This is a genomic window from Pseudomonas sp. P8_229 (genome assembly GCF_034008635.1).
Taxonomy (GTDB): Bacteria; Pseudomonadota; Gammaproteobacteria; order Pseudomonadales; family Pseudomonadaceae; genus Aquipseudomonas.
In genome coordinates this window covers 3,730,391-3,777,500 of record NZ_CP125378.1, presented here as the reverse complement: position 1 = coordinate 3,777,500, position 47,110 = coordinate 3,730,391, and the positions used below count along the sequence as shown (strand labels likewise).

41 protein-coding genes and 1 pseudogene (2 of these 42 cut by a window edge) are annotated in these 47,110 nt (G+C 61.5%); 22 read left to right on the top strand and 20 right to left on the bottom strand.

The features are described from left to right. Positions 1-350, bottom strand: the beginning of a protein-coding gene (locus QMK55_RS17020; RefSeq protein ID WP_102357029.1) for a CoA-acylating methylmalonate-semialdehyde dehydrogenase. 1,144 nt of this gene lie to the left of the window's left edge; only the first 350 of its 1,494 coding nucleotides appear in the window; its start codon is at positions 348-350; the stop codon falls past the left edge of the window. Positions 351-493: 143 nt separating this feature from the next. Further along, complete coding sequence (locus QMK55_RS17015) at positions 494-1,843, bottom strand: aspartate aminotransferase family protein (RefSeq protein ID WP_102357030.1); 1,350 nt, start codon at positions 1,841-1,843, stop codon at positions 494-496. Positions 1,844-1,981: 138 nt separating this feature from the next. On the opposite strand from QMK55_RS17015, the gene QMK55_RS17010 reads away from it, so the two are divergent. The 7 genes from QMK55_RS17010 (at position 1,982) to QMK55_RS16980 (ending at position 9,883) form a co-directional block, all read left to right on the top strand. Continuing rightward, complete coding sequence (locus QMK55_RS17010; protein WP_007968115.1) at positions 1,982-2,902, top strand: LysR family transcriptional regulator; 921 nt, start codon at positions 1,982-1,984, stop codon at positions 2,900-2,902. Positions 2,903-3,022: 120 nt separating this feature from the next. After that, on the top strand, positions 3,023-4,411 hold the full coding sequence (locus QMK55_RS17005) for a nucleobase:cation symporter-2 family protein (protein ID WP_320329616.1): 1,389 nt from the start codon (positions 3,023-3,025) through the stop codon (positions 4,409-4,411). Between the two features lie 87 nt (positions 4,412-4,498). Further along, a complete protein-coding gene (locus QMK55_RS17000; RefSeq protein ID WP_102357034.1) occupies positions 4,499-5,149 on the top strand; it encodes a TetR/AcrR family transcriptional regulator in 651 nt (216 codons plus the stop codon). 8 nt (positions 5,150-5,157) lie between these two features. Further along, positions 5,158-5,739: a YigZ family protein gene (locus QMK55_RS16995; protein WP_320329615.1), complete on the top strand. Its 582-nt coding sequence runs from the start codon at positions 5,158-5,160 to the stop codon at positions 5,737-5,739. A gap of 537 nt (positions 5,740-6,276) precedes the next feature. Next, positions 6,277-7,836 (top strand): ABC transporter ATP-binding protein, encoded by a 1,560-nt coding sequence (locus QMK55_RS16990; protein WP_102357037.1) that lies wholly within the window; start codon positions 6,277-6,279, stop codon positions 7,834-7,836. A gap of 14 nt (positions 7,837-7,850) precedes the next feature. Next, on the top strand, positions 7,851-8,957 hold the full coding sequence (locus tag QMK55_RS16985; protein ID WP_102357038.1) for an ABC transporter permease: 1,107 nt from the start codon (positions 7,851-7,853) through the stop codon (positions 8,955-8,957). Further along, complete coding sequence (locus tag QMK55_RS16980) at positions 8,957-9,883, top strand: ABC transporter permease (protein WP_102357040.1); 927 nt, start codon at positions 8,957-8,959, stop codon at positions 9,881-9,883. The genes QMK55_RS16985 and QMK55_RS16980 overlap by 1 nt, the downstream gene beginning before the upstream one ends. Here the strand turns inward: QMK55_RS16980 and QMK55_RS16975 are convergent. Further along, a pseudogene (locus QMK55_RS16975) lies at positions 9,872-10,309 on the bottom strand (hypothetical protein). The gene QMK55_RS16980 and the pseudogene QMK55_RS16975 overlap by 12 nt on opposite strands. 223 nt (positions 10,310-10,532) lie before the next feature. Between QMK55_RS16975 and QMK55_RS16970 the strand changes: the two are divergent. Beyond that, on the top strand, positions 10,533-11,219 hold the full coding sequence (locus QMK55_RS16970) for an SDR family oxidoreductase (protein WP_320329614.1): 687 nt from the start codon (positions 10,533-10,535) through the stop codon (positions 11,217-11,219). A gap of 258 nt (positions 11,220-11,477) precedes the next feature. Continuing rightward, entirely contained in the window at positions 11,478-12,836 is a 1,359-nt protein-coding gene (locus tag QMK55_RS16965; protein ID WP_320329613.1) for an 8-oxoguanine deaminase, read from the top strand. Between the two features lie 126 nt (positions 12,837-12,962). Here QMK55_RS16965 and QMK55_RS16960 read toward each other — a convergent pair whose 3' ends face one another. Further along, on the bottom strand, positions 12,963-14,054 hold the full coding sequence (locus tag QMK55_RS16960) for a calcium:proton antiporter (protein ID WP_102357044.1): 1,092 nt from the start codon (positions 14,052-14,054) through the stop codon (positions 12,963-12,965). Positions 14,055-14,342: 288 nt separating this feature from the next. On the opposite strand from QMK55_RS16960, the gene QMK55_RS16955 reads away from it, so the two are divergent. The 3 genes from QMK55_RS16955 (at position 14,343) to QMK55_RS16945 (ending at position 17,559) form a co-directional block, all read left to right on the top strand. Further along, positions 14,343-15,416: a BMP family ABC transporter substrate-binding protein gene (locus QMK55_RS16955; protein WP_320329612.1), complete on the top strand. Its 1,074-nt coding sequence runs from the start codon at positions 14,343-14,345 to the stop codon at positions 15,414-15,416. Positions 15,417-15,559: 143 nt separating this feature from the next. Next, positions 15,560-16,525, top strand: a complete 966-nt coding sequence (locus tag QMK55_RS16950; RefSeq protein WP_320329611.1) for a 2-oxoglutarate and iron-dependent oxygenase domain-containing protein — start codon at positions 15,560-15,562, stop codon at positions 16,523-16,525. An 80-nt stretch (positions 16,526-16,605) separates the two neighbouring features. Beyond that, positions 16,606-17,559 carry an adenosine deaminase gene (locus tag QMK55_RS16945; RefSeq protein ID WP_095188152.1) on the top strand — a complete coding sequence of 318 codons (954 nt, stop codon included), beginning with the start codon at positions 16,606-16,608 and terminating at the stop codon, positions 17,557-17,559. Between the two features lie 118 nt (positions 17,560-17,677). On the opposite strand, the gene QMK55_RS16940 is transcribed toward QMK55_RS16945, so the two are convergent. From QMK55_RS16940 to QMK55_RS16930, 3 genes are all read right to left on the bottom strand, one after another. After that, positions 17,678-19,060 (bottom strand): MFS transporter, encoded by a 1,383-nt coding sequence (locus QMK55_RS16940; RefSeq protein WP_320329610.1) that lies wholly within the window; start codon positions 19,058-19,060, stop codon positions 17,678-17,680. Between the two features lie 130 nt (positions 19,061-19,190). Continuing rightward, the gene (locus tag QMK55_RS16935) at positions 19,191-19,922 is read right to left on the bottom strand and encodes an ArsR/SmtB family transcription factor (protein WP_102357050.1); all 732 of its coding nucleotides are present in this window, start codon (positions 19,920-19,922) and stop codon (positions 19,191-19,193) included. A gap of 315 nt (positions 19,923-20,237) precedes the next feature. Further along, a complete protein-coding gene (locus QMK55_RS16930; RefSeq protein WP_320329609.1) occupies positions 20,238-21,167 on the bottom strand; it encodes a LysR family transcriptional regulator in 930 nt (309 codons plus the stop codon). Between the two features lie 120 nt (positions 21,168-21,287). On the opposite strand from QMK55_RS16930, the gene QMK55_RS16925 reads away from it, so the two are divergent. The 3 genes from QMK55_RS16925 (at position 21,288) to QMK55_RS16915 (ending at position 22,954) form a co-directional block, all read left to right on the top strand. Beyond that, positions 21,288-21,581 (top strand): putative quinol monooxygenase, encoded by a 294-nt coding sequence (locus QMK55_RS16925; RefSeq protein WP_102357053.1) that lies wholly within the window; start codon positions 21,288-21,290, stop codon positions 21,579-21,581. Between the two features lie 32 nt (positions 21,582-21,613). Then, positions 21,614-22,627: a zinc-binding alcohol dehydrogenase family protein gene (locus tag QMK55_RS16920; protein WP_102357055.1), complete on the top strand. Its 1,014-nt coding sequence runs from the start codon at positions 21,614-21,616 to the stop codon at positions 22,625-22,627. Positions 22,628-22,780: 153 nt separating this feature from the next. Beyond that, on the top strand, positions 22,781-22,954 hold the full coding sequence (locus QMK55_RS16915) for a hypothetical protein (RefSeq protein ID WP_007914687.1): 174 nt from the start codon (positions 22,781-22,783) through the stop codon (positions 22,952-22,954). 5 nt (positions 22,955-22,959) lie between these two features. On the opposite strand, the gene QMK55_RS16910 is transcribed toward QMK55_RS16915, so the two are convergent. Further along, complete coding sequence (locus QMK55_RS16910; protein WP_102357056.1) at positions 22,960-24,162, bottom strand: multidrug effflux MFS transporter; 1,203 nt, start codon at positions 24,160-24,162, stop codon at positions 22,960-22,962. Between the two features lie 90 nt (positions 24,163-24,252). After that, positions 24,253-24,450 (bottom strand): cation transporter, encoded by a 198-nt coding sequence (locus QMK55_RS16905; protein WP_102357058.1) that lies wholly within the window; start codon positions 24,448-24,450, stop codon positions 24,253-24,255. A 148-nt stretch (positions 24,451-24,598) separates the two neighbouring features. Between QMK55_RS16905 and QMK55_RS16900 the strand changes: the two genes are divergently transcribed. From QMK55_RS16900 to cueR, 3 genes are all read left to right on the top strand, one after another. After that, the gene (locus tag QMK55_RS16900) at positions 24,599-24,982 is read left to right on the top strand and encodes a hypothetical protein (RefSeq protein ID WP_025111720.1); all 384 of its coding nucleotides are present in this window, start codon (positions 24,599-24,601) and stop codon (positions 24,980-24,982) included. Positions 24,983-25,177: 195 nt separating this feature from the next. Beyond that, positions 25,178-27,571, top strand: coding sequence for a heavy metal translocating P-type ATPase (locus tag QMK55_RS16895; RefSeq protein WP_320329608.1), 2,394 nt, complete (start codon positions 25,178-25,180; stop codon positions 27,569-27,571). After that, entirely contained in the window at positions 27,568-27,981 is a 414-nt protein-coding gene (gene cueR / locus QMK55_RS16890) for a Cu(I)-responsive transcriptional regulator (protein WP_102357061.1), read from the top strand. Before QMK55_RS16895 ends, cueR begins: the two co-directional genes overlap by 4 nt. On the opposite strand, the gene QMK55_RS16885 is transcribed toward cueR, so the two are convergent. From QMK55_RS16885 to QMK55_RS16875, 3 genes are all read right to left on the bottom strand, one after another. Further along, positions 27,935-29,137, bottom strand: coding sequence for an MFS transporter (locus tag QMK55_RS16885; protein WP_320329607.1), 1,203 nt, complete (start codon positions 29,135-29,137; stop codon positions 27,935-27,937). The genes cueR and QMK55_RS16885 overlap by 47 nt on opposite strands. A gap of 267 nt (positions 29,138-29,404) precedes the next feature. Beyond that, positions 29,405-30,301: a PA4780 family RIO1-like protein kinase gene (locus QMK55_RS16880; protein ID WP_102357064.1), complete on the bottom strand. Its 897-nt coding sequence runs from the start codon at positions 30,299-30,301 to the stop codon at positions 29,405-29,407. Between the two features lie 318 nt (positions 30,302-30,619). Further along, positions 30,620-31,897, bottom strand: coding sequence for an acetyl-CoA C-acetyltransferase (locus QMK55_RS16875; RefSeq protein WP_320329606.1), 1,278 nt, complete (start codon positions 31,895-31,897; stop codon positions 30,620-30,622). Between the two features lie 349 nt (positions 31,898-32,246). On the opposite strand from QMK55_RS16875, the gene QMK55_RS16870 reads away from it, so the two are divergent. The 4 genes from QMK55_RS16870 to QMK55_RS16855 all read left to right on the top strand — a co-directional run bounded on the left by QMK55_RS16870 (position 32,247) and on the right by QMK55_RS16855 (position 38,162). Further along, positions 32,247-33,599 (top strand): 3-oxoacyl-ACP reductase, encoded by a 1,353-nt coding sequence (locus tag QMK55_RS16870; RefSeq protein WP_320329605.1) that lies wholly within the window; start codon positions 32,247-32,249, stop codon positions 33,597-33,599. A 2-nt stretch (positions 33,600-33,601) separates the two neighbouring features. Continuing rightward, the gene (locus tag QMK55_RS16865; protein ID WP_320329604.1) at positions 33,602-34,456 is read left to right on the top strand and encodes a MaoC family dehydratase; all 855 of its coding nucleotides are present in this window, start codon (positions 33,602-33,604) and stop codon (positions 34,454-34,456) included. Positions 34,457-34,782: 326 nt separating this feature from the next. After that, positions 34,783-36,357, top strand: a complete 1,575-nt coding sequence (locus QMK55_RS16860; RefSeq protein WP_102357070.1) for a collagen-like triple helix repeat-containing protein — start codon at positions 34,783-34,785, stop codon at positions 36,355-36,357. 134 nt (positions 36,358-36,491) lie between these two features. Further along, positions 36,492-38,162, top strand: a complete 1,671-nt coding sequence (locus tag QMK55_RS16855) for a ShlB/FhaC/HecB family hemolysin secretion/activation protein (RefSeq protein WP_320329603.1) — start codon at positions 36,492-36,494, stop codon at positions 38,160-38,162. Between the two features lie 146 nt (positions 38,163-38,308). On the opposite strand, the gene QMK55_RS16850 is transcribed toward QMK55_RS16855, so the two are convergent. The 8 genes from QMK55_RS16850 to QMK55_RS16815 all read right to left on the bottom strand — a co-directional run. Continuing rightward, the gene (locus tag QMK55_RS16850) at positions 38,309-40,708 is read right to left on the bottom strand and encodes an autotransporter outer membrane beta-barrel domain-containing protein (RefSeq protein ID WP_320329602.1); all 2,400 of its coding nucleotides are present in this window, start codon (positions 40,706-40,708) and stop codon (positions 38,309-38,311) included. Positions 40,709-40,927: 219 nt separating this feature from the next. Next, positions 40,928-41,200: a DUF3613 domain-containing protein gene (locus QMK55_RS16845; protein WP_320329601.1), complete on the bottom strand. Its 273-nt coding sequence runs from the start codon at positions 41,198-41,200 to the stop codon at positions 40,928-40,930. A 17-nt stretch (positions 41,201-41,217) separates the two neighbouring features. Next, positions 41,218-41,940: a tetratricopeptide repeat protein gene (locus tag QMK55_RS16840; RefSeq protein WP_102357076.1), complete on the bottom strand. Its 723-nt coding sequence runs from the start codon at positions 41,938-41,940 to the stop codon at positions 41,218-41,220. Positions 41,941-41,963: 23 nt separating this feature from the next. Then, positions 41,964-42,848 (bottom strand): type II secretion system F family protein, encoded by an 885-nt coding sequence (locus QMK55_RS16835; RefSeq protein ID WP_102357077.1) that lies wholly within the window; start codon positions 42,846-42,848, stop codon positions 41,964-41,966. Between the two features lies 1 nt (position 42,849). Then, a complete protein-coding gene (locus QMK55_RS16830; RefSeq protein ID WP_102357079.1) occupies positions 42,850-43,734 on the bottom strand; it encodes a type II secretion system F family protein in 885 nt (294 codons plus the stop codon). 18 nt (positions 43,735-43,752) lie between these two features. Next, positions 43,753-45,021, bottom strand: coding sequence for a CpaF family protein (locus QMK55_RS16825; RefSeq protein ID WP_025111734.1), 1,269 nt, complete (start codon positions 45,019-45,021; stop codon positions 43,753-43,755). Beyond that, on the bottom strand, positions 45,018-46,211 hold the full coding sequence (locus QMK55_RS16820) for an AAA family ATPase (RefSeq protein WP_102357080.1): 1,194 nt from the start codon (positions 46,209-46,211) through the stop codon (positions 45,018-45,020). Before QMK55_RS16820 ends, QMK55_RS16825 begins: the two co-directional genes overlap by 4 nt. After that, positions 46,208-47,110 carry the 3' portion of a type II and III secretion system protein family protein gene (locus QMK55_RS16815; protein ID WP_320329600.1) on the bottom strand. The gene runs 321 nt beyond the window's last position, so the window shows 903 of its 1,224 coding nt (coding positions 322-1,224); its start codon lies off the right edge, out of view; the stop codon is at positions 46,208-46,210. Before QMK55_RS16815 ends, QMK55_RS16820 begins: the two co-directional genes overlap by 4 nt.

Genomic DNA, 47,110 nt, shown 5'->3' with positions numbered 1-47,110 from the left:
ATTTCCGGAGCTGCGCAGGCAAACTCGACGTTCTCGATACCGCGCTTCAGTTCACCGGCGGCGTCTTCCAGCGTCTTGCCGTGTTCTTCGCTGATCAATTGCGAGATACGCGCTTCGTTCTGCTCCAGCAATTGCTTGAAGCGGAACATCACCTGGGCACGTTTGGCCGGTGGCGTGTTGCGCCAGGCCGGGAATGCGGCCTTGGCGGCATCGATCGCGTGTTGAATGGTTTCGCGGGTGGCCAGCGGCAGCTTGTGAATCGCTTGACCGGTGGACGGGTTGAACACATCAACCGCGCGACCGTTCTCGGTTACCAGTTCGCCATTGATCAAATGCGGGATAACGCTCATCGAAAGCTCCTGAATTCTTGTCCACAGACGCCCGTTTAAGAGCGCCTTCTATATATAGGTAGTTTTGATCAGGAGCCGGATGTCACTGGCGCGATTTAGTACGCCTTCGCGAGCAAGCTCGGCTCCCACAGGTTCTACATCAATCAGTCGAGCTTGTTCAGCACTTCGCCAACCGCGTCGAACAGACGATCAAGGTCTTGCGGCTTGCTGTTGAAGGTTGGGCCGAACTGCAGGGTGTCGCCGCCGAAGCGCACGTAGAACCCGGCTTTCCACAAGGCCATGCCGGCTTCGAATGGACGCACGATGGCATCGCCGTCACGGGCCGCAATCTGGATCGCACCGGCCAGGCCGTAGTTACGGATGTCGATGACGTTCTTCGAACCTTTCAGACCGTGCAGGGCATTTTCGAAATGCGGTGCAACCTCGGCGACGCTCTGCACCAGGTTTTCCTTTTGCAGCAGGTCGAGTGCCGCAAGACCTGCGGCGCAAGCCACCGGGTGCGCCGAGTAGGTGTAGCCGTGCGGGAATTCCACGGCGTATTCCGGAGTAGGCTGATTCATGAAGGTCTGGTAGATCTCGGAGCTGGCAATCACCGCGCCCATCGGGATCGCGCCGTTGGTGACTTGTTTGGCGATGCACATCAGGTCCGGGGTCACGCCGAAGGTGGTGGCGCCGAACATGGTGCCGGTACGGCCGAAACCGGTGATCACTTCGTCGAAGACCAGCAGAATGTTGTGCTGATCGCAGATCTCGCGCAGACGTTTCAGATAACCCTGTGGCGGAACCAGTACGCCAGCGGAGCCGGCCAGAGGCTCAACGAATACCGCCGCGATGTTCGACGCGTCGTGCAGTTCGATCAGCTTGAGCAGCTCATCGGCCAGGGCGATACCGCCCTGCTCCGGCATGCCACGGGAGAATGCGTTGCTGGCCAGCAGCGTGTGCGGCAGGTGATCGACGTCCATCATCGACTGACCGAACAGCTTGCGGTTGCCGTTGACGCCGCCGAGGCTGGTGCCGGCGATGTTCACGCCGTGGTAACCACGGGCACGGCCGATCATTTTGGTCTTGGTCGACTGGCCTTTCAGGCGCCAGTAGGCACGGACCATTTTCACCGCGGTGTCGGCGCACTCGGAGCCGGAGTCGGTGAAGAACACGTGGTTCAGGTTGCCCGGGGTCAGATCAGTAATCTTTTCCGCCAGTTGGAACGACAGTGGGTGGCCGTACTGGAAGCCTGGCGAGTAATCGAGGGTGCCCAGTTGCTTGGCGACCGCTTCCTGGATTTCCTTGCGGGTGTGCCCGGCGCCGCAAGTCCACAGACCGGACAGCGAGTCGTAGATCTTGCGACCTTTGTCATCGAACAGCCAGCTGCCTTCGGCACCGACGATCAGACGCGGATCGCGCTGGAAGTTACGGTTGGCGGTGTACGGCATCCAGTGCGCGTCCAGCTTCAATTGGCTGGCCAGTGGCGATGGAGCGTTTTCAGGCAAGTTCATCGGGCAAAACCTCGCAGGGCATAAGCATCAGGGAGATAGAAAGCGTTGTTGCAGCTAAATTGCCACGCGGATAAAGTCGGTGAAATCCAACTTTTCTAACCTTCAGTTAGATCACTGCTAAACAATGAGAACAACAACATGAGCAGCCGCCGTCCCGATCCGCTGGCCCAGGTCAGTGACTTTGATATTCGCCTGCTGCGGATTTTTCGTAGCGTAGTGGAATGCGGCGGCTTCTCGGCGGCGGAAACCGTGCTCGGTATCGGCCGTTCGGCGATCAGCCAGCAGATGAGCGATCTGGAACAGCGCCTCGGCCTGCGTTTGTGCCAACGCGGTCGCGCCGGGTTCTCGCTGACTGAAGAGGGTCGCGAGGTTTATCAGTCGGCGCTGCAACTGTTGAGTGCGCTGGAAAGTTTTCGCACTGAGGTCAACGGCCTGCATCAACACCTGCGGGGCGAGTTGATCATCGGTCTGACCGACAACCTCGTTACCCTGCCGCACATGCGCATCACCCATGCCCTCGCCCAGTTGAAGGAACGCGGGCCGGACGTGCAGATCCAGATTCGCATGATCGCCCCCAACGAAGTCGAACAAGGCGTACTCGATGGCCGCCTGCATGTCGGCGTGGTACCGCAGGCCAGTGCGCTGTCGGGGCTGGAGTATCAGCCGTTGTACAGCGAACGCTCGCTGCTTTACTGCGCGGTGGGTCATCCGCTGTTTTATGTCGATGACAAGCAACTGGATGATGAGCGCCTTAATAGTCAGGACGCGATTGCCCCGACCTTCCGTTTGCCGGCGGAGATTCAGGCGCATTATCAGGCGCTCAATTGCACCGCCAGTGCGTCTGACCGTGAGGGCATGGCGTTTCTGATTCTCACCGGGCGCTACATCGGTTATCTGCCGGACCACTACGCCAGTCTGTGGGTGCAACAAGGACGCTTGCGTGCGCTGAAATCAACAACACGGTTCTACGACCTGAGCCTTGCATCGGTCACGCGCAAGGGCCGGCGCCCCCATTTGGTGCTGGAAAGCTTTCTCGAAAGCCTGGCAGCAACGCGCTGAAACCCAGAAGAGGCCCGGCCACGCTAGGCCGGAGTAAGTAAACCAAACAATAACCTGAGCAAGTGGACAGCTTTTTGCAATGCAGGATCAACCCGATCCTTCAACAAGAAGCCCACGCCCATGCAGCCAGATTCCGCACCGTCCAGCGACCTGATCTACGGCCTCGACGACCGCCCCAAACCGCCGGCCGCAATCCTCGCCGCCCTACAACACGTGCTCGCCAGTTTCGTCGGCATCATCACCCCGCCGCTGGTGATCGGCTCGGCCCTCGGGCTGACCGCGCACTTGCCGTACCTGATCAGCATGGCGCTGATGGTCTCCGGGGTCGGCACCTTTATTCAGGCGCGCCGTCCGTTCGGTATCGGCGCCGGGATGATCTGTTTGCAGGGCACCAGTTTTGCCTTTCTCGGGGCCGTGCTGTCCGCCGGTTTTCTGGTCAAGCAACGTGGCGGCAGCCCGGAAGACATTCTCGCAATGATCTTCGGCGTGTGCTTTTTCGGCGCGATCGTGCAGATCGTCCTCAGCCGTTTCATCGGCCAGTTGCGCAGAGTCGTTACACCGCTGGTGACCGGGATCGTGATTACTCTGATCGGTATCAGCCTGATAAAGGTCGGCATCACTGACCTGGGCGGCGGCTTCAATGCGCCGGACTTCGGCGCGCCGGGCAATCTGGCACTGGGTGTGTTCGTGTTGCTGACGATCATCCTGCTCAATCGCTCGAACACGCCGTGGGTGCGGCTGTCGGCAATCATTATCGGACTGCTGCTTGGCAGCCTGGCCGCATGGTTCAGCGGCAAACTGGTTCCGCTGGCATTGTCTGACCTGCCGCTGGTCAGTCTTCCTGCGCCATTCAAATTCGGTTTCAGCTTCGACTGGACGGCTTTCCTGCCCGTCGCGCTGATTTATCTGATCAGCACCATCGAAACCGTCGGTGACCTCACGGCCAATTGCATGCTCGCCCGCCAGCCCATCAGCGGCCCTTCTTATATAAGCCGTTTGCGCGGCGGCGTACTGGGTGACGGCGTGAGCTGCATGATCGCTGCCACCTTCAGCGCCTTCCCCAACACCACATTCGCGCAGAACAACGGCGTGATCCAGTTGACTGGCGTTGCCAGCCGCTATGTTGGCTTGTACATCGGCGCGATCCTGTTTTGTCTCGGCCTGTTTCCGATGATCGGCGCGGTGTTGCAGCAGATTCCGAAACCGGTACTCGGCGGCGCCACGCTGGTGATGTTCGGCAGCGTCGCAGCGGCTGGGGTGCGGATTCTTGCGCAGTCACCGCTGGACCGACGCAGCATGCTGATCATCGCCACCTCGCTCGGCGTCGGCCTGGGCATCGCCGCGCAACCGAACCTGTTGCACCTGCTGCCGCAACTGGTGCAGAACCTGTTCGATTCGGCGATCACCAGCGGCGGGCTGACCGCGATCATCCTCTGCCTGTTGCTGCCGGAGGCGAAAACCATAACCGTCGAATCCGCCGCACCGTTGAACAAGATCGAACAGGCGTAACGGTTTTATTGCATCAGGACTTGTCGGATGCCTGTGGGTGAGTTATCAACGCAACTGGTTGCACCCACAGACAAACCGGAAGTGCCTATGACCTTTGAAGTCCCAGCCCACGGCGGCAAGCCCGCCAGCCGCATTCGTCAGAAGAACGAAGAGACCATCCTCAAAGCCGCCGAAGACGAGTTCGCCCGTCACGGTTACAAAGGCACCAGCATGAACACCATCGCCCAGAATGCCGGGTTGCCCAAGGCGAACCTGCATTACTACTTCACCAACAAGCTTGGGTTGTACGTGGCGGTGCTGAGCAACATCATCGAACTGTGGGACAGCACCTTCAACACCCTGACGGCCGATGACGATCCGGCCGAAGCGCTGACCCGCTACATCCGCGCCAAGATGGAATTCTCCCGCCGCCAGCCACAAGCCTCGCGCATCTTCGCGATGGAAGTGATCAGCGGTGGCGAATGCCTGAGCGAATATTTCAACCAGGATTACCGCGCCTGGTTCAACGGTCGGGCAGCAGTGTTTCAAGCGTGGATCGATGCCGGCAAAATGGATCCGGTGGATCCGGTGCACCTGATCTTCCTGCTGTGGGGCAGCACCCAGCACTACGCCGACTTCGCCACGCAGATCTGCCGGGTCAGCGGGCGCAGCAAGCTGACCAAGCAAGACATGGAAGACGCCGGCAACAACCTGATCCGCATCATCCTCAAAGGCTGCGGCCTCACACCTTCCGTATAAGACGTTTTATGCCTTTCACCCTCAGCGGTTTTTGCGAGTACCGCGAAGAGATTCGCAAAAGCCGCTTTATCACCTTCGCTGCTCCGATCGGCAGCCCCGCGGACGCGCAGGCGTTCTTCGAGCAACACAGCGACTTGAACGCCTCGCATAACTGCTGGGCGTGGAAGCTCGGTGATCAATACCGCAGCAATGACGATGGCGAACCCGGCGGCACCGCCGGGCGGCCGATTCTGGCGGCGATCGAGGCGCAGGATTGCGATCAGGTCGCAGTGCTGGTGATCCGCTGGTATGGCGGCATTCAGCTGGGCACCGGCGGATTGGCCCGGGCCTATGGCGGCGGCGCGAACAAGTGCCTGCAAACGGCGGAAAAAACCGAGTTGATCAGCCGCGTGCCGTTGCGCTGTGCCTGTGGCTTTGCCGAGTTGCCGCTGCTGAAACTGCGGGTGGCGGACCTGGGTGGTTTGGTGGTGGAGGAAAACTTCACCGCCAACGGCGTCGAATTGCAGTTGGCGGTGGGTGAGGCGCAGATTGATTTGCTGCAGATGCAACTGGCGGATTTGAGCCGGGGGCGGATTCTGCTGCAGCGCTGACAACCTGCAATCTTTTGGGGCGCATGGCCGAGGGCTTATGCCAATAACTTGCCCACATCTGCTGTGCACCCGACTGTGGATAACCTGAGCACATTCCGCTGTAACCCTTCTGTCACGTGGCTTTGCGCGATTTGCTCACTTTTCGTCCAATCCACATGAAAAAAAATTAATCCCGCGTAAAAACAAATAGTTAGAGCTGTTTATCACCATTAGAAGATAAGCGGTCTTTGCTTATGCCCGGCTTTTCGGCTTGCGCACAAATACTGTGGAACAACCTGTGGATAACCCGTTCATGGCTGGCGCAGTCGCAGGTTCTGCATAGCTTCGACCCGGTTGCTCGTTTTTTAACCAGTTTGTCACAGTGCAAAAGTGGAGCCGGATCAACGGCTTTGCTCTGTATTGGTGCCCGCCTGCCCAGTTTTTTTAGCGCGATGCTCTAGTTCCGGCGCGCGGCAACGGCTACGGCGGGGGTTCCTGACTCAATGGCCAGGAAATTGCTTTATCCACAGGCACAACGCCAAGCCAGTCGAGCCTGTCATGCACACCTTTTCTACAAGCACCGCCCCCACCCCGCGCCTGCAACTGCGCCACATCGGCAAACGCTATCCCGGTTGCCTGGCCAATGACGCCATCGACCTGAGCATCGCCCCCGGCGAAATCCACGCCCTGCTGGGCGAGAACGGCGCGGGGAAAAGTACCCTGATGAAAATCATCTACGGCGTCACCCAGGCCGATGCGGGCGAAATGCTCTGGCAGGGCCAGCGGGTGAATATCCGCAATCCGGCGCAGGCCCGACATTTGGGGATCGGCATGGTGTTCCAGCACTTTTCGCTGTTCGAAACCCTCAGCGTGGCGCAAAACGTTGCCCTGGCGATGGGCGCCAAGGCCGGCACGCCGAAACAACTGGAGCCCAAAATTCGTGAGGTTTCACGCCGCTACGGCATGGCGCTGGAGCCGGAGCGACTTGTCCACAGCCTGTCGATCGGCGAACGGCAACGGGTGGAGATCATCCGCTGCCTGATGCAGGACATCCGCCTGCTGATCCTCGACGAACCGACGTCGGTGCTCACCCCGCAAGAGGCGGAAGAGTTGTTCATCACCCTGCGTCGTCTGGCGGCCGAGGGCTGCAGCATTCTGTTCATCAGCCACAAACTCGGTGAAGTCCGTGCGTTGTGCCACAGCGCCACGGTGCTGCGTGGCGGACGGGTGGCCGGGCATTGCATCCCCGCCGAATGTTCGGACCAGCAATTGGCGCAGCTGATGGTCGGCGAAGCGGCGGCATTGATCGGCGAGTACCCGAAGGTCAGCGGTGGCGCGGCGTACTTACAGGTCAACGGCTTGAGTTGGCACAACCCCGATCCGTTTGGCTGCTCGCTGACCGCCATAAACTTGCAGGTACGCAGCGGGGAAATCGTCGGCATCGCCGGGGTCGCGGGCAATGGCCAAGACGAATTGCTCGCCCTGCTCAGTGGCGAACACCCCCTGCCCCGCGCCAGTGCCGCAACGATTGGTTTTGCCGGTCAAGCCGTCGCCGATTTACGTCCGGATGCGCGCCGCAGACTCGGCCTGGCTTTCGTTCCCGCCGAACGCCTCGGTCACGGCGCCGTGCCGGAGTTGAGTCTGGCGGACAACGCCCTGCTCACCGCATTTCAACAAGGGCTGGTGAGCAACGGCTTGATCGAGCGCGGCAAAGTCGAAGCCCTCGCCCAACAGATCATTCAACGCTTCGGGGTCAAAACCCCGGATACCCAGGCCGCCGCGCGCAGTCTCTCCGGCGGCAACCTGCAGAAATTCATCCTTGGCCGGGAAATCCTCCAGCAGCCGAAACTGCTGATCGCCGCGCATCCGACCTGGGGCGTCGACGTCGGCGCTGCGGCAACCATTCACCGGGCGCTGATCGCCTTGCGCGATGCCGGCGCAGCGATTCTGGTGATTTCCGAAGACCTCGAAGAACTGTTCCAGATCAGCGATCGCCTCGGCGCCCTGTGCGCCGGACGACTGTCGCCCCTGCAAAACACCACCGACACCCTGCTGAGCGACGTCGGCGGCTGGATGGCCGGGCAATTCAACGACGCGCCTTCATCGGCCACGCTCTGACGGAGTTTCCCGACATGCTGCTTTCCCTCGAACCCCGTGGCCAGCAATCACGCCTGATGCTGTGGTGCTCGCCACTGCTGGCGGCACTGCTGACACTGGGCTGCGGCTCGCTGCTGTTCATCGCCCTCGGCCATGATCCGCTGCAAACCTTGCACACCCTGTTGATTGCACCAATCAGCGACCTGTATGGCGTCTCCGAATTAATGGTCAAGGCGCTGCCGATTCTGCTCTGCGCACTCGGCCTGGCCGTGGCTTATCAAGCGCGGATCTGGAACATCGGCGCCGAAGGTCAACTGCTGCTCGGTGCACTCGCCGGCAGCGCGCTGGCGGTGAACATCATCGACATGCAAAGCCGTTGGGCGCTGGTGCTGATTCTGCTCACCGGCACCTTCGCCGGCGCCGCCTGGGCCGGGCTGACGGCGTGGTTGCGCACGCGCTTCAACGCCAACGAAATCCTCACCAGCATCATGCTCAATTACATCGCGCTGAACCTGTTGCTGTTCTGCGTGCACGGGCCGTTGAAGGATCCGGCCGGCTACAACTTTCCCGAGTCGGCGATGTTCGGCGACGCCAGTCGCTTGCCGTTGCTGATGGAGGATGGCCGGGCGCACGCCGGAGTGTATTTCGCCCTGCTCGCGCTGGTGACAGTGTGGGTGTTGCTGCAGAAAAGCTTCGTCGGTTTCCAGATAAAAGTGCTGGGCCTGGACAAGCGCGCGGCCGGGTTTGTCGGCTTTCGCGAGAAGCGTCTGATCTGGCTCGCGCTGCTGATCAGCGGCGCTTTGGCCGGGCTGGCCGGGGTCTGTGAAGTGACCGGACCGATCGGCCAACTGGTGCCGCAGGTGTCGCCGGGTTACGGCTACGCGGCGATCACCGTGGCGTTCCTCGGCCGGCTCAATCCGCTCGGCATTGTGTTTTCCAGTCTGCTGATGGCGCTGCTGTACATCGGCGGCGAAAGTGCGCAGATGACCCTCAATCTGCCCCAAGCGATCACCCAACTGTTTCAGGGAATGATGCTGTTTTTCCTGCTCGCCTGCGACGTGCTGATTCTCTATCGACCACGCCTGAAACTGCACTGGGCACGGCGCACATCGACCACCGCCATAACCGCCGGAGCGCTGTGATGGATATCGATCTGTTGAGCAATATTTTCTACGCCATGGTGCGTTGCGGCACGCCCCTGCTGTTGGTAGCGCTGGGTGAGCTGATCTGTGAGAAGAGCGGCGTGCTCAACCTCGGCCAGGAAGGAATGATGCTGTTCGGTGCGGTGATCGGTTTTATCGTCGCGCTCAACAGCGGCAACCTGTGGCTCGGCGTGTTGCTGGCGATGCTCGCGGGGATGCTGTTGTCGTCGCTGTTTGCCCTGGTGGCGCTGGTGTTCAATGCCAATCAGGTCGCAACCGGACTGGCGCTGACGATTTTTGGTGTGGGGCTGTCGACCTTTATTGGTGCCGCGTGGGTCGGCAAGCCGCTGAGCGGTTTCGAGCCGTTGGCGATTCCGTACTTGAGTGGCATTCCGCTGATCGGGCGCATGCTGTTTGCTCAGGACTTGCTGGTGTACCTGTCGTTCGCCCTGTTTGCGCTGGTGGCATGGGTGATCATCAAAAGTCGTGTCGGGTTGATCATTCAGGCGGTTGGCGAGAACCCGGATGCAGCCAGTGCGATGGGCTTGCCGGTGTTGACCGTGCGTACGTTGGCGGTGCTATTTGGCGGGGCAATGGCCGGGTTGGCCGGGGCGTATCTGTCGCTGGCGTACACGCCGATGTGGGCCGAAAACATGACCGCCGGGCGCGGCTGGATCGCGTTGGCGCTGGTGGTGTTTGCCAGTTGGCGAGTGTGGCGCCTGTTGCTCGGGGCCTACCTGTTCGGCCTCGCCAGCATCCTGCACCTGGTGGCGCAGGGATTGGGGCTGGCGATTCCGTCGAGCTTGCTGGCGATGCTGCCGTATGTGGCGACGATTGTGGTGTTGGTGCTGTTGTCGCGGGATGCGGTGCGCACACGGTTGTATGCGCCAGTGTCGTTGGGGCAGCCGTGGCAGTCAGGGCATTAGCGCGGTGATTTCGCTGGCTCTATCGCGAGCAGGCTCACTCCTACAGGGGAACGCGATCAACTGTAGGAGTGAGCCTGCTCGCGATAGCTTTCTGACAGGCAACACCTGAGCCACGCCCCACGCCAATTCAAAGACCAGAAAAAATACCAGCAATGAACTGGCGCCATGGGCCAGGCCGCAAACAGAAACCGCACCACCGCGTCATAGCGACCATACACCGGTTGCGGATCGCGAATCCGCAAAACCGCCCACACACACCACCGAACCCAACAGATTCACCATCAACATGTGCGCCGGCGCGAACGCCGGCAGTTCACCGGGCAACTCCAGCGCCTTACTCAACGCCGTCAACGCCGTCAACGCCGTCAACGCCCCATGCAACGCGACAAAACTCCACGGCGTGGCAAACGCCGCCGTAACGATCAGGTCATCTCAGGCGCTACCGCGCACCATGTTGCGATACTGCGTCGAAGTCCACATCATCCTTGCTCCAAAATTTGAGGAGCAACCACGGTAAAGCCTGGAGTATGCTCCAAGGTCAATACCTCTTTTGAGACCCCGCTCGATGTGTTGCGACGAGCGTTGCAACAACGGCTCGGTCAGGCGTGTCCATTGAATCCGTGAACCGTAACTTTCAAGGAATCCCTTCATGTCCCAGGCAAAAAACGCACTGATCATCGGCGCCTCCCGTGGCTTGGGCCTCGGGCTGGTGAAAACCCTGCTGGCCGATGGCTGGCAGGTGACCGCCACCGTGCGCAATCCGCAGAAAGCCGAGGCGCTGCAAGCGCTGGGCAAGGTGCGTATCGAGAAACTCGACATGGACGACCAGCAAGCCGTGATCGCCCTGAGCCAACAGCTCAAGGACGAGACCTTCGATCTGTTGTTCGTCAACGCCGGGGTCAAAGGCCCGGAAGTGCAGACCCCGGGCGGCGCGACACTGGCCGAAGTCGGTCAGTTGTTCTTCACCAACGCGGTGGCGCCGATCAATCTGGCGCAGCGCTTTGTCGGGCAGATCCGCGACGGCAGCGGCGTGCTGGCGTTCATGAGTTCCGGGCTGGGCAGCGTGACCGTACCTGACGCACCGGAGCTGGCGCTGTACAAGGCAAGCAAGGCCGCGCTGAACTCGATGACCAACAGCTTCGTCACGCAATTGGGCGAGCAGAAACTCACTGTACTGTCGTTGCATCCGGGCTGGGTGAAGACGGATATGGGCGGTGACGGTGCCGACCTTGACGTGGACACCAGCACTCGTGGGCTGATTGATCAGGTGAATGCGTATACCGGCAAGGGCGGACATCACTTCATCAACTACAAGGGCGAAACCATTCCCTGGTAATAACCGAAGATCCCAATGTGGGAGCGGGCTTGCTCGCGAAAGCGTTGTGTCAGTCAATAGATCAGTTGCCTGACATACCGCTTTCGCGAGCAAGCCCGCTCCCACAGGGGCAGTGTGTGTTGGCTGTCGGGTTGGGCTTGCCCGCCGCAGCGATTTGTTTGAAACTGCGCACCTCGTCCTTCGCGGCGACCCTGGATCAGCAGACAGGGCAACACTGAGCTGGCAACCCTGAACCCAACTTTCAGAGGAGCCGGCAACATGCCCGCGACCCGTACCTGGTTAAAAAATCCCCTCGCCATTTTCACTTCCAACGCGCTCGATGCCCGTGGCGGTCTGGTGCTGCAAGATGGCGTCATCGTCGAAGTGCTGGCGGCCGGTCAGCAACCGTCCGCACCGTGCAATGAAGTGTTCGATGCCCGCGAACACGTGATCCTGCCGGGACTGATCAACACCCATCACCATTTCTATCAAACCCTGACTCGCGCCTGGGCGCCGGTGGTCAATCAGCCGCTGTTCCCGTGGCTGAAAACCCTGTACCCGGTGTGGGCGCGGCTGACCCCGGAAAAACTCGCCCTCGCCACCAAGGTCGCGCTGGCTGAACTGCTGCTCTCCGGTTGCACCACCGCCGCCGACCACCACTATCTGTTCCCGGAGGGTCTGGAAAACGCCATCGACGTGCAAGTCGACACCGTGCGCGAACTGGGCATGCGCGCCATGCTCACGCGCGGTTCGATGAGCCTCGGCGAGAAGGACGGCGGCCTGCCACCGCAACAGACCGTGCAGGAAGGCCAGGTGATTCTCGACGACAGTCAGCGCCTGATTCACGAGTACCACGAGCGCGGCGACGGTGCGCAAATCCAGATCGCTCTGGCACCGTGTTCGCCGTTCTCGGTGACCCCGGAAATCATGTCGGCCAGCGCCGAACTGGCGAACACACTCGACGTACGCCTGCACACGCACCTGGCGGAAACCCTCGACGAAGAAGATTTCTGCCTGCAGCGCTTCGGCCTGCGCACCGTGGATTATCTGGACAGCGTCGGCTGGCTTGGCCCGCGCACCTGGCTGGCCCACGGCATCCACTTCAACCCGGACGAAATCGCCCGTCTTGGCCAGGCCGGCACCGGTATCTGCCATTGCCCGAGTTCGAACATGCGCCTGGCTTCCGGCATCTGCCCGAGCATCGACTTGACCGATGCCGGCGCGCTGTTTGGCCTGGGCGTAGACGGTTCCGCTTCCAACGATGCATCGAACATGATCCTCGAAGCGCGGCAGGCGTTGTACATCCAGCGTCTGCGTTATGGTGCGGAAAAGATCACCCCCGAGCGCGTGCTGGGTTGGGCGACCAAGGGCTCGGCGAGTCTGTTGGGGCGCACCGACATCGGTGAGCTGGCGGTGGGCAAGCAGGCGGATCTGGCGTTGTTCAAACTGGATGAACTGCGTTTCTCCGGCAGCCACGATCCGGTTTCGGCGCTGTTGTTGTGCGGCGCGGATCGTGCGGATCGGGTGATGATCGGCGGCAAGTGGCGGGTGATTGATGGTCAAGTCGAAGGTCTTGACCTCAAAGGCCTGATCGCCGATCACAGCCAGGCGGCTCGCCAGTTGATCGCCGGTAGCTGATACACCGCTGATCAAACCTGTGGGAGCGGGCTTGCTCGCGAAGGCGTCTTGTCAGTCAACATTTGAGCTGGCTGACACTCCGCTTTCGCGAGCAAGCCCGCTCCCACATTTGGTTTTGTGGTGGGCTCAAAGACCCAGCAGGGAGAGCATGATGAACGTCGCAAACAGCACAAAGTGGGTCATGCCTTCGATGGCATTGGTCTCGCCGTCATTCAGGTTGATCGCACTGACGATCAACGTGATGAAGATCATCACCGTCTGCACCGGGGTCATCGCCATTTGAAACGGCTGGCCGGTGTACAGCGCCATCGCTTCCATCACCGGCACGGTCAGGATCACCGTCGACAGTGACGCGCCCATCGCAATGTTCACCACCGACTGCATGCGGTTGGCGAGTGCCGCACGTAACGCCGTCAAAATCTCCGGCGCTGCCGAAATCGCCGCCACCAGAATCGCCGTGATCACCGGCGGTGCGCCCGTGCCTTCCAGGCCCAGATCGAGGGTCTTGGACATCACTTCGGCCAGCGCGCCGATCACCACCACCCCGAACACCAGAATGCCGATCGACCACGCCAGACTCAGCGGTTTCGGCTCCTGCTCCACCGGTTCTTTCTTGCGGCGTTTATCCGGGTAGCTGTAGCTGAAAAAGTAGCTGTGCGGCCCAACCTGCATGCGCAGGAACAACGCGTAAAGCACCACCATCGCACCGATGGTGAACGCCGAATAAACCTTCCAGTTAGCCGCCGGAATGAACTCCGGCACCACCATCGACACGCCCATGGCGGTAAGGATCATCACGCTGTAACTGCGCGCCGAATCGTCGTTGTACGACTGCTCGCCATGCTTGAGCCCGCCCATCAGCGCGGCGAGGCCGAGGATGCCGTTGATGTCGAGCATCACCGCCGAATAGATCGTGTCACGCACCAGCGTGGCTGATGCTTCGTTGCTCATCATGATCGCCAGGATCACCACTTCCACCAGCACCGCAGCGAGGGTCAGGATCATCGTCCCGTAGGGGTCACCGACTTTTTCCGCGAGCAGTTCGGCCTGATGGGCGACGCGCATCGATGCGGCGACGATGAAGGCGATCAGTACCAGCCCGCCGGTCAGCGCAACGATCTGGCCGCTGTGCAGCAACCAGTGCTCCAGCGGATAAGCGACACACGCGGCAATCACCGCCAGCAGCAGAAAACTTTCTTGCTTGAGAATCGTGAGCATGGCGGGCCTTTTTGCCGAGAGGTTCGAATGAGCTACTGACTGCGGCGTGGCGCTAACGTTTCGTTACACCTTAGCGCACCAGTGGATGGCAGCGAGCTCGGCAGGTGCCCTTTTATTGGCCTTGAGGACGCTATCGCGAGCAGGCTCACTCCTACAGGAGAATGCATTCCAAATGTAGGAGTGAGCCTGCTCGCGAAGGCCGCAACTCGGTTTCGGACTGTTTGTTGTCCTGTTGGTCAGCAATTTGCATTGACCCTGACCACACACAACAAAATGGAGTTCGAATTCATGCAAATACGCCCGCTGCACAAATTGCTGTGCGCCGCCATCGGTCTGGGGTTCAGCCTGAGCGCCAGCGCTGCCGACCCGCTGAAGGTCGGTTTCGTCTACATCGGCCCGATCGGCGACCACGGCTGGACGTATCAGCATGAACAGGGGCGAAAGGCGCTGGCGGAGAAATTCGGCCCGCAGATCACCACCAATTACGTCGAGAACGTGGCCGAAGGGGCCGACGCCGAACGGGTGATCCGCAACATGGCCAAGGACAACTACGACCTGATCTTCACCACCTCCTTCGGCTACATGAACCCGACCCTGAAAGTCGCCAAGCAATTTCCCAAAGTGACCTTCGAACACGCCACCGGCTACAAGCAGGACAAGAACCTCGGCACCTACCTGGCCCGCACCTATGAGGGCCGTTATGTCGGCGGCTTCCTCGCGGCGAAGATGACCAGGACCAAGAAGATCGGCTACGTCGCCTCGTTCCCGATTCCGGAGGTGATCCGCGACATCAACGCCATCCAGTTGGCCCTGAACAAGTACAACCCCGGCACCGAGATCAAGGTGGTATGGGTCAACTCGTGGTTCGACCCGGGCAAGGAAGCCGATGCCGCCAACGCGCTGATCGATCAGGGCGTGGACGTGGTGTTCCAGCACACCGACAGCCCGGCGCCGATCCAGGCTGCCGAGCGGCGCGGTGTGTACGCCGTGGGTTACGCCTCGGACATGGCACACTTCGGCCCGAAAGCGGTGCTGACCTCGATCGTCAACGACTGGGCACCGCACTACATTCAGGCCACGCAGAGCGTGATCGACCACACCTGGAAGTCGCAGGATTACTGGGGTGGGCTGAAGGAAGGCACCGTTGAGCTGCCGATCAGCGACCTGGTGCCGGCACCGGTGAAAGCCGAGGCCGAACAGATCATCGCTGACATCAAGAGCGGCACGCTGCAACCGTTCACCGGGCCGATCAAGGATCAGGCCGGGGTCGAGAAAATCCCGGCGGGCGTGAGTGCGACCAATGCGCAACTGGCGTCGATGAACTATTACGTGGAAGGGATGAAGGCCGAGATGCCGAAGTAATCCCCGGCCTACCAGCAGTCCCCTGTAGGAGTGAGCCTGCTCGCGATAGCGGTGTGTCAGGTGCAGATATTTCGACTGACACACCGCTATCGCGAGCAGGCTCACTCCCACAGTTGGATCTTCAGCGCTCTCAAGGATTGTGTATGGATCAGCTTCCGATCATCGACATCTCACCGCTCTGCAGCGACGACGAAAACGCCTGGCCCGCCGTGGCCGAGCAGATCGATCTCGCTTGCCGCGAGTGGGGCTTTTTCTACATCAACGGTCATCCGATTTCAGCCCGGCGCATCGCCGCCGTGCTTGATCAGACCCAGCGCTTCTTTGCGCAACCGGCAGCAGAAAAACTCAAGATCGACATCACCCAGACCCGCCATCACCGTGGTTACGGCGCCATCGCCACCGAACAACTCGACCCGGACAAACCCAGCGATCTGAAAGAGACCTTCGACATGGGCCTGCACCTGTCGGCGGATCATCCCGACGTGCTCGCGGAAAAACCGCTGCGCGGACCCAATCGCCATCCGGCGCAAGCAGGCTGGGAGGCGTTGATGGAGCAGCATTACCTCGACATGCAGGCGCTGGCGCAAACCCTGCTGCGGGCGATGACAATTGCCTTGGGCATCGAGCGCGATTTCTTCGACTCACGCTTCGTTGAGCCGGTCAGCGTGCTGCGCATGATCCACTACCCGCCTCGCCACACCGCCAGCAGCGCCGAACAACAAGGCGCCGGGGCGCACACTGATTACGGTTGCATCACCCTGCTCTATCAGGACAGCGCCGGCGGCCTGCAGGTGAAGAACGTCAACGGTGAGTGGATCGACGCGCCGCCGATTGAGGGCACGTTCGTGGTCAACCTCGGCGACATGATGGCGCGCTGGAGCAACGACCGTTATCGCTCGACACCGCATCGGGTGATCAGCCCGCTGGGGGTGGATCGTTATTCAATGCCATTCTTCGCCGAGCCACACCCGGACACCCGCATCGAATGCCTGCCCGGTTGCCTGGACGCACAGCGTCCAGCGAAATATCCGACCACCACCTGCGCCGAATTCCTGTTGTCGCGCTTCGCCGATACCTACGCCTATCGTCGCGAGCAGGAAGCGGTCTGATGGATCGCTTGGTCAGGTTTTGCCAATTGTTTCGGCGAGCGTCTGTAGAATGCCGTCATTGCACCTGATGAGAAAAGAATATGTACGACTGGCTCAACGCCCTGCCCAAGGCTGAACTGCACCTGCATCTGGAAGGCTCGCTGGAGCCCGAGCTGCTGTTCGCCCTGGCCGAGCGCAACAAGATCGCCCTGCCGTGGAACGACGTCGAAACCCTGCGCAAGGCTTACGCCTTCAACAACCTGCAGGAATTCCTCGACCTGTATTACCAGGGTGCCGATGTGCTGCGCACCTCGCAGGATTTCTACGACCTGACCTGGGCCTACCTGCTGCGCTGCAAAGAGCAGAACGTGATTCACACCGAACCGTTCTTCGACCCGCAGACCCACACCGACCGGGGCATCCCGTTCGAAGTGGTGCTCAACGGCATCGCCGCTGCACTCAAGGATGGCGAACAGCAACTGGGCATCACCAGCGGTCTGATCCTGAGCTTCCTGCGCCACCTGAGCGAAGACGAAGCACAGAAAACCCTCGATCAGGCGCTGCCGTTCCGTGACGCATTTGTCGCCGTCGGCCTCGACAGCTCCGAGATGGGTCATCCGCCGAGCAAGTTCCAGCGCGTGTTCGACCGTGCCCGCCACGAAGGCTTCCTGACCGTCGCCCACGCCGGTGAAGAAGGCCCGCCGGAATACATCTGGGAAGCCATCGACCTGCTGAAAATCCAGCGTATCGACCATGGCGTACGCGCCATCGAAGACGAGCGCCTGATGCAGCGGATCATCGACGAGCAGATCCCGCTGACCGTGTGCCCGCTGTCGAACACCAAGCTCTGCGTGTTCGATCACATGTCGCAGCACAACATCCTCGACATGCTCGAACGCGGAGTGAAGGTCACGGTGAACTCCGATGACCCGGCGTACTTCGGTGGTTACGTCACCGAGAACTTCCACGCGCTGCACGAGCACTTGGGCATGACCCAGGATCAGGCCAAGCGCCTGGCGCAGAACAGCCTGGATGCACGGCTGGTAAAACCATAAGCAACACCGCAAAACCCTTGTAGGAGTGAGCCTGCTCGCGATGGCGGAGTGTCAGACACAGATGTGTTAGCTGACAGAACGCAATCGCGAGCAGGCTCACTCCTACATTGGATTGGTGTTAGCCGATGGATTGGGTTTCAGTCAGCTCTTCGAGGGTTTTGCCCCGCGTCTCCATCCCGAACAGCCACACCACCCCCGCCGCAATCGCAAAGCACAACGCTCCCAAGGCGAACACCCCGCCCTGCCCGGTAATCGGGAACACCAACCCGGTCACCAGCGGTCCGAGCAACGAACCGACACGGCCAATCGCCGAAGCGAAGCCTGAGCCTGTGGCCCGCGCCGACGTCGGGTACAACTCCGGCGTGTAGGTGTAAAGCACCGCCCACATGCCGAAGAGGAAAAACTGCATCAACAGCCCGGTGCCGATCAGCAACGCGACGTTGCCGCCGAACACCGCGCTCTGGCCATAAAGAAACGCCATCACCCCGCCGCCAAGCAAGGTGACGATGCACACCGGTTTGCGGCCCCAGCGCTCGACCAGCCACGCGGCCATCAGAAAACCGGGAATCCCGCCCAGCGAGATCAGCACGGTGTAATACACCGACTGGGTCACAGCGAAACCCGACTGTTGCAGCAACGCGCTGAGCCATGACGTCAGTCCGTAGAAACCGAGCAAGGCGAAAAACCACAGACTCCAGATCATCGTGGTGCGCTGGCGGTATTGCGGCGACCAGATCTGCTTGAGGGCGGAAAAGAAGTTGCCCGGTGGCGTCACCGTCCTCGGCAGGCGTACCGGCTCGGGCAACGTCGCGACACCGAGCGATACACGTACACGCTGTTCGATTGCGCCCAGGACCTTGTCCGCCGTTTCATGCCGCCCTGCCTGCTCCAGCCAGCGTGGAGACTCGGGGATGAAGAAACGGATCGCCAGCACGAACACCGCCGGCACCGCCAACACCAGGAAGATGTCGCGCCAGCCAATCAGCGGCAACAGGAAGTAGGACAACACCCCCGCCGCGACAAAACCCAGCGGCCAGAAACCGTCCATCAACGCGATATAGCGCCCGCGACGCTGCGCCGGAATCAGCTCGGACAGCATCGACTGCGCGATGGGAAATTCCATGCCCATGCCGATCCCCAGCAGAATGCGGAACAGTGTCAGGCTCTCCACCGTTTGCGCGGTCGAACACAGGTAACTGGCCACGCCCCACAGCACGATGCTCCACTGGAACACCGGTTTGCGCCCAAAGCGATCGGCGAGCATGCCCGACAGCGATGCTCCCAGCACCATGCCGAAGAAACTCGAACTGGCGAGCAACCCGGCTTGGGCACTGCTCAGGCCAAACTCGCTTTTGATCGAGCCGAGCAGGAACGTCATCATGGCCAGGTCCATGGAGTCGAAAAAGAACGCCAAGGCAATGATGATGAAAATGACGCGGTGATAACCGCTGAGCGGCAGGCGCTCCAGTCGTTCTGCTGCGCTGAAGCTTCGCGTATCCATGGCCCGTCTCCCCATCCGCAATGTTTGCCGGTCGAGTGTGCGCGATAACGGTTCAGCGCTTTTTCTGGATACGACCTGTTCGCAGTCACTGGCGACGCCCGCGTCGTAGTGGCAGCCGGCGAATGCTCTATTACGCCAATTCGAGCTCGGTTTCCCTGGCGAAGCGGTGGATTTCGCGCTGCCCGGCCGGGGTCACCTGCAAGGCTCGCGAGTCCTTGGGCAGCGTCAGCCAGCCGGACTGCATGAACAGTTGCAACAACGCAGCGCCCAAAGAGCCACCCAGGTGCGGACGCCGTTCGCTCCAGTCCGGACAGGCGCAGGCGATCTGAGCCTTGCGATGAGCCAGGGCCTGGATGAACACGCCCCGGTTGGCCAGTTCGGTCGAACCCTTGAGAGTCACCACGACCCGCTGCTCGATCTGTTCGATCCAGCCCTCATCGAGCAGGCGTTGATACAGATCGGCGGCCAGCGTGCCACCCAAATGGTCATCGCAAAAGCGCGCGCGCAGCAGCGAAGACGGTGCGGTCTGGGGATTGACGATCGGTGTCGAGCGCTTGAATACGTGAGGAATGTCACGCGGTGCACTGGCGATCGTGGCACTGGCCAAGGCTTCGATGGCAGCGGCGATTTCCGGGGCTGCCAGGCGGAAAAAACGCTTGCGCCCACGAGCTTCGACTTTCAACAGACCGCCAGCGGACAAGCGCCCCAGATGCGCACTGGCCGACGATGGCGACAGCCCTGCCAGCAGCGCCAGCTCCTCGGCCTGGCGGGCCGAGCCATCCATCAACGCCCACATCATCGCACTGCGCTTGGGGTCGGCCAGCAGCGTGGCGATCTGGCTGATGCAAGGTGCATGTTCCATGTATTCACTCCCTGTTGAATCGTATCGTCTACTGCTCGAAGACATCTTGACCAGTAATGCGTCGTCGGCCAAGACGCGTAAAACGCCATGAACCGGAGCAACGCAGGCCAGTGATGCAGCACCCGTCAATGGAGTGTCCGCGGCGTTTGTGCACTTCTGGTCCAGCCCCGGAAAAACCGGCCGGACTCTGCCCTGGCCGGTTATCGGTGCAGGTTTGAGGCGGCGCTAGTATAAGCGGGATACACGCCGCTTCCTGCGCCGTGGCTGGCACGAATGGTGATAGTTGCTGAGAGAAATTTCGCTAATTGCCTGCGACTAATGATCAACTTTCGGGAAATGCGGAAATTGACTACTCAATTCGGCGCATCGGCTGGCGAGCATTTCCCTTAAAAGGTTCACCGGCTTACTCAATTGCGCGCGATGGGCGCACAACAGATTCAGCGGAGCGCGCTCGCACTGCAGTTCCGGCAGCAGCACTTTGAGTCGCCCGGCGAGGACATCCGCGCCGACATCGAGCCACGACTTGTAGGCGATCCCCGCCCCTGCCACTGCCCACAAGCGCACCACGTCGGCGTCATCACTGAAGCGGTCACCGCTGACCGTCAGGCCGACTTCACGTTTGCCGTCATGAAAGCTCCAATGGTCGTGCACCCGGCTGCCGAGCATGTACAGCAGGCAATTGTGCTGAGCCAGTTGTTCGAGCTGACGCGGTTCGCCGTGGCGCGCCAGGTACGCCGGCGATGCACAGAGCACGCGGCGGTTGTGCGGGGCGATCGGCAAGGCGACCAGGCTGGAGTCTTCCGGTTCGCCGTAGCGCAGCGCGATGTCCACGGGCTGGCGGAACAGATCGGCGATGCGGTCACCGAGCAGCAGGCGCACGGTCAGCTTCGGGTGCTCGCGCTGAAACTCGTCGAGCCACGGCAGCAACAGGTTGCGGCCGAAGTCCGAAGGCGCCGACAGTTGCAGGATCCCGCTGACCTGATCCTGCGCGCTGGACAGGTAGCGTCGCCCCTCATCCAGTTGGCTCAACGCGGCGCGGGCATATTCGAGAAAGCCTTCGCCCTCGGCGGTCAGGCGCAGGCTGCGGGTCGAACGGGCCAGCAGACGTGCGCCCAGTTGCTGTTCGATGCGCTTGAGCGCAGCACTGGCGACAGCAGCGGACATGTCCATGACCCGCGCCGCCGCCGACAGACTGCCCAGGTCCGCCGCGCGAACGAACAACTGCAAATCATCGAAACGCAGCATTCTCAGCCTCGATTATCAAAAAAATATTGAAAGAGACTGCTCTTTTAGCCGGTTTTATCGCGCCGAGAAATAGCCAATCATCTGCTCCATCGAATTCATCCCGCTTCTCTGGAGCCGAGCATGTCCCAGCCATTCACCGCCATCGCCACCCTGATCGCCAAGCCAGGCCAGCAGGACACCCTCGAAAACGCCCTGCGTGAACTGGTTGAGCCCAGCCGCGCCGAAGCAGGCTGCAGCCAGTACGACCTGCATCGCGACCTGGCCGATCCGCTGACCTTTTATGTGATCGAGCACTGGGCCAGCGAGGAGATCCTCTCGGCGCACAACGCCAGTGCGCATTTCCTGAACTTCCAGGCGACTGCGGCCCATTGCATCGAACACTTCCAATTGAAACGCCTGGGCGCCATCGCCTGAGCCCTTCTTCTATTACCGTTACGGAGCAAGTCATGAAAGCCATCGCCTATTACGCCTCCCTGCCGATCAGCGACGAAAAATCCCTGCAGGACATCGAACTGCCAGAACCGGTCGCCGGCCCGCGCGACCTGCTGGTAGAAGTCAAAGCTATCTCGGTCAACCCGGTCGACACCAAGGTGCGGCAGAACGTGGCCCCGGAAAACGGCGCGGCGAAAGTGCTGGGCTGGGACGTCGCCGGTGTGGTCAAGGCTGTCGGCAACGAAGTGAGTCTGTTCAAGGCCGGCGACAAAGTCTTCTACGCCGGCTCCATCGCCCGCGCCGGGGGCAACAGCGAACTGCACGTGGTCGATGAGCGGATTGTCGGCCACATGCCCAAGTCCCTCGGTTTCGCCGAAGCCGCCGCCCTGCCGTTGACCGCCATCACTGCCTGGGAACTGTTGTTCGAACGCCTGCAGGTTCGCGAGGGCAAAGCCGCTGAAGGCCAGAGCCTGCTGATCGTCGGCGCTGCCGGTGGGGTCGGCTCGATCCTCACCCAACTGGCCAAACAATTGACCGGCCTGAAAGTGATTGGCACGGCCTCCCGCGCGCAGACCCGCGACTGGGTGACTGAGCTGGGCGCCGATCTGGTGATCGACCACAGCCAGCCGCTGAGCGAAGAGCTCAAGCGCACCGGGATCGACCACGTAACCCACGTCGCCAGCCTGACCCAGACCGATCATCACCTCGATCAACTGGTCGAGGCGTTGGCGCCGCAAGGCAAACTGGCGCTGATCGACGATCCGAAGTCGCTCGACGTGACCAAGCTCAAGCGCAAGAGCCTGTCGCTGCACTGGGAATTCATGTACACCCGCTCGCTGTTCGAAACCCCGGACATGATCGAGCAGCACTCACTGCTCAACCGCGTGGCCGAGCTGATTGATGCGGGGACGTTGAAGACCACGGTGGGCGAGCATTTCGGCAAGATCAATGCGGCAAATCTGCGTCGCGCGCATGAACTGCTGGAAAGTGGCAAAGCCAAGGGCAAAATTGTTTTAGAAAGTTTCTGAGAATTTGAAGGTCATAACGAGCGCCAGCTCCCGTCAGGGCTGGCGCTGGTTTTTGCCGTCAGTCAGATGCTTGACCGTTGTCACAAATGCGATCGTATTCAGGTCTACAATCGAAATCTCTGCGATGCATCTTTTACACAAGGGAGGTCAGCAATGAAGATCCTGATAAAAGAAGTGGCAAAGTCCCAATGGCAGGTTCGTCTCGACCAGCATGCCGTGACATTTCGCAGTGAAGCCGAGGCTCTCGCCTTCACCCGCACCCTCGAAGCGCGACTCTGCGCGCCCCATCAGATTCCCGACCGCAGCCAGCAACGCGCGGCTGGCTGAGCCTTTTACGCCTCGGCCTGGGCTTGCGCCAATGCGCGGGCATTCTGCAGGCGGCGGGTGAGCATCGCGACGCTCACGACCAGTAAACCGCACAGGCTGATGACCATCGCCATCGGCACGGCGGTGCCGTCGTGCAATACCCCCACCAGTGCCGAAGCACCAGCGGCGACGCTGAACTGCATGCAGCCGAGCAACGCCGATGCACTGCCGGCGCGAGCGCCCTGTCCATTCATTGCACAAGCCGCCGCGTTGGGGCTGATGCAGCCAAGGCTGGAGACACAGATAAACAATGGAATCAGCAGCGGCCACAAGGCTTCGGTGTGCAAGACACTCACCGCGAGCAGCGCCAGCCCGGCACACAGGTAAACCCAGACCGCCCGCGACAGCAGAAATGCCGGGCCACGCTTGGCCAGCAGCCGCGCATTGACCTGCGCCACCAGAATGAACCCCGCCGCGTTGGTGCCGAACAGCCAGCCGAAATGCTCGGCCGGCACGCCGTACAGTTTGATGAAGATGAACGGTGAACCGGCGATGTAAGCGAACATCCCGGCAATGGCGATACCACCGGTCAGGGCGTGACCGAGATAGACCCGATCCTTCAGCAGGCGGCCGTACTGGCGCAGTGCACCGGATAACGGCTGACGCGGCATATGAGCCGGCATGCTTTCCGGCAGGCCGAGCGCCACCGCCAGTCCGGCCAGGGCGCTGAACCCGGTCAGCACGAGGAAAATCGACTGCCAGCCCGTGGTATTGACCAGCAAGCCACCGAGCATCGGTGCCAGAATCGGTGCCAAGCCCATCACCAGCATCAACTGCGAAAAGACTTTCGCCGACCCCACCGCGTCGCACTTGTCGCTGACTACCGCCCGGGAAATCACCATCCCCGCACAGCCGCCCAACGCCTGGACAAAGCGAGCACCGATCAGCCATTCCAGATTCGGCGCATACGCGCAGGCCAGTGACGCCAGCGTGAACAACGCCAGACCGGTGAGCAACGGGATCCGCCGGCCAAAGCGATCCGCCACCGGACCATAAGCCAGTTGGCCAATCGACAATCCGGCGAAATAGGCTGCCAGCGTCATCTGCACGTGCTTCTCATCGGTGCCGAACGCCAGCGCCATGGAAGGAAATGCAGGTAGATAGAAGTCGATCGCCAAGGGCCCGAAGGCGGTCAAGGCACCGAGAATCAGAATGGTACGGAAGTTCATCAGGCATCCAGGTTGGCAAGTCGGCAGCCCGACAGTCTAGCCGCGCCCGGACGCCTTGAACATTCCGATAGCTCGCTAACTATAAAAACGTCAGGCGAGTTTGACGGCGTAGCCTTCTTCGCTGATGACCTCCATGACCTGCTCAGCACTCAGCGCACTTTCAACACCAACCTCTTTGGCCGCCAGATCGACCCGCACGCTGGCCGCCGGATCCTTTGCCTGCACCGCGTTGGTGATGGCTTTGACGCAGTGGCCGCAGGACATGCCTTGAACGTTGAACACTTGCATGGATTGACTCCTTTGAGTGAGATTGCCGGCAGTGTCGAGCTTGCCACCATGGCAAGGTCAAGTTCTGCAAGAAACGGCCGGGCTGGCAATCGGCGTCGCGCTCAGCCAAGCTGCGTGCATCAATGACTCAAACTCAGGAGATTCAGCCATGCGCTGGTCAGCTTTCAGCCTGTTTGGCTTGCTCAGCCTCTTTGCCGCCCTGCCCCAGGCCAACGCGACCGGCGAGGACTACGCGGTTCTGATCATCTCGCGCGAGCGCCTCGAAGTACCGACCTCCTGCGAGATCGGCGTGTACATTCAGGACCAGTTTGCCGGACGCCTGCTGCAGGAGCAGTCCACCTCGTTCAACCTGCAACACGGCACGTTTTCCATTCGCCTGAAACTTGAGCCGAGCCAGGTGCCGGGTTGCAAGCCAGGCATGCTGGCACCGCCGGCTCAGGAGATCACGCTCAAGGCCGGGGACGTGGTGAAGTACCGGATCGCGACGTCTGCCAAAGGTTTGTACCTGCGACCTGCCGCCCTCGAATACTGAGCAAAACCACAAAATGTGGGAGCGAGCCTGCTCGCGAAAGCAGTGTGTTATTCAGTGATGATATTGACTGACACACCGCTTTCGCGAGCAAGCTCGCTCCCACAGTTGTTTTGTGGTGAGCCAAAGATTGGCGCTTGACCTTGCCCGAATGGCAAGGTTGATCCTTGTAGGCATCTACTACAGGGAGTACGACCGATGTCCGATTCCACCACTTTCGATCTGCCGATAGCCGGCATGACCTGCGCCAGTTGCGCCGGGCGTGTCGAGCGGGCGTTGAGCAAAGTCAGCGGCGCCAGTGCCGTCAGCGTCAATCTCGCCACCGAACAGGCTCGCGTCCAGGCGCCGGGCGACAGCTTGCCGGCGTTGATGGAGGCGGTGGAGCGTGCTGGTTACAGCGTCCCGCAGCAAACTATCGAACTGAGCATCGAAGGCATGACCTGCGCGTCGTGTGTCGGCCGTGTCGAACGTGCCCTGAACAAAGTGCCGGGAGTGAAGAGCGTCAGCGTCAACCTTGCCAACGAACGCGCTCACCTCGAGTTGCTCGGTCAGATCGATCTGCAGTCGCTGCTCGACACTGTGAGCAAGGCGGGTTACTCGGCCAGCGTCTGGCAGGCTGAACACCCTGCCACCGATAATCAGCAACAGCGCCTGCAACATGAGCGTTGGGCATTGATCTGCGCGATCGCCCTGGCGTTGCCGCTGGTGTTGCCGATGCTGCTGCAACCGTTCGGCATTCACTGGATGCTCCCGGCCTGGGCGCAATTTGCCCTCGCCACGCCGGTGCAATTCATTTTCGGTGCACGTTTCTATGTCGCCGCGTGGAAAGCCGTGCGCGCCGGGGCAGGCAACATGGACTTGCTGGTAGCCCTCGGCACCAGCGCCGGTTATGGCTTGAGCCTGTACGAATGGGCCACCGCCGCCGGGCGCATGCCGCATCTGTATTTCGAAGCGTCGGCGGTGGTCATCGCCTTGGTGCTGCTCGGCAAATACCTGGAAAGCCGCGCCAAGCGCCAGACCGCCAGCGCCATCCGCGCGCTGGAAGCCTTGCGCCCGGAACGGGCGATTCAAGTGATCGACGGCCACGAGCAGGACGTTGCGATCAGCGCCCTGCGCCTGAACGATCAGGTCTTGGTCAAACCCGGCGAACGCTTCCCCGTTGACGGCGAAGTGCTGGAAGGCCAGAGCCACGCTGACGAAGCGCTGATCAGCGGCGAAAGCCTGCCGGTGCCGAAACAACCCGGCGACAAGGTCACTGGCGGTGCGATCAACGGCGAAGGTCGCCTTCTGGTGCGCACCACCGCCCTTGGCGCAGAAAGCGTGCTGGCGCGGATAATCCGGCTGGTGGAGGACGCTCAGGCGGCGAAAGCGCCGATCCAGAAACTGGTGGATAAAGTCAGTCAGGTGTTCGTGCCCACCGTGTTGCTGATCGCTTTGGCGACACTGATCAGTTGGTGGCTGTACGGCGCGCCCATGGAAACCGCGTTGATCAATGCCGTCGCCGTGCTGGTGATCGCGTGCCCCTGTGCGCTCGGCCTCGCTACCCCGACGGCGATCATGGCCGGCACCGGCGTGGCTGCGCGTCACGGCATTCTGATCAAGGACGCCGAAGCACTGGAGCGTGCCCATGAAGTCAGCACGGTGGTGTTCGACAAAACCGGCACCCTGACCTCCGGCACCCCGCGAATCGCGCATTTCAGTGCACTGGACGGCGATGAAAACTCAGCGTTGCAACTGGCCGGCGCCCTGCAGCGCGGCAGTGAGCATCCACTGGCCAAAGCGGTACTGGACGCGGCGGCCGAGCGCGACCTGAGCGTGCCCGATGTCAGCGACAGCCAATCCCTGACCGGGCGTGGTATCGCCGGCAATCTTGAGGGGCGGCGCCTCGCACTGGGCAACCGGCTTTTGCTGGAAGAAAGCGGTTTGAGCGCCGGCAATCTCGCCGAATCTGCCAAGGCGTGGGAAACCGAAGGCCGGACCTTGTCGTGGCTGATCGAGCAAAGCCCTGAACCGCGTGTGCTCGGGTTGTTCGCCTTCGGTGACACACTCAAGCCCGGCGCACTGCAAGCGGTGCAACAACTCGCAGCCCGAGATATCCACAGCCATCTGCTGACGGGCGACAACCGTGGTAGCGCGAAAGTCGTCGCCGAGGCTTTGGGCATCAAGAATGTCCACGCCGAAGTGCTGCCCGCCGACAAAGCCGCCACCGTCACCGAACTGAAGAAAACCGGAGTGGTGGCGATGGTCGGCGATGGCATCAACGACGCCCCGGCACTGGCGGCGGCCGACATCGGCATTGCCATGGGCGGCGGCACCGACGTGGCGATGCACGCGGCCGGCATCACCTTGATGCGCGGCGACCCACGTCTGGTGCCAGCAGCGCTGGAGATCAGCCGCAAGACCTACGCGAAGATCCGCCAGAATCTGTTCTGGGCGTTCGTCTACAACCTGATCGGCATTCCGTTGGCGGCGTTCGGCTTCCTCAACCCGGTGCTGGCCGGTGCAGCGATGGCACTGTCGAGCGTCAGCGTGGTGAGCAATGCGCTACTGTTGAAAACCTGGAAACCGAAGGACCTGGAGGAGCACCGATGAACATCGGCCAAGCGGCCCGGCACAGTGGCCTGAGCGCAAAGATGATCCGCTATTACGAGTCGATCGGCCTGCTCAAGGCCGCCCATCGCACCGACAGCGGCTACCGGGTCTACGGCGAGGATGACTTGCACACGCTGGCGTTCATCAAGCGTTCGCGGGATCTGGGGTTTTCCCTGGAAGAAGTCGGCAAGCTGCTGACCCTCTGGCAGGATCGCCAACGCGCCAGCGCTGATGTGAAAGCCCTGGCACGTCAGCACATCGACGAGTTGAACCAGAAGATCCGCGAACTCGGCGAGTTGCGCGACACCCTGCAGGATTTGGTCGAACACTGTAATGGCGACCATCGCCCCGATTGCCCGATCCTCAAGGAACTGGCGTCGGGCTGCTGCGCGCAACCCGCGCGCGCCTGAGCGCCAACCCTTTGACCGTCAACAACGTACCAAGCGGGATGCCGTGGAACAGCAGCACCACGGCACCCGGTGTCCACCAGCCATAGAACGGCGCGGCAATCAGCATGCCGACGCCGAACCCGGTCATTTGCAGCAAGGTCAGGAAGCTGAAGATCGGCAGGCGCAAATGCTCCGGTTCACGTTGCAGGCGCGACATCAGGCCGACTTCGGAAAAGCCGTCGCCCAACCCCGCAGGCAACGAAAACAGCAACAGACCATAGAGGCTGTGCTGCTGGAACATCAGGATGAAACCGCAGGACATCAACGCCACGCCGAAGAAAAACCGCCGCTCCAGATGGCAGTTGTCCGAGCCTTCCAGGCGACTGGCAATCCGCGCACCAAGCAGTTTGCCGCTGGCCCACACCGCCAGCATCAGGCCCAGCGTGGTGCTGGCCGAGTCCGGTGTCAGTAATTTGGAAATGATCGGGAAGCCGACGTTGTGTGCAGCGCTGCCCAAGGTATCGGCCATGGTCACAGCAAGCATCGCCGCGATCACCGGGGCACTGCGCAGACCTTGCCTGAGGGCTGGCCATTCACCGTGTTCGCTGGCCGATTGTTCGTCGATCACTGAGGCGGCGAAGCGCAACGGTGCGATCAACAGCGCCGCCAGCAAATAGGTCAGTGCGTTGAGCGCGAACACCGTTTCGAAACCGAATGCCGCCACCAGCAAACCGGAGACCAGGCTGCCGCCGACCATCGCCGCCGATGACGCCGAGGTGATCCAGGCATTGGTTTTCAGGAGCTGCGCCGGTTCGATCAGCCGCGGCAACTGGCTGTTGAGGCCGATGGCGAACATCGAGTTGCCAAAGCCCAGACCAAAGGCGATCACCGGCAACAGCAAAGCCTGCTGGCTGACCGGCAAGATCAACAGCCCGCCGAGCAGCGCCGCACGCAGCAGATCGAAGGCGATCAACGGCACCCGGCCATTCCAGCGTCGATAGAACCGTGTGCCGATCAGACTGGCGAAAATCCCCCCGCCGACACGGCTGGCCAGGAATATCCCGACGCTCATGGCGCTGTTGCTCAGCAGGTAGACGTAAGTCGCCAGCGCGACCATGTTGAGAAAGGCGCCGAAGTCGGAGATCAGCCGGGCGGTGATGATCAGGCGGGCGTTCACATTCAATCCTTGAGTGTGCGAGGGCTGACAAGAGTCCCATACGCATTTCAAGAACACCATAAATCCCTTGTAGGAGTGAGCCTGCTCGCGATGGCGGTGGGTCAGACAACACTCTTGCTAAATGACACGCCGCCATCGCGAGCAGGCTCACTCCGACAAGGGACCTGCGGCGTTTTCGAGCAGGCTCATTCCTGCAGGGGATCTGCGGTGGTTCTGGCAATGGGGCAGGCACAAAAAAACCGGCCGAAGCCGGTTTTTTTTAAACGCTTACTGCATCCACGGTGGCGGCGGTGGTTCGTCGGACTTGCCCTTCGGCTCGTCATCCGCCGCACGGATCGCCTGCTTGCGCTCTTCATCCAGACGCGCCGCTTCGATCTCGCGCAACACGCCGCCGACGTCGGCCAGGTCTTCCGGATCGTCGAACTCGCCGGTCAGCACACTGTTCGGGTGCAAGATGCCAGCTTCGTACAACGCCCACATTTCCTTGGCGTACTTGGTCTGCTTCAACTCCGGGGCAAAGCGCCCGAAGTACGAAGCCATGTTGCCGACATCCCGCTCCAGCATGCTGAATGCATGGTTGTTGCCCGCCGCATCCACCGCCTGCGGCAGGTCGATGATCACAGGACCTGTCGGGGTCAGCAGTACGTTGAACTCCGAGAGGTCACCGTGCACCAGACCGGTACACAACATCAGTACGATCTGCGAGATCAGGAACGCGTGATATTCGCGGGCCTGATCCGGCTCCAGCACCACGTCGTTCAGACGCGGCGCGGCGTCGCCGTATTCGTCGGCCACCAGTTCCATCAGCAGCACGCCATCGAGAAAATCGTACGGCTTGGGCACTCGCACGCCGGCACCGGCCAGACGGAACAGCGCCGCGACTTCGGCGTTCTGCCAGGCATCTTCGGTCTCTTTGCGACCGAATTTCGAGCCCTTGGCCATCGCCCGGGCCTGCCGGCTGTTACGCACCTTGCGGCCTTCCTGATACTCGGCCGCCTGGCGAAAACTGCGTTTGTTCGCCTCCTTGTAGACCTTCGCGCAACGTAACTGGTTACCGCAGCGCACCACATAAACAGCTGCTTCTTTACCACTCATGAGTGGGCGCAGCACTTCGTCGACCAGACCGTCTTCGATCAGGGGTTCAATGCGTTTTGGAGTCTTCATCAGCTTTTATTGTGGGTCCTTTATTACCAAACACGCGAATGTCACTCGTTATACGGCAATCCTCGCGCCACGGGGAGGGGTTGCCGACCTGTGAACCCTGTGGATGCACACACTGTGCCGAAATAATCGGCCATTGTGGATCATAGCTGAGCACACCTTGTTTGTAGTTATCGGCCGTCGAGGGCATTTGCGACAGAATCTGACACGACACCAATCCCCGTGGCAGCGGGATTGCTCGCGAAGGCAGTGTGTCAGACACAATGACGGCGACTGCCACAGCCCCTTCGCGAGCAAGCTCGCTCCCACAGTAAACGATGCTCAGCGTTCGATGATCGCGGTGACGCCCTGGCCGCCAGCCGCGCAGATCGAGATCAGCCCGCGTCCCTTGCCCGCCGCATCCAGCAGTTTCGCCAGGTTGGCGACGATCCGCCCGCCGGTCGCGGCAAACGGATGCCCCGCCGCCAGCGAACTGCCTTTGACATTCAGCCGGCTGCGGTCGATCGAGCCCAGCGGCGCGTCCAGCCCGAGGCGGGTCTTGCAGTATTCAGAGTCTTCCCAGGCCTTGAGCGTACACAGCACCTGCGCGGCGAACGCTTCGTGAATTTCGTAGTAGTCGAAGTCCTGCAAGGTCAGCCCGTTGCGGGCCAGCAGACGCGGCACCGCATACACCGGCGCCATTAACAGGCCTTCGGCGCCGTTGACGAAATCCACCGCCGCCGCTTCGCCGTCGCGCAGATAGGCGAGGATTGGCAAGCCACGCTCCTTCGCCCATTCCTCACTCGCCAGCAGCACCACCGAAGCACCATCGGTGAGCGGCGTGGAGTTGCCCGCCGTCAGCGTGCCCTTGGCGCTTTTTTCGAAGGCCGGTTTGAGCGCGGCGAGTTTTTCCAGGGTCAGGTCGGGGCGCAGGTTGTTGTCGCGGGTCAGACCGAGGAACGGCGTCATCAGGTCGTTGTGCCAGCCTTCGCCGTAAGACGCAGCGAGTTTTTGATGGCTTTCCAGAGCGAGTTGATCCTGCTCTTCACGGGGGATGTTCCAGGTCTGCGCCATCAACTCGCAGTGCTGCCCCATCGACAGACCGGTGCGCGGCTCACCATTGCGCGGGAGCTCCGGGATCAGGTCTTTGGGCCGCAGCTGCAGGAAGGTTTTCAGCTTGTCGCCGGTGGTCTTGGCGCGGTTGGCCTGCAAAAGAATCTTGCGCAGGCCTTCACTGACGCCGATCGGCGCGTCCGACGTGGTATCGACGCCGCCAGCAATGCCGCAATCGATCTGGCCGAGGGCGATCTTGTTCGCCACCAGCAAGGCGGCTTCCAGCCCGGTGCCGCAGGCTTGCTGGATGTCATAGGCCGGGGTGGTGGGTGACAGTCGTGAGCCGAGCACGCATTCGCGGGTCAGATTCATATCCCGTGACAATTTAAGCACCGCACCCGCCACCACTTCGCCGATGCGCAGGCCGTGCAGGTTGTAGCGTTCGATCAGGCCTTCAAGGGCAGCGGTAAGCATCACCTGATTGCTGGCAGTGGCGTACGGCCCGTTGGAACGGGCGAAAGGGATACGGTTACCACCGATGATGGCGACGCGGCGCAGCTGACTCATGAAAAGCTCCTTTTCCAAATGGTCGAATTCACCTGAAACCCTTGTAGGAGTGACCTGTAGTGAGGGGATTCATCCCCGATGGGTCGCGCAGCGGCCCCCCTCATTGCACTCGCGATACATCAGGGACATCGCGCGCACTTATGCGACTGCTTCGCAGCCGATCAGGGATAAATCCCCCCACCACAGGTCACCCTGCAGGGTTCAGCGTTGTTACTGAATTTGTGTTCGGCCACAAAACCATCGGCGGCCAACTACTCTGCTGTTCTAGCGTAGGCCTTATTGCGTGGATCGAACGATTGATTGCCGTGGGTAGTCCACACTTTGAACCCCAACTTTTGGAGAGCGTTCCATGTCTGACCGCTATATCGACTTCGCCAACTCGTCCATCGGCCACCGTTTGGTCGGGGCTTTGGGCCTGCCGTCGCCGGTGCGGCTGGAACGCTGGCAGGCCGGACGCCTGCGCCCGGTGGACGGCGCGCTGCTGATTGGCGGCGGGCCGCTGGCTGAACGCGTCAATGCGTTCGCCAACCGCCTGACCGATGCGATCTACAGCTACGGCACCGAACCTTCGCTGGCCACTGCGTGGATTCCCGGGCATGGGCCGAAACTCAAGGCCGTGGTGTTCGACGCCAGCGACCTGCAGCACACCGACCAGCTCAAACAGCTGCGCGAATTCTTCCAGCCGCTAATGAAAAATCTCGAGAACAGCGCGCATCTGGTGATTCTCGGCCGCGCCCCGGAAAACCTGCGCGATCCCTTCGCGTCCAGCGCGCAACGGGCGCTCGAAGGTTTCTCGCGCTCACTGGCCAAGGAGCTGCGCAGCGGCGGCACGCTGCAACTGATTTATGTCGGTGACGGCGCTGAGGAACAACTGGAAGGCCCGCTGCGGTTTTTCCTCTCGCCCAAGAGTGCCTTTGTCTCCGGGCAGGTGATTCGCCTGACCGCGTGCGCCACACAAGTTACCGACTGGACGCGACCACTGGCCGGACGCAAGGCGCTGGTTACCGGCGCGGCCCGCGGGATCGGCGCGTCGATTGCCGAGACCCTGGCCCGCGATGGCGCCGAGGTGATTCTGCTCGACGTACCACCGGCCAAGACTGATCTGGACGCCCTCGCCGCGCGGCTCGGCGGCCGGGCGATCACCCTCGACATCTGTGCCGAAGACGCCGCTGCGCAGCTGATCGAACAGTTGCCGGACGGCCTCGACATACTGGTGCACAACGCCGGCATCACCCGTGACAAGACCCTGACCAACATGACCCCGGAATTCTGGGACGCGGTGCTGGCGGTCAACCTCAATGCCCCGCAAGTGCTGACCAAGGCCCTGCTCGACAGCGGCACTCTGCACGACCATGCGCGGGTGATTCTGCTGGCGTCGATCAGCGGTATCGCCGGCAATCGCGGACAGACCAACTACGCCGCGAGCAAGGCCGGTTTGATTGGCCTCGCCCAAGCCTGGGCGCCGACACTGCTCGAGCGCGGCATCAGCATCAACGCCGTGGCGCCGGGCTTCATCGAAACCCAAATGACCGCACACATCCCGTTCGGCCTGCGTGAGGCCGGGCGGCGCATGAGTTCGCTGGGCCAGGGCGGCTTGCCGCAGGACGTCGCCGAAGCCGTCGCGTGGCTGGCACAACCGGGCACCGGCGCGTTCACCGGCCAGGCGCTGCGGGTCTGTGGACAAAGTGTTCTGGGGGCGTAGACATGAGCATTGAATGGCACACCCTCGACCGCGAACCGAGCCTGCCCGGGCTGTATGCGCGGGCCGCGACGCGCCGCAAGATCACCGGCACCCAACTGCCCGACAGCGGTTTGCGCTGCTGGGTCGATGTCGACGCGCAGAAACTGGCGGCCTATCGCCAAGTCTGCAGCTTTGCCGATGACGGACTGTTACCGCCGACTTATCCACATATCCTTGCGTTCGCGCTGCAGATGCAATTGCTCACGGCAAAGGATTTTCCGTTCCCGTTGCTGGGGCTGATTCACCTGAGCAACCGCATCCGTGTATTGCGGCCGATGGGCGGGATCAGCCGCGCGCAAGTCAGTGTCCGGGTGCACAACCTGCAACCGCATCCCAAAGGCGCGACCTTCGACTTGCTGACCACGCTGGATGATCAACTCGGGCCGCTGTGGGAAGCCGAAAGCCAGATGCTCTGTCGCGGGGTGAAACTTGATGGTGAACCCGTCGAGCAAAGCTGGGAGCCCACGCAGGTGTTGACGCAGGTGGCGCAATGGAAAGCGCCGGCCGACATCGGTCGGCAATACGCCAAAGTCTCGGGCGACTACAACCTGATTCACCTGAGCGCCGTCAGCGCCAAGCTGTTCGGTTTTCCCACCGCGATTGCCCACGGGTTGTGGAACAAGGCGCGAACGCTTGCGGCCCTTTCCGATCACTTGCCCAAGGCCAACCTTGAAGTGGCCGTGCACTTTCGCAAACCGGTGCGCCTGCCCAGTGAGGTTTCGCTGCTGGCGACTGCGCCGGGGTCGAGTGGAGAATTGCGTCTGATCGGCGCCGGGGACCTGGAGCACATGGTCGGGCAGTGGCAGCCGATTGCCTGATCCTTCGCCAGAGGTTTTCTATCCGCTGAGGGTTCGCCAAGCCTGTAAATTGTGTGTATATCACTTAAGTTTTTCCGCGCCGCGCATCGCGCGCTGAAAAACACCCAGCCTTGATTCTCAAGGCTTTTTTTTGCGCGTTTATAACCTGGGTATTAGTCCTTAGGCGCTGCACCGCGCCTTATATATAAAGGCGTTAATACCAACTTGAGAATGGTCGGAACCTGCGGCGCGATTGAGATTGGCACCACGGACGAGGCATCACCGGCAACAGATCGGTGAGCCATCGAATGCAACGAACGTTGTGACAGGTGCAAGGAATCTCAATCATGAAAACTCAAGTGTGGTGCAAATCGGCAACAGCGCTGGCATTGATCCTCTCCCTTGGTCTCGCGGGCTGCAGCAGCGGCGGTGGCGGCCATCACAGCAGCTCCGGCAGCTCTTCGCCAGACAGTGCAACCTCAGGCACTGGCGGAACCAGCGGCACGAGCGGTACTGGAGGTACTGGTGGCACCGGTGATACCGCTGGCACAGGCGGTACCGGTGGAACGGGCGGAACGGGTACAACTGGCGGTACTGATCCAACCAAACCGACCAATCCAACGAATCCTACTGACCCCACGAATCCAACCAACCCGACCACGACGCCGCTGGTAACCACGACCCTGGTGCAGGATGTCGGCAAAACCGTCTCCGGCGTCGGTGATGGCGTCGGCCAGGTCGGCGATTCGCTGAGCACCGTTCCGGTCGTCGGTGGCGTCGTGCAAAGCGCGGCCAACACCGCCGGCAATGTGGTCAGCACCTTGGGTAATGGCGTGGCCAACGGCATCGGCAAGCTGGGCACAGTCGACAATGGCCTGGGCGTCACTGCCTCCTCGGTGGGCGGCGTAGTGGCAGATGTCGGCACCGGCGTCTCTGACCTGAGCGGCAAACTGGCGACCGCCACCGGCAGCGTTCCGGTCGTCGGCGGTGTGGTCACCAAAGTCGCACCGGTGCTCGACGGCGTCGGCGAAAAAGTCACCATGCTCGGCGACACCCTGAGCCTGGCCACCACCACCGGTCCGCTCGGCTCAGTGACCAAGAGCGTCGGCAACGGCCTGGTACCCGTGATTGCGATGGTTGAAAGCACCACCGACAAAGTCGGCGATACGACTGGCCTCGGCGCTCCGCTCAATGGCGTCATCGGCCAGGTCGGTGGCGCAGTCAAAAGCTTGGGCGGTCAGGTTACCGGCGCCGGCAGCGGCAATGCCCTGACCAATACCGTCGGCGGCGCCCTGACCAACGTCGGCACCACGGTCGGCAAAGCCGGCGGGCTGGTCGACAACGGCAGCACGTCCGGTGGTGGCTTGGGCGGCGGTCTGGGTGGCGGTCTGGGCGGTACCGGCCTGCTGCAAACTGTTGGCGGCGCCGTGGTCAATGTCGGCGGCGGTCTGAACGCAGGCAACACCAACGGTGCGGTCAGTGCCGGTGGCGTCACCACCGCTTCGCTGGGCAACACCATCGCCTCGCTCAACACCGTACTCGGCGGCTCGGGCACACCGATCACTGGCACCACCTCGCCGCTGGCGACAGTAGGGGCCACTGTGGGCGCAGGGCTTAATCCGGTGACCACTGCGGTCACCAGCGTGACTCAACAAGTCGGCGCCTCGACGGGCCTGGGCGCACCGGTCGCCGGTCTCACCGGTCAGGTCGGCGGAGCGGTCAGCACAGTCGGCGCGACCATCGCTTCCACCAACAACCCGGTCACCACGGCGGTCGGCGGTGTGGTCAGCAACGTAGGCGGTACCGTCGCCGCCGTCGGAGGCCTGCTCAACGGCGGCACCAGCACCGGCGGCACCACAACCGGTGGCCTGGGCGGCGTACTCGGTGGCCTGACCGGCACTCTGGGAGGCACCACACACTAAATTGCACCTGGCCGATTCGACGGCCTCACCTACAGCGCCTACGCTTGGTTGAGGGCGGAAGACTCCCACGAGTCTTCCGCTTTTTTCTTAGGAAAAAATCAGCCCAGTGCTGTGATCTGACCACGGAGTGTCCTATGCGCGTAATGGCATCCCTGCTGTTCCTCAGTCTCAGTTCCGCCGCCCTCGCCGACACCCTGCCCAGCTTTCTCAACAGTAACGAAACCACCCGCAATCTGCCTGTGCCGAACCTGCCGGCGGATGCCTATCGCCCGGCCACCACGCCCCTGCAAGTCCCCGAACCTGGCGCGGCCGCGACACAACCGCTGCTGATGGAGACCAAGATCAATCTGAAGACCGTGCAGATCGAAGGCGGAACGATCTACCCGCTCAACGAACTGGCCGAAGTCTATAAACCCCTGATCGGCCACCAGACCAGCCTGGCCGATCTGATTGAAGCCACGCGCAACATCACCCGTCGCTATCAGAAAGACGGCTACCTGCTGTCCTATGCCTTCCTGCCGCAACAGCGTTTCGACGGTGGCGTGGCCCGGGTGGTGCTGGTCGAAGGTTATGTTCGCGATGTCCAGGTGCAGGGCGATGTCGGCCGGGTCAAGGGCCTGCTCGACGAACTGGCGGCAAAAATCCAGGCCGAACGGCCGCTGACCCGCAAGACGTTCGAACGCTACACCACCCTGATGACCCGCATCCCCGGCGTGACCATCCAGGCGCAAGTGCCGCCGCCCGGCACCACCGACGGCGCGACTACCCTGGTTGCCCAAGCCAGCCGCAAAGCGTTCACCAGCAGCCTGAACTCCACCGAAGATAACCGTAACGGCACTCAGGCACTGCTTGGGGTCAGCAGCAACTCGCAGACCGCCATGGGCGAGCAGTTGACCCTCAGCGGACTGTTTCCGCCGGGGGACGATCATGAGCATTACTACCGTCTGGACTACAACCAGTTCCTCAACAGCGAAGGCACGCAACTGAGTCTGTTCGCTTCACGCTACCGCTCCGACCCGGGCACCAATGTGCTCACCAGCGATGGCTTCGAACTCAAGCCGCACAAGGAGGACGACCGTTATTCCATCGGTGTCAGCCACCCGTTCATTGCGGCGTCAAACGAGTTGCTCAATGGCGGTGCGCGGCTGTATGCGGTGGATGACAAAAACCGTTACGACGTGGTCGGCTACCCGGTGAGCATCGAGGAGCGCACCAACGTGCGCGCCCTCGCGTTCGAAGGCGACTGGCGCAAGACCGATGCCCGGCAACTGCGGATTCTCAGTGGCGGCCTGTATCAAGGTCTCGACAGCATGGGCGCGCACTCCAACAACCCGGCACTGGACCAGAACTTCCTGCGCCTGCGCCTCTCCGGGGTGCAGAGCGACAAGTTCTTCGACAACTGGCAAGGCGTGCTGTCGGCGGCGCTGTACTGGAGTGACGACACCCTGCCCGACAGCGAGCGCGCAGTGTTTGGCGGGCAGAATTTCGGCCGTGGGTACCCGGATGATCAGGCGTCGGGCGACAAGGGTTGGGGTGCGGCTTACGAGGTCAACTACAGCTTCAATCGCGACGGCAACTGGGTGCGCATTCTGCAGCCGTACGTAGTGCTGGACCGGTCGAAAACCTGGTTCAACAAACTGCAGGTGCAGAGCAACGACCTGTCATCGGCGGCAGTGGGCCTGCGCTTTGGTGATGCCAAGTACTACAACATTGCGTTGGAGGCGGCCAAGCCAATGTCGGATGAAGCGCTGGATACGTTCAATCGTCGGGCGCGCTACAGCATCAGTTTCAGCTATCAGTTGTAGGGGCCAGGATTACCTTTTCAGCCTTGAGTCAAAACAAATGTAGGAGCGAGCCTGCTCGCGAAAGCGGTGAATCAGCCAACTGTTTGGTCGACTGATACGCCGTCTTCGCGAGCAGGCTCGCTCCCACAGGTTTTACGTTGTGTGAATCAGAACGCGTAACGCACCTTCGCCGTGAAACCATCGGCATCGAAACCGCTCGACGCTACATGGTTATAGGAGCCCCCGACACTCCAGGCACCCATTCGGTAGTTGGCGCCCAGATCCAGCTCATAGCTGTCACGCACCGGCGTGGTGCCACGGCTGACGGACGACTCACCGCCCAGCACAAACGCCGAAGTAGTGCTGACCTTGTCGCCAATGAAGTCATGCCAGGCCATCAGTTTCGCTTCGGGTTCCAGGCTGCCGTTACCGACATCGAATGCTGCCGCCAGACGCGCACCGACGCCCATCTCACCGACTTCATAACGTTGGCTACCGACATTGAGCGACGCCGAACTGCCCTTCTCGCGATACGCATCCATGCCCACATTGGCATAGCGCGCGCCGACCTGAGGCTCCAGCACCACATCCGGCATCAGGTGCAAGCTGTAACCGGCCAGCGCGCTCACACCGAACACGTCACTGTCGTAATCAGCCTTGGCCCGGGTGCCGGCGATGTAACGCTTGGATTCGTTGTCGTTCCAACCGTACATCAACGACGAGTCCACGAACCAGTTGTCATGCACCCAGTTGCTGTACAGCGTCAGCGCATGCCCGGTGACGTTGGTCTTGTTGCCGAGATCGGATTTCACATCGGTATCGAGATAGCTGTAGGCCAGACCCAGCGTCATGTCGGCATTCAACTGGCCATCGGCACCCACCGCGATCCCGTGGCTGTCGGCGTCATAACCGGCCACGCCACGGCGCTCGTCCTGGTTGGCGTCGCTGCTCAGGGTTTGCAACCACACGCCTTTTTCCGGATTGCCGGTGGCCGAGCGGGCGCGGCTGGAGCGATCGTTGATCACACCCGTTACCAGCGTCTGGCTATTGGTGGCCGCGTGAAGCACGCCACGGCTGACATCCGGACTGAGGGTTTCGCCCAGCCGTGCCAGTTCGGCATCGGTGCTGGCGTTGGCGAATGCCTGAAACACCGGATCCTGCTCATCGAGGTGCGACAACAGCCCCGGCACATGCCCCACCGCCGTCGCCGCATTATCACCGCCGCCGACTGCCAGGGTGTTCTCGGCCAGCACCTCGCTCGACTTGGTCGTCACCACGCTCGTGATGTCATTGCCGACAACGCCGAAGCTCTTTACATCCAGCAGCGCAGAGGTCGACGTCACGCTCAGGTTGTTGCCACCGATCAACTCGCCCGAGCTGATCAAGGTATAACGCGTGCCGCCCGGGGCGACCCTAAAATCGCTGGAACGTGCCAGCAGACGCAGTTGAGCGCCCGGTGCGATGTCCGTGGTGCCAGTGACTTTCAACACCGGCAACGCCGGGTTGGTGTCGTTGCCCAGGTACATTTCCAGCACCGAGTTCGACTCTTCCATGTCGAAGTCGCCAATGAAGGTGGTGTGCGGCTTCATCAGGGTCAGCGTGCCCTCCTCGATGGTGACGTAGCCGGAACGGATGGTCGAACCGTCGAAGATGGCGTCACCGTCGACTTTCACCCCGGACAGACCCAACAGATCACCACGGACGGTACCGCCGTAGAAGCTGAAATAACTCTCACCGTCATCCACCTGGATCGCCGCCTTGCCACCCTCGATCAAACCATTCTGCTGATAGATCCCGAACGGCAGAGCGCCAGTTGCCTGGCCGCTGACGTGAACACCAATATCCTCGCCGGAGAGAGTGCCGTTGTTGAACAGCGCAATGGCATTCGTGCCCGCGGGACGCGTGAATTTGACGCCCTCGAACACCAGCGCTTCGGCGTTGCTGCCGGTCGCGCGGATGGTCCCCGTGTTGTTGACCGACAGGCTCATCGTGGTGCCGTCGAGCAACACGCCCAAGGCATCGGCACCGCTTGCCGTGATGGAGCCTCGATTGGTCAACCCGGTCATGTTGGTGTGCACCAGCAAGACGCCGCTGGCTGTCTGACCGCTGACGTCGATACTGCCTTCATTCGATAAAGAACCGCCCAGCGTGCTGCCAATATCGGAAATACCGCTGGAATTGCCAGAGTCGGTCAATCCGTGAATCGAAATGGAGCCTTCGTTAATCACAGAGCCGGTGATCCGGGTGGGCACCAGCCCGGCGGTGCTCATGCTGATGCCGGCGCCAAAACTGGCACCGTCAATCTGGATATTGCCGCTGTTGCGCAGTTGATCCGCCGTCACGCCCGTGAGCTGTGCGCCATAGGTCAAGGTCGACGCTGAGGCCGGCGCGATATTCCCGTTACCGCTCAAAGTGACCAGCCCAAGGCTCTGCAGATTGCTGGTCAGCGGACCACTACTCAGATCGTGGTTCAGGCTTGCGCCGGCGGCGACAGCGAGGGATGTGTGCAGTGTGCTGGCAGCAATGGAGAGCGCCAGGACAGAGCGGCGCAAACGAGCGGTATTCACGAGAGATTCCCTTCCAGAACATGAGAAACAGTTTCAGCAGGGTTCATCACGTGATTCAGGCATCCCTACCGACCCCACCAGGTCGTCTGGTTCGGGCGCGGGGAATGTACAGGAGCCATCATTTTGATACCACCTAAAAAGTCAAAGTGATGGCGCCAATTTCCAGATGGGCGCTCCCACCCTGCGCAGGCGTCTACACGATCAGGTGGCGCCATCGACCTAGTTTTTGGTCTCGATCTTGCCGCCCGCATCCGGGTCGTAGAAATCCGGGATCTCGTATTTGTACTTTTTCAACCAGCGCTGCATCGCCAGTTCCCGTTCGGCTGCCGTGGCGGTTTGTGGTTTGGGCGAAGCGGCCTGGTTGCGGCTTTGCAACACCAGCCAGCCTTCGGTTTCCTGTTGCTGCGCCGAAGCCGGACCGGCGTCGATCGCCTGAGCCGCGAGCGGCAGGCTGAGCAGGGTCAGGCAGCACACACGGTACAAGGTGTTCATGGTGATCTCCCTGAGTTTCACTTGAGCGTCGACGGTTGTGGGTCAACCACCACCGCCACCTGATTGGCGGCCGCTGCCGGAGCCTTGGCCGGTACCTTGAGTTTCTCCGCACGGCTCTGGGCTTCGGAAAACTGCTCCGGCGTCAGGTGCGCACGGCTGACGATTTCGGCGGCTTGCTGCCAGTTGTTCTGGTACAGCAGCAAGGTCACCAGATTCAGCGGCGCCAGTTGATCGTTCTGCTTGAGTTCAATGGCAGTGAGGAACTCGAACCGGGCGTCTTCAAGGCGTAACTGGTTGAGGTAGACCACGCCCAGGTCGTTGCGGATCTTGTCATTGGTCGGCGCCAGGCGCACCGCGCGCTGCAGGTGCGCCTGGGCCTGGCCGTTGTCGCCACGCGCCGCATAGAGCTGGCCCAGGCCATGTTCGGCATCCGCCGTCAGGCAGCTGCCGAGCAGGCCGCGGTACAGCGGTTCGGCCTCGTTGCGCCCCAGTAACCGATAGACCTTGGCCTTGCGCAGGCGCACCTCGACCAGGTTGTCGGGCAGGCTCTGCAGGTTGGCCAGACTGGCGTGCAGCTTGCCGTCGTTGGCCAGATCGTCCGCCAGGTTCAGGGCCAGTTCCTGCTCGGAATCGAGCTTGCTGCAACTGGTCGGTGCCAGCATCGCCGACCACGGTGCCTGGCCGTCGGTGGCACAGCCACCGAGCATCAACAGACTTGCCACGACAATCAGTGCTTTCATCAAACGCTCTCCACGAGCCAACGTCAGTTTGCAAACGCCCGGGTAATCGCGGTGAACCCCGGGCCGGCCAATACGATCAGCAAGGCAGGAAACAGAAACAGCATCATCACCACCGACATCTTCGCGGACATCTTCGAGATGTATTCCTGCAGTCGGGTCAGGCGCCGATCATCGAGCAATTGCTTGAGCGCCAGCAGCGATTTCATCGCCCCGCCGCCCTGCTGGATCAACTGTTGCAGGATCACGCAGGTGTCGGTGAATTCATCGACCGCGAGCATCACCGCGGCCTTGTGCAGTTCCTGTCCCAACTCAAGTCCCGAGTCGACCCGTGCCAGAATCAAGCGCAGTTCACGGGTCAGTTCCGGCAGCAGTTTTTGCCCTTCCATGCTGAGCACGCGCAAGGCTTGTTCGACCGCCATACCGGACTCGAACAGGATGCGCAGCAACGGAATGAACGTGGAAATTTCCACGGCGATGGTTTTCTGCCGACGCCCGGCGGCGTACGCCAACAGCCGCTTTGGCAGCAGGTAGCCGCCACCCGTGGCGAACATGGGCACCAGCCAGCCGTTGGCCGCGTGGGGGAAAAACACTTCCTGCAGAAAGATCGCCAGCCCCAGCGCCAGCAACGGCGTGCCGATCTGGCAGGCGGCGTACAGCGAGCGCTCACTGGCGCGGCGCCAGCCGAGGCGGCTGAGCAAGGTCTGGGTTTCGCTGTCGATGCTCACCGAACGCTGGCCAAAACGGCTGCTGCCCAAGGCGCGCAGCCAATGGCCGAAACGGTTCTCGCGCACCAGATGGCCCTGCAACCGCTGGTTAATCTGACGCACCCGACGCCGCTCCGTCAGCAGGTGGTTGACCACCAGTAACAGCGCGCCGAGCAGCAACATCAGGGCGGCGAGATAGACCATGTCAAACACTCCGCAACATGCGCCACAGCGCCAGGCAGCCGGTCACTTGCAACACCACGGCGATGATCAACATGGTCTGGCCACCGGAGTCGTGCCACATGCCGAGCATGTAGCCGGGGTTGGTCAGCATGAAGTAACTCACCAGGATCACCGGCAGCGAACCCAGCACCCACGCCGTCATGCGCGTCTCGCCAGTGAGCGCGCGCAATTGCCGGGCGCCCTGATCACGCTCGCGGATCAGCTTGATCAGGTTCTCCAGCAACTCGCTGGCATTGCCGCCGTAGCGATGGTTGACCTTCAGCCCAAGGGCGAACATGCGCAGTTCGTCCTGTTCATAAAGTTCGGCGAAATCGCTGACCGCATCCGGCAGGTTGACGCCCAGTTGCACGTTGCGCTGCACCCGCCCCATGGCCTTTTTCAGCGGATCGTCACTCGCCTCGATGCTGCCCATGACCGCATCACTCAAGGTGCGTCCGGACTTGAGGCTGCGCACGGTGTGGTCGAGCAACTGCGGCAACTGCTCGATCATGCGTTTGATCCGGCGGTGGTACAGCCAGGAAATGTACAGACGCAAGATCAGCGGCGGCGCCAGCAGCATCGTCAGCAAACCGATCCAGCTTGCCAGCAGATACCCAAGAGCAATCGCCGCGCCCCACAGCGTCAGCCACAGGCCGAAGCGTTCGGTGGGACGGCCCAGCCCGGCACGCAAAAACATCCGTTCAAGCCCGACCCAGGTCGGCGTCTGCGCGGCCAGTTGTGGCTGTCCTGCCGCGAGGCGGTTGAGCACGCGCTCGTTGCTGGTCTTGTGGATACCGTGCAGGAAAAGCCAGATCGACAGCCCGAGCAGGATCAGGCAAAGCAGGATGAGAATGGCCGGTCCGATCATGATGTGCGTCCCATGCTGTCAGCCCAGGTTCGTCTCGTGCCGCAACTTGTCGCCCGCCGGATTGACCGCTTCGCGCAGGAAGCCGAAACCGGTGCGCCGATCAAGGCGAAACAGGGTGTTGGTGACATACACGTCTTCACGAATGCCGACCACCTCCACCACCTCGCTGACGCAGCGCCGGCCATCGGGCATGCGGGTCAGCTGGATGATCACATCGAGGGCGGCGCAGATCATCTGGCGCAACGTGCGCTCGGCGATGGAACGGCCGGTCAGACCCACCAGTGTCTCCAGGCGCAACAACGCATCCTGCGCATTGTTGGCGTGCACGGTGCTCATCGAACCGTCGTGACCGGTGTTCATCGCCGTCAGTACATCGACCACTTCGACCCCGCGAATCTCGCCGAGGATGATCCGGTCGGGGCGCATCCGCAGGGCGTTGCGGATCAGGTCGCTGGCCTTGACCTCCCCGTGGCCCTCGGCATTCGGCGGACGGGTTTCCAGGCGTACGACGTGCGGGTGGCCGAGTTGCAGTTCGGCGACATCTTCGATGGTCACCAGGCGTTCGTGAGGGTTGATCAATTGGCTGAGGATGTTCAGCAACGTGGTCTTGCCGGTGCCGGTACCGCCGCTGATGAGCACGTTGCAGCGCTTGCCCACCGCCTCTTGAAGGAATTCGAAAATAGCCAGATCGATGGTCTGCATCGCCATCAGGTCACTGCTCTTGAGCATGTCCTTGCGAAATTTGCGGATCGACAGGCACGGGCCGTCGAGGGCAATCGGCGGAATGATCGCGTTGACCCGACTGCCATCCGGCAGACGCGCATCGACCATCGGCGAGGACTCGTCGAGGCGGCGCCCGAGTGGCGCAAGAATTCGTTGCATGACCCGCTCGACGTGATGCGCATCGATAAAACGCAGGTCACTTTGGTGCAGCACGCCGTCGCGCTCGATGAATACCCGGTGCGGGCCGTTGACCAGAATCTCGGTCACCGACTGATCGCGCAGCAACACTTCCAGTGGACCGAAGCCGGTGAGCTCATCGACGATCTCCTCGGCCAGACGCTCCATCTCGTAACGGGAAATCGCCAGGTGCAGACGGGCGATGTATTCGGCGACCTTGTCGGTGACAAACTGCGCCAGCAACTGACGCGAGCCTTCCAGCAGGTTTTTCCCCGACTCCTCAATGGCGTCGATTATGTAGCGGTGCAGGACCAGCTTCAGGCCTTCGTGATCGGAGTTGCCGGCCGGGCCATGCTGCACCGCACCGAACAGTTTTTCCGCGCTCATGAGGTGCCTCGCAAGCGATCGAACCAGGTGACGGCCTTGGGTTTGGCCAAGCCTTCGGAGCGTTTGGCCAGGCGCTCGCCGAGGGTGCGCAGGCTCTGCGTGAGTTTTTCCCGCGGGGCCAGTTCGAACAGGCTGACGCCCTGGTTTTTGGCGTTCAGACGCACCTCGGCGTTGGCCGCCAACACCGCGATCACTTCCAGATTGAAGGTTTTTCCCAGGGTTTCAGAATCCGGAGCAACGTTGCCCAGATAGCCGTCCACCAGCAAACGCGCGTGGTCGAGCTTCATGCCTTTCTCGCGCCACAGATTGAGCACGGCGAGGTTGCGGCGGCAGTTGAGCACGTTCTGATCGGTGTACCACAGCAGCTTGTCGCAATGGCTGACAAAGGTGCGCAAGGCTTCGCTGTCGGACTGCCCGGTAAGGTTCACGACGATGTGCTGGAAATGTTGGCGCAAGGCGCTGAGCAGCATGTACAGCTCGGCGGCGCTGGTGCTTTCCAGCGGCTCGTCGTTGCTGGCATACGCCAGAATCCGCAGGCCCGCTTCGGTGCTGGTGAAGGCACTGTCGATCAGGGTGGTGTCGAGCCTGCGCAAATGGCGCAAGGCATCGCCGAAGTGAAACGAACTCTCAAGCCCGAGCAACGCCAGGCTGTCGCCACGGGGCAGGCCCAGATCCAGCAGCAGGGTTTGCTGACCGCTTTTTTGCACCACCTGCGCCAAATGGTTGCTCAGCAGTGCGCCATCCGAATTGCTTTGCGCGCCGTACAACACGGTGAGGCCACCGAGCTGGGTGTTGGTAGTCACCGGTGGCAGGCGTTTGTTCAGGCGTCTTACCAGCCCGGCGACTTCACTGGCGCGCGAACCGTACGCCACGAAATCCCGGGCGCCGGCGCGCATGGCATTGAGCACCAGTTGATTGTCCATGCCATCGCCGAGCGCAACGATGGCGAGCATCGGTTTGGCTTCCAGCGCGCCCTCGATCAACGCGCTCTGCGCCACCACATGCTCACGGTCCAGGCCAACGAACACCAGGCTGGCGAAGGTGACATCGACCAGCGCCAGCAATTCGTCCAGGCTCCCGGCCCCGGCACTGACCACTTGCCCCAGCGGGGCGAGAGCGCCTTGCAGCCACTCCAGATCAGTGCTGTTGCGGGTGATCGCAAGAAAGGTCTGGCTCAGGTTCTGGTTCATTGGGACAACCCGCTGCGCTTGTCGAAGTTACCGTTTTCCAGGAAGAACATGCGGTAGAAGTTCGGGTCGTAGTTGCGCAGTTTTTCGCCCGGCAGCGACGGCAATTGCGCATCGGCGGCCAGCGGCTGCACCAGGTGCGGGGTGACGATCATCAGCAGCTCGCGCTCTTCGCGCTTGATTTGCGAATCACGGAAAAACGCGCCGATCACCGGGATGTCGCCCAACCCCGGAAACTTGTTCACCTGCGAGGTGTTGGTGGTGCTGATCAAGCCACTGATGACGAAGCTTTCGCCGTCGGCCAGCGACACGCTGGTATCGGTGCGGCGTACAGTCAGGGCCGGCACCGGGGTGCCGGCAATGGTGATGGCGTTGGCGTAATCCAGTTCGCTGACTTCCGGGGCAACCTTGAGCGCCACGCGGTTGCGGTCGATCACAGTCGGGGTCAGGGTCAGGCGGATCCCGAACTCCTTGTACTCGATGGTCACCGTGTCGCTGCCGGAACTGGGCACCGGGATCGGAATTTCACCACCGGCGAGGAAGCTTGCGCTCTGCCCACTCAGCGCCACCAGGCTCGGCCGCGCCAGGGTGTAGGCGAAACCGCTGCCTTCGAGGGCGTTGATGATCGCCATGGTCTTGCCGCCGATCCATGAGAAGTTGAACTGACCGTTGTCCACCGGCAGCTTCGGCGTCGGCACGCCACTGATGTTCGGCAGCGTACCTGGCGAGCCGAACAGGAAGTTGCCGCGCACACCGATCAACGAGGCCGTGGCCTCCTTGAGCTTGGTGCGGCTGACTTCGACGAAACGAATGTCGGTCTGCACTTGCGAGGGCAGCGTCGGATCATCGGAAGGCATTCGGCTGGCGCTGGTCAATGCCGCGGTGGCACTGCCTTTAACGAA

Excerpts from the sequence above, each read along its gene's own strand:
- QMK55_RS17015 (WP_102357030.1), bottom strand. The coding sequence starts at position 1,843 with ATGAACTTGCCTGAAAACGCTCCATCGCCACTGGCCAGCCAATTGAAG.
- QMK55_RS17010 (WP_007968115.1), top strand. The coding sequence starts at position 1,982 with ATGAGCAGCCGCCGTCCCGATCCGCTGGCCCAGGTCAGTGACTTTGAT.
- QMK55_RS17005 (WP_320329616.1), top strand. The coding sequence starts at position 3,023 with ATGCAGCCAGATTCCGCACCGTCCAGCGACCTGATCTACGGCCTCGAC.
- QMK55_RS17000 (WP_102357034.1), top strand. The coding sequence starts at position 4,499 with ATGACCTTTGAAGTCCCAGCCCACGGCGGCAAGCCCGCCAGCCGCATT.
- QMK55_RS16995 (WP_320329615.1), top strand. The coding sequence starts at position 5,158 with ATGCCTTTCACCCTCAGCGGTTTTTGCGAGTACCGCGAAGAGATTCGC.
- QMK55_RS16990 (WP_102357037.1), top strand. The coding sequence starts at position 6,277 with ATGCACACCTTTTCTACAAGCACCGCCCCCACCCCGCGCCTGCAACTG.
- QMK55_RS16985 (WP_102357038.1), top strand. The coding sequence starts at position 7,851 with ATGCTGCTTTCCCTCGAACCCCGTGGCCAGCAATCACGCCTGATGCTG.
- QMK55_RS16980 (WP_102357040.1), top strand. The coding sequence starts at position 8,957 with ATGGATATCGATCTGTTGAGCAATATTTTCTACGCCATGGTGCGTTGC.
- QMK55_RS16970 (WP_320329614.1), top strand. The coding sequence starts at position 10,533 with ATGTCCCAGGCAAAAAACGCACTGATCATCGGCGCCTCCCGTGGCTTG.
- QMK55_RS16965 (WP_320329613.1), top strand. The coding sequence starts at position 11,478 with ATGCCCGCGACCCGTACCTGGTTAAAAAATCCCCTCGCCATTTTCACT.
- QMK55_RS16960 (WP_102357044.1), bottom strand. The coding sequence starts at position 14,054 with ATGCTCACGATTCTCAAGCAAGAAAGTTTTCTGCTGCTGGCGGTGATT.
- QMK55_RS16955 (WP_320329612.1), top strand. The coding sequence starts at position 14,343 with ATGCAAATACGCCCGCTGCACAAATTGCTGTGCGCCGCCATCGGTCTG.
- QMK55_RS16950 (WP_320329611.1), top strand. The coding sequence starts at position 15,560 with ATGGATCAGCTTCCGATCATCGACATCTCACCGCTCTGCAGCGACGAC.
- QMK55_RS16945 (WP_095188152.1), top strand. The coding sequence starts at position 16,606 with ATGTACGACTGGCTCAACGCCCTGCCCAAGGCTGAACTGCACCTGCAT.
- QMK55_RS16940 (WP_320329610.1), bottom strand. The coding sequence starts at position 19,060 with ATGGATACGCGAAGCTTCAGCGCAGCAGAACGACTGGAGCGCCTGCCG.
- QMK55_RS16935 (WP_102357050.1), bottom strand. The coding sequence starts at position 19,922 with ATGGAACATGCACCTTGCATCAGCCAGATCGCCACGCTGCTGGCCGAC.
- QMK55_RS16930 (WP_320329609.1), bottom strand. The coding sequence starts at position 21,167 with ATGCTGCGTTTCGATGATTTGCAGTTGTTCGTTCGCGCGGCGGACCTG.
- QMK55_RS16925 (WP_102357053.1), top strand. The coding sequence starts at position 21,288 with ATGTCCCAGCCATTCACCGCCATCGCCACCCTGATCGCCAAGCCAGGC.
- QMK55_RS16920 (WP_102357055.1), top strand. The coding sequence starts at position 21,614 with ATGAAAGCCATCGCCTATTACGCCTCCCTGCCGATCAGCGACGAAAAA.
- QMK55_RS16915 (WP_007914687.1), top strand. The coding sequence starts at position 22,781 with ATGAAGATCCTGATAAAAGAAGTGGCAAAGTCCCAATGGCAGGTTCGT.
- QMK55_RS16910 (WP_102357056.1), bottom strand. The coding sequence starts at position 24,162 with ATGAACTTCCGTACCATTCTGATTCTCGGTGCCTTGACCGCCTTCGGG.
- QMK55_RS16905 (WP_102357058.1), bottom strand. The coding sequence starts at position 24,450 with ATGCAAGTGTTCAACGTTCAAGGCATGTCCTGCGGCCACTGCGTCAAA.
- QMK55_RS16900 (WP_025111720.1), top strand. The coding sequence starts at position 24,599 with ATGCGCTGGTCAGCTTTCAGCCTGTTTGGCTTGCTCAGCCTCTTTGCC.
- QMK55_RS16895 (WP_320329608.1), top strand. The coding sequence starts at position 25,178 with ATGTCCGATTCCACCACTTTCGATCTGCCGATAGCCGGCATGACCTGC.
- cueR (WP_102357061.1), top strand. The coding sequence starts at position 27,568 with ATGAACATCGGCCAAGCGGCCCGGCACAGTGGCCTGAGCGCAAAGATG.
- QMK55_RS16880 (WP_102357064.1), bottom strand. The coding sequence starts at position 30,301 with ATGAAGACTCCAAAACGCATTGAACCCCTGATCGAAGACGGTCTGGTC.
- QMK55_RS16875 (WP_320329606.1), bottom strand. The coding sequence starts at position 31,897 with ATGAGTCAGCTGCGCCGCGTCGCCATCATCGGTGGTAACCGTATCCCT.
- QMK55_RS16870 (WP_320329605.1), top strand. The coding sequence starts at position 32,247 with ATGTCTGACCGCTATATCGACTTCGCCAACTCGTCCATCGGCCACCGT.
- QMK55_RS16865 (WP_320329604.1), top strand. The coding sequence starts at position 33,602 with ATGAGCATTGAATGGCACACCCTCGACCGCGAACCGAGCCTGCCCGGG.
- QMK55_RS16860 (WP_102357070.1), top strand. The coding sequence starts at position 34,783 with ATGAAAACTCAAGTGTGGTGCAAATCGGCAACAGCGCTGGCATTGATC.
- QMK55_RS16855 (WP_320329603.1), top strand. The coding sequence starts at position 36,492 with ATGCGCGTAATGGCATCCCTGCTGTTCCTCAGTCTCAGTTCCGCCGCC.
- QMK55_RS16845 (WP_320329601.1), bottom strand. The coding sequence starts at position 41,200 with ATGAACACCTTGTACCGTGTGTGCTGCCTGACCCTGCTCAGCCTGCCG.
- QMK55_RS16840 (WP_102357076.1), bottom strand. The coding sequence starts at position 41,940 with ATGAAAGCACTGATTGTCGTGGCAAGTCTGTTGATGCTCGGTGGCTGT.
- QMK55_RS16835 (WP_102357077.1), bottom strand. The coding sequence starts at position 42,848 with ATGGTCTATCTCGCCGCCCTGATGTTGCTGCTCGGCGCGCTGTTACTG.
- QMK55_RS16830 (WP_102357079.1), bottom strand. The coding sequence starts at position 43,734 with ATGATCGGACCGGCCATTCTCATCCTGCTTTGCCTGATCCTGCTCGGG.
- QMK55_RS16825 (WP_025111734.1), bottom strand. The coding sequence starts at position 45,021 with ATGAGCGCGGAAAAACTGTTCGGTGCGGTGCAGCATGGCCCGGCCGGC.
- QMK55_RS16820 (WP_102357080.1), bottom strand. The coding sequence starts at position 46,211 with ATGAACCAGAACCTGAGCCAGACCTTTCTTGCGATCACCCGCAACAGC.